The 54,672-nt window shown below is 62.3% G+C and carries 57 protein-coding genes and 5 pseudogenes (2 of these 62 running past the window's edge); 42 read left to right on the top strand and 20 right to left on the bottom strand.

Features of this window, described 5'->3' with window-relative positions; genetic code table 11:
- Together QNO18_RS20580 and QNO18_RS20575 are read left to right on the top strand one after the other, a co-directional pair.
- Nucleotides 1–586, top strand: partial view of an aromatic ring-hydroxylating dioxygenase subunit alpha gene (locus QNO18_RS20580; RefSeq protein WP_283179391.1) — the 3' portion only. Its footprint begins 653 nt before the window's first position; 586 of the gene's 1,239 nt are visible here — the last part of the coding sequence; the start codon falls outside the window, past its left edge; the stop codon is at nucleotides 584–586.
- A gap of 156 nt (nucleotides 587–742) precedes the next feature.
- Entirely contained in the window at nucleotides 743–1,834 is a 1,092-nt protein-coding gene (locus QNO18_RS20575) for a hypothetical protein (RefSeq protein WP_283179390.1), read from the top strand.
- Here the strand turns inward: QNO18_RS20575 and QNO18_RS20570 are convergent.
- Nucleotides 1,831–2,355, bottom strand: a complete 525-nt coding sequence (locus QNO18_RS20570; protein WP_283179389.1) for a hypothetical protein — start codon at nucleotides 2,353–2,355, stop codon at nucleotides 1,831–1,833. The two genes, QNO18_RS20575 and QNO18_RS20570, sit on opposite strands and share 4 nt — an antisense overlap.
- Before the next feature lie 186 nt (nucleotides 2,356–2,541).
- On the opposite strand from QNO18_RS20570, the gene QNO18_RS20565 reads away from it, so the two are divergent.
- From QNO18_RS20565 to QNO18_RS20555, 3 genes are read left to right on the top strand one after another with little or no spacing between them, the layout of a single operon-like run.
- Nucleotides 2,542–3,291: a hypothetical protein gene (locus QNO18_RS20565; RefSeq protein WP_283179388.1), complete on the top strand. Its 750-nt coding sequence runs from the start codon at nucleotides 2,542–2,544 to the stop codon at nucleotides 3,289–3,291.
- Between the two features lie 22 nt (nucleotides 3,292–3,313).
- Entirely contained in the window at nucleotides 3,314–4,294 is a 981-nt protein-coding gene (locus QNO18_RS20560) for a hypothetical protein (protein WP_283179387.1), read from the top strand.
- A 4-nt stretch (nucleotides 4,295–4,298) separates the two neighbouring features.
- The gene (locus QNO18_RS20555; RefSeq protein WP_283179386.1) at nucleotides 4,299–4,535 is read left to right on the top strand and encodes a hypothetical protein; all 237 of its coding nucleotides are present in this window, start codon (nucleotides 4,299–4,301) and stop codon (nucleotides 4,533–4,535) included.
- Between the two features lie 443 nt (nucleotides 4,536–4,978).
- Here the strand turns inward: QNO18_RS20555 and QNO18_RS20550 are convergent.
- The 3 genes and pseudogenes from QNO18_RS20550 to QNO18_RS20540 form a co-directional block, all read right to left on the bottom strand.
- A pseudogene (locus QNO18_RS20550) lies at nucleotides 4,979–6,293 on the bottom strand (TRAP transporter large permease subunit); the annotation flags it as partial.
- Nucleotides 6,290–6,922 (bottom strand): TRAP transporter small permease, encoded by a 633-nt coding sequence (locus QNO18_RS20545; protein ID WP_283179385.1) that lies wholly within the window; start codon nucleotides 6,920–6,922, stop codon nucleotides 6,290–6,292. The pseudogene QNO18_RS20550 and the gene QNO18_RS20545, both read right to left, overlap by 4 nt.
- A gap of 84 nt (nucleotides 6,923–7,006) precedes the next feature.
- Complete coding sequence (locus QNO18_RS20540) at nucleotides 7,007–7,903, bottom strand: TRAP transporter substrate-binding protein (protein WP_283179384.1); 897 nt, start codon at nucleotides 7,901–7,903, stop codon at nucleotides 7,007–7,009.
- Between the two features lie 307 nt (nucleotides 7,904–8,210).
- Here QNO18_RS20540 and QNO18_RS20535 point away from each other — a divergent pair, with 307 nt between their 5' ends.
- From QNO18_RS20535 to QNO18_RS20520, 4 genes are read left to right on the top strand one after another with little or no spacing between them, the layout of a single operon-like run.
- Nucleotides 8,211–9,167, top strand: a complete 957-nt coding sequence (locus QNO18_RS20535) for a PDC sensor domain-containing protein (protein WP_283179383.1) — start codon at nucleotides 8,211–8,213, stop codon at nucleotides 9,165–9,167.
- Nucleotides 9,062–10,210, top strand: coding sequence for a PAS domain S-box protein (locus tag QNO18_RS20530; RefSeq protein ID WP_283179382.1), 1,149 nt, complete (start codon nucleotides 9,062–9,064; stop codon nucleotides 10,208–10,210). The genes QNO18_RS20535 and QNO18_RS20530 overlap by 106 nt, the downstream gene beginning before the upstream one ends.
- A 46-nt stretch (nucleotides 10,211–10,256) precedes the next feature.
- Entirely contained in the window at nucleotides 10,257–10,487 is a 231-nt protein-coding gene (locus QNO18_RS20525) for a response regulator (RefSeq protein WP_283179381.1), read from the top strand.
- Nucleotides 10,466–10,864: a LuxR C-terminal-related transcriptional regulator gene (locus tag QNO18_RS20520; RefSeq protein ID WP_283179380.1), complete on the top strand. Its 399-nt coding sequence runs from the start codon at nucleotides 10,466–10,468 to the stop codon at nucleotides 10,862–10,864. The genes QNO18_RS20525 and QNO18_RS20520 overlap by 22 nt, the downstream gene beginning before the upstream one ends.
- A gap of 211 nt (nucleotides 10,865–11,075) precedes the next feature.
- On the opposite strand, the pseudogene QNO18_RS20515 reads toward QNO18_RS20520, so the two are convergent.
- The 7 genes and pseudogenes from QNO18_RS20515 to repA form a co-directional block, all read right to left on the bottom strand.
- Nucleotides 11,076–14,317, bottom strand: a pseudogene (locus tag QNO18_RS20515) (error-prone DNA polymerase).
- Nucleotides 14,314–15,789, bottom strand: coding sequence for a DNA polymerase Y family protein (locus QNO18_RS20510; protein ID WP_283179379.1), 1,476 nt, complete (start codon nucleotides 15,787–15,789; stop codon nucleotides 14,314–14,316). The pseudogene QNO18_RS20515 and the gene QNO18_RS20510 overlap by 4 nt, the downstream one beginning before the upstream one ends.
- Entirely contained in the window at nucleotides 15,716–16,318 is a 603-nt protein-coding gene (locus QNO18_RS20505) for a hypothetical protein (protein ID WP_283179378.1), read from the bottom strand. The genes QNO18_RS20510 and QNO18_RS20505 overlap by 74 nt, the downstream gene beginning before the upstream one ends.
- Nucleotides 16,302–16,982: an SOS response-associated peptidase family protein gene (locus QNO18_RS20500; RefSeq protein WP_283179377.1), complete on the bottom strand. Its 681-nt coding sequence runs from the start codon at nucleotides 16,980–16,982 to the stop codon at nucleotides 16,302–16,304. The genes QNO18_RS20505 and QNO18_RS20500 overlap by 17 nt, the downstream gene beginning before the upstream one ends.
- Nucleotides 16,983–17,080: 98 nt before the next feature.
- The gene (locus QNO18_RS20495) at nucleotides 17,081–17,803 is read right to left on the bottom strand and encodes a hypothetical protein (protein ID WP_283179376.1); all 723 of its coding nucleotides are present in this window, start codon (nucleotides 17,801–17,803) and stop codon (nucleotides 17,081–17,083) included.
- Between the two features lie 676 nt (nucleotides 17,804–18,479).
- The gene (gene repB, locus QNO18_RS20490; RefSeq protein ID WP_283179375.1) at nucleotides 18,480–19,466 is read right to left on the bottom strand and encodes a plasmid partitioning protein RepB; all 987 of its coding nucleotides are present in this window, start codon (nucleotides 19,464–19,466) and stop codon (nucleotides 18,480–18,482) included.
- Complete coding sequence (repA, locus tag QNO18_RS20485; protein ID WP_283179374.1) at nucleotides 19,456–20,661, bottom strand: plasmid partitioning protein RepA; 1,206 nt, start codon at nucleotides 20,659–20,661, stop codon at nucleotides 19,456–19,458. Before repA ends, repB begins: the two co-directional genes overlap by 11 nt.
- 1,086 nt (nucleotides 20,662–21,747) lie before the next feature.
- On the opposite strand from repA, the gene QNO18_RS20480 reads away from it, so the two are divergent.
- From QNO18_RS20480 to QNO18_RS20400, 17 genes are all read left to right on the top strand, one after another.
- Nucleotides 21,748–22,908 carry an acyl-CoA dehydrogenase family protein gene (locus tag QNO18_RS20480; protein ID WP_283179373.1) on the top strand — a complete coding sequence of 387 codons (1,161 nt, stop codon included), beginning with the start codon at nucleotides 21,748–21,750 and terminating at the stop codon, nucleotides 22,906–22,908.
- Nucleotides 22,905–23,678 (top strand): enoyl-CoA hydratase-related protein, encoded by a 774-nt coding sequence (locus QNO18_RS20475; RefSeq protein ID WP_283179372.1) that lies wholly within the window; start codon nucleotides 22,905–22,907, stop codon nucleotides 23,676–23,678. Before QNO18_RS20480 ends, QNO18_RS20475 begins: the two co-directional genes overlap by 4 nt.
- A gap of 1 nt (nucleotide 23,679) precedes the next feature.
- On the top strand, nucleotides 23,680–24,822 hold the full coding sequence (locus QNO18_RS20470; RefSeq protein ID WP_283179371.1) for an acyl-CoA dehydrogenase family protein: 1,143 nt from the start codon (nucleotides 23,680–23,682) through the stop codon (nucleotides 24,820–24,822).
- Entirely contained in the window at nucleotides 24,819–26,000 is a 1,182-nt protein-coding gene (locus QNO18_RS20465; RefSeq protein ID WP_283179370.1) for a PLP-dependent aspartate aminotransferase family protein, read from the top strand. Before QNO18_RS20470 ends, QNO18_RS20465 begins: the two co-directional genes overlap by 4 nt.
- A complete protein-coding gene (gene hydA, locus QNO18_RS20460; protein WP_283179369.1) occupies nucleotides 26,000–27,388 on the top strand; it encodes a dihydropyrimidinase in 1,389 nt (462 codons plus the stop codon). Before QNO18_RS20465 ends, hydA begins: the two co-directional genes overlap by 1 nt.
- 3 nt (nucleotides 27,389–27,391) lie before the next feature.
- Nucleotides 27,392–28,579 carry a M20 family metallo-hydrolase gene (locus tag QNO18_RS20455; RefSeq protein ID WP_283179368.1) on the top strand — a complete coding sequence of 396 codons (1,188 nt, stop codon included), beginning with the start codon at nucleotides 27,392–27,394 and terminating at the stop codon, nucleotides 28,577–28,579.
- Between the two features lie 157 nt (nucleotides 28,580–28,736).
- Nucleotides 28,737–29,852 carry an AMP-binding protein gene (locus QNO18_RS20450; RefSeq protein ID WP_283179367.1) on the top strand — a complete coding sequence of 372 codons (1,116 nt, stop codon included), beginning with the start codon at nucleotides 28,737–28,739 and terminating at the stop codon, nucleotides 29,850–29,852.
- 139 nt (nucleotides 29,853–29,991) lie between these two features.
- Nucleotides 29,992–30,285 carry a hypothetical protein gene (locus tag QNO18_RS25780; protein WP_349293912.1) on the top strand — a complete coding sequence of 98 codons (294 nt, stop codon included), beginning with the start codon at nucleotides 29,992–29,994 and terminating at the stop codon, nucleotides 30,283–30,285.
- The gene (locus QNO18_RS20440) at nucleotides 30,282–30,467 is read left to right on the top strand and encodes a hypothetical protein (protein WP_283179365.1); all 186 of its coding nucleotides are present in this window, start codon (nucleotides 30,282–30,284) and stop codon (nucleotides 30,465–30,467) included. Before QNO18_RS25780 ends, QNO18_RS20440 begins: the two co-directional genes overlap by 4 nt.
- Complete coding sequence (locus QNO18_RS20435; protein WP_283179364.1) at nucleotides 30,464–30,943, top strand: MaoC family dehydratase; 480 nt, start codon at nucleotides 30,464–30,466, stop codon at nucleotides 30,941–30,943. The genes QNO18_RS20440 and QNO18_RS20435 overlap by 4 nt, the downstream gene beginning before the upstream one ends.
- Nucleotides 30,943–31,071 (top strand): hypothetical protein, encoded by a 129-nt coding sequence (locus QNO18_RS20430; protein WP_283179363.1) that lies wholly within the window; start codon nucleotides 30,943–30,945, stop codon nucleotides 31,069–31,071. Before QNO18_RS20435 ends, QNO18_RS20430 begins: the two co-directional genes overlap by 1 nt.
- Nucleotides 31,068–31,379 carry an ABC transporter permease gene (locus tag QNO18_RS20425; protein ID WP_283179362.1) on the top strand — a complete coding sequence of 104 codons (312 nt, stop codon included), beginning with the start codon at nucleotides 31,068–31,070 and terminating at the stop codon, nucleotides 31,377–31,379. Before QNO18_RS20430 ends, QNO18_RS20425 begins: the two co-directional genes overlap by 4 nt.
- Nucleotides 31,364–31,948 carry an ABC transporter permease gene (locus QNO18_RS20420; RefSeq protein ID WP_283179361.1) on the top strand — a complete coding sequence of 195 codons (585 nt, stop codon included), beginning with the start codon at nucleotides 31,364–31,366 and terminating at the stop codon, nucleotides 31,946–31,948. The genes QNO18_RS20425 and QNO18_RS20420 overlap by 16 nt, the downstream gene beginning before the upstream one ends.
- Nucleotides 31,945–32,226 carry a hypothetical protein gene (locus QNO18_RS20415; protein ID WP_283179360.1) on the top strand — a complete coding sequence of 94 codons (282 nt, stop codon included), beginning with the start codon at nucleotides 31,945–31,947 and terminating at the stop codon, nucleotides 32,224–32,226. The genes QNO18_RS20420 and QNO18_RS20415 overlap by 4 nt, the downstream gene beginning before the upstream one ends.
- Nucleotides 32,223–32,729 carry an ABC transporter permease gene (locus tag QNO18_RS20410; RefSeq protein ID WP_283179359.1) on the top strand — a complete coding sequence of 169 codons (507 nt, stop codon included), beginning with the start codon at nucleotides 32,223–32,225 and terminating at the stop codon, nucleotides 32,727–32,729. Before QNO18_RS20415 ends, QNO18_RS20410 begins: the two co-directional genes overlap by 4 nt.
- A gap of 70 nt (nucleotides 32,730–32,799) precedes the next feature.
- Nucleotides 32,800–33,768 (top strand): ABC transporter ATP-binding protein, encoded by a 969-nt coding sequence (locus tag QNO18_RS20405; RefSeq protein ID WP_283179358.1) that lies wholly within the window; start codon nucleotides 32,800–32,802, stop codon nucleotides 33,766–33,768.
- A complete protein-coding gene (locus QNO18_RS20400; protein WP_283179357.1) occupies nucleotides 33,765–34,934 on the top strand; it encodes an ABC transporter ATP-binding protein in 1,170 nt (389 codons plus the stop codon). The genes QNO18_RS20405 and QNO18_RS20400 overlap by 4 nt, the downstream gene beginning before the upstream one ends.
- On the opposite strand, the gene QNO18_RS20395 is transcribed toward QNO18_RS20400, so the two are convergent.
- From QNO18_RS20395 to QNO18_RS20380, 4 genes and pseudogenes are all read right to left on the bottom strand, one after another.
- Complete coding sequence (locus QNO18_RS20395; RefSeq protein ID WP_283179356.1) at nucleotides 34,825–36,420, bottom strand: ABC transporter substrate-binding protein; 1,596 nt, start codon at nucleotides 36,418–36,420, stop codon at nucleotides 34,825–34,827. The two genes, QNO18_RS20400 and QNO18_RS20395, sit on opposite strands and share 110 nt — an antisense overlap.
- Nucleotides 36,421–36,598: 178 nt before the next feature.
- Nucleotides 36,599–37,472: pseudogene (locus QNO18_RS20390) on the bottom strand (3-keto-5-aminohexanoate cleavage protein).
- A 79-nt stretch (nucleotides 37,473–37,551) separates the two neighbouring features.
- Entirely contained in the window at nucleotides 37,552–38,334 is a 783-nt protein-coding gene (locus tag QNO18_RS20385; RefSeq protein WP_283179355.1) for an SDR family oxidoreductase, read from the bottom strand.
- Entirely contained in the window at nucleotides 38,331–39,260 is a 930-nt protein-coding gene (locus QNO18_RS20380) for a hypothetical protein (protein WP_283179354.1), read from the bottom strand. Before QNO18_RS20380 ends, QNO18_RS20385 begins: the two co-directional genes overlap by 4 nt.
- Nucleotides 39,261–39,400: 140 nt before the next feature.
- Between QNO18_RS20380 and QNO18_RS20375 the strand changes: the two genes are divergently transcribed.
- The 3 genes and pseudogenes from QNO18_RS20375 (at nucleotide 39,401) to QNO18_RS20365 (ending at nucleotide 42,568) form a co-directional block, all read left to right on the top strand.
- A complete protein-coding gene (locus QNO18_RS20375; RefSeq protein WP_283179353.1) occupies nucleotides 39,401–40,219 on the top strand; it encodes a beta-ketoacyl synthase N-terminal-like domain-containing protein in 819 nt (272 codons plus the stop codon).
- A 105-nt stretch (nucleotides 40,220–40,324) separates the two neighbouring features.
- Nucleotides 40,325–40,621 (top strand): annotated as a pseudogene (locus QNO18_RS20370) (acetyl-CoA C-acyltransferase); the annotation flags it as partial.
- A gap of 15 nt (nucleotides 40,622–40,636) precedes the next feature.
- The gene (locus QNO18_RS20365; RefSeq protein WP_283179352.1) at nucleotides 40,637–42,568 is read left to right on the top strand and encodes a 3-hydroxyacyl-CoA dehydrogenase NAD-binding domain-containing protein; all 1,932 of its coding nucleotides are present in this window, start codon (nucleotides 40,637–40,639) and stop codon (nucleotides 42,566–42,568) included.
- A 14-nt stretch (nucleotides 42,569–42,582) separates the two neighbouring features.
- On the opposite strand, the gene QNO18_RS20360 is transcribed toward QNO18_RS20365, so the two are convergent.
- From QNO18_RS20360 to QNO18_RS20350, 3 genes are all read right to left on the bottom strand, one after another.
- Nucleotides 42,583–43,140, bottom strand: a complete 558-nt coding sequence (locus tag QNO18_RS20360) for an IclR family transcriptional regulator C-terminal domain-containing protein (protein WP_283179351.1) — start codon at nucleotides 43,138–43,140, stop codon at nucleotides 42,583–42,585.
- Between the two features lie 11 nt (nucleotides 43,141–43,151).
- Entirely contained in the window at nucleotides 43,152–43,334 is a 183-nt protein-coding gene (locus tag QNO18_RS20355; protein WP_283179350.1) for a helix-turn-helix domain-containing protein, read from the bottom strand.
- An 80-nt stretch (nucleotides 43,335–43,414) separates the two neighbouring features.
- Entirely contained in the window at nucleotides 43,415–43,828 is a 414-nt protein-coding gene (locus QNO18_RS20350; protein WP_283179349.1) for a rhodanese-like domain-containing protein, read from the bottom strand.
- Nucleotides 43,829–44,075: 247 nt separating this feature from the next.
- Here QNO18_RS20350 and QNO18_RS20345 point away from each other — a divergent pair, with 247 nt between their 5' ends.
- Together QNO18_RS20345 and QNO18_RS20340 are read left to right on the top strand one after the other, a co-directional pair.
- Nucleotides 44,076–45,941, top strand: a complete 1,866-nt coding sequence (locus QNO18_RS20345) for a molybdopterin-dependent oxidoreductase (protein WP_283179348.1) — start codon at nucleotides 44,076–44,078, stop codon at nucleotides 45,939–45,941.
- A complete protein-coding gene (locus QNO18_RS20340) occupies nucleotides 45,857–46,372 on the top strand; it encodes a molybdopterin dinucleotide binding domain-containing protein (RefSeq protein WP_283179347.1) in 516 nt (171 codons plus the stop codon). Before QNO18_RS20345 ends, QNO18_RS20340 begins: the two co-directional genes overlap by 85 nt.
- Here the strand turns inward: QNO18_RS20340 and QNO18_RS20335 are convergent.
- Nucleotides 46,365–46,703, bottom strand: a complete 339-nt coding sequence (locus tag QNO18_RS20335) for a hypothetical protein (protein ID WP_283179346.1) — start codon at nucleotides 46,701–46,703, stop codon at nucleotides 46,365–46,367. The two genes, QNO18_RS20340 and QNO18_RS20335, sit on opposite strands and share 8 nt — an antisense overlap.
- A 193-nt stretch (nucleotides 46,704–46,896) precedes the next feature.
- Nucleotides 46,897–47,033: pseudogene (locus QNO18_RS20330) on the bottom strand (ATP-binding protein); the annotation flags it as partial.
- A gap of 647 nt (nucleotides 47,034–47,680) precedes the next feature.
- Here QNO18_RS20330 and QNO18_RS20325 point away from each other — a divergent pair.
- The 11 genes from QNO18_RS20325 to QNO18_RS20280 form a co-directional block, all read left to right on the top strand.
- Nucleotides 47,681–48,835 carry a mandelate racemase/muconate lactonizing enzyme family protein gene (locus QNO18_RS20325; RefSeq protein ID WP_283179345.1) on the top strand — a complete coding sequence of 385 codons (1,155 nt, stop codon included), beginning with the start codon at nucleotides 47,681–47,683 and terminating at the stop codon, nucleotides 48,833–48,835.
- Nucleotides 48,774–49,382 (top strand): hypothetical protein, encoded by a 609-nt coding sequence (locus QNO18_RS25775; RefSeq protein ID WP_349293911.1) that lies wholly within the window; start codon nucleotides 48,774–48,776, stop codon nucleotides 49,380–49,382. Before QNO18_RS20325 ends, QNO18_RS25775 begins: the two co-directional genes overlap by 62 nt.
- The gene (locus tag QNO18_RS25770; RefSeq protein WP_349293910.1) at nucleotides 49,324–49,638 is read left to right on the top strand and encodes an enolase C-terminal domain-like protein; all 315 of its coding nucleotides are present in this window, start codon (nucleotides 49,324–49,326) and stop codon (nucleotides 49,636–49,638) included. Before QNO18_RS25775 ends, QNO18_RS25770 begins: the two co-directional genes overlap by 59 nt.
- A complete protein-coding gene (locus QNO18_RS25765; RefSeq protein WP_349293909.1) occupies nucleotides 49,605–49,997 on the top strand; it encodes an enolase C-terminal domain-like protein in 393 nt (130 codons plus the stop codon). The genes QNO18_RS25770 and QNO18_RS25765 overlap by 34 nt, the downstream gene beginning before the upstream one ends.
- A gap of 16 nt (nucleotides 49,998–50,013) precedes the next feature.
- Nucleotides 50,014–50,166 carry an SDR family NAD(P)-dependent oxidoreductase gene (locus tag QNO18_RS20310; RefSeq protein ID WP_283179343.1) on the top strand — a complete coding sequence of 51 codons (153 nt, stop codon included), beginning with the start codon at nucleotides 50,014–50,016 and terminating at the stop codon, nucleotides 50,164–50,166.
- 44 nt (nucleotides 50,167–50,210) lie between these two features.
- Nucleotides 50,211–50,741 carry an SDR family NAD(P)-dependent oxidoreductase gene (locus QNO18_RS20305; RefSeq protein ID WP_283179342.1) on the top strand — a complete coding sequence of 177 codons (531 nt, stop codon included), beginning with the start codon at nucleotides 50,211–50,213 and terminating at the stop codon, nucleotides 50,739–50,741.
- A gap of 54 nt (nucleotides 50,742–50,795) precedes the next feature.
- Entirely contained in the window at nucleotides 50,796–51,656 is an 861-nt protein-coding gene (locus QNO18_RS20300; protein ID WP_283179341.1) for a fumarylacetoacetate hydrolase family protein, read from the top strand.
- Nucleotides 51,653–52,417 (top strand): SDR family oxidoreductase, encoded by a 765-nt coding sequence (locus QNO18_RS20295; RefSeq protein WP_283179340.1) that lies wholly within the window; start codon nucleotides 51,653–51,655, stop codon nucleotides 52,415–52,417. The genes QNO18_RS20300 and QNO18_RS20295 overlap by 4 nt, the downstream gene beginning before the upstream one ends.
- A gap of 143 nt (nucleotides 52,418–52,560) precedes the next feature.
- Nucleotides 52,561–53,439 (top strand): transporter substrate-binding domain-containing protein, encoded by an 879-nt coding sequence (locus QNO18_RS20290; RefSeq protein WP_283179339.1) that lies wholly within the window; start codon nucleotides 52,561–52,563, stop codon nucleotides 53,437–53,439.
- A gap of 86 nt (nucleotides 53,440–53,525) precedes the next feature.
- Nucleotides 53,526–54,203, top strand: a complete 678-nt coding sequence (locus QNO18_RS20285; protein ID WP_283179338.1) for an amino acid ABC transporter permease — start codon at nucleotides 53,526–53,528, stop codon at nucleotides 54,201–54,203.
- On the top strand, nucleotides 54,200–54,672 hold the 5' portion of the coding sequence (locus QNO18_RS20280) for an amino acid ABC transporter ATP-binding protein (RefSeq protein WP_283179337.1). The gene runs 286 nt beyond the window's last position; 473 of the gene's 759 nt are visible here — the first part of the coding sequence; it begins with the start codon at nucleotides 54,200–54,202; its stop codon lies beyond the right edge, outside the window. Before QNO18_RS20285 ends, QNO18_RS20280 begins: the two co-directional genes overlap by 4 nt.

The following is a 54,672-nucleotide window of genomic DNA, read 5'->3' as shown; positions in this document are numbered from 1 at the left end:
CGAATTCAGCGGGATCCATTCCAACGATCAGTCGCCCGAAAAGGTCGCCGGTCTTTTTGCCGCGATGCAGACCGCGGCGGTTGCCCAGGGCCTTGATCTGCCCGAGACGGATCTTTGGGGCATTGCAGCCGGTGAGGGTCGCGAACCGGTCTGGTGCAAGCGCTTTGCCCTGCTTGACGGCGCGAGCAGCGGCAGTGCCGGCGGCGCGCCGGTCGCGCCACTGATGGGACAGTTCACGCACTATGACGGCGGCACCACCTATCTGAATATGGGGCCGGTCAGCTACAGCCTGTCTTATCCCGATCATACGGTGATCTACCGGTTCATCCCCCATGGGGTGAGCGAATGCGAGATGGAGATCCTCTGGCTGGTGCATGGCGAGGCCGAGGCGGGGCGCGACTACGATCCCGAAGCGCTGTCCTGGATGTGGGTCGTGACCTCCGAGGCAGATAAGCGCATCACCGAGGACAACCAGAAAGGCGTCAATTCGCGCTATTACCAGCCCGGCCCGCTGGCCGTGATGGAAGGGCGCCAGCGCCGCTTTGTGGAATGGTATCTGGCCGGGATGGGCCGGGCGGCGGGCTGACCGCGCCGCTCTGCCGCAAAAGCCGGTGAACGCTGCTGTCTGGCTGGGTGCGAAAGCAAGACAGGCGGGCCGGTAAAGATGACCCTGTAAGTACTAATTTGACACATCTGACGGAGTCTTGTTCACTGCTGAAAGCGCAGCAGTCCGGGAAAGCATATGCCTTTATCGCCGCTGATTGACCGCATTTATGAGGCGGCTTTTGTGCCTTCGGTCTGGACAGATGTTCTGGAGCAGCTGGCGCTGCGGACGGGATCCGAGGGCGGCGTCATCTTTGCCGGCGCGCCTTCGGCCCCGCCCCGCTTTGTGGCATCCGACAAGGTCGCGGCGGCAATGGCGGCCTATGCAAGCGGCGGCACCGGCGCGAACAGCCGGCCCGCCAGGGCGCTGGCGAAAAACCATTTCGGGTTCCTGCGCGATATCGACTTCCTGCCGGTCGAGGATTTCGGCCGTGACTGTCAGCAGCGCGAGCTGCGCAGCTTCGGGCTTGGCTGGCAGGTTGGCACCGTGGCGCCCTTGCTGACACAGGAGCTTGCGGTGCTGACGATCGACCGCGCCTATGACAATGGCCCGCATCAGCCCGAACATGTCGCGTTGCTGGATCAGCTGCGCCCGCATCTGACGCGGGCCATGATGATGTCTGCGCGTCTTGGCATGACGATTGCCGAAACAACGCTGGGCACGCTGGAGGCGGTCGGTCTGGCGGCGCTGGTGATCAACCGCAACCGCCAGGTGCTGGCGGTCAATCAGCTGGCGCAGGATCACGCGGTGCTGGTGCCGCTGGCGCGCGGCGGGCTGGCCCTGGCGCATGATCTGGCGAACCGGTTGTTTCAGGCCTCGCTTGAGGCCGGGCTGGGCGGGGCTCCGGCGCAGCTGCGATCCGTTCCGGTGCCGGCAACGGACGAGCGGCCGGCCATGGTGGTCCATGCTTTGCCGCTGCGCGGACAGGCCCATGATCTGCTTTCGGGGGCCGAGATCCTTGTGGTGATCAACAGCCTTGACGACCGGCAGGCCGCCGATGGCAGCATCCTGCGCGGGCTGTTCGACCTGACCGCAGCCGAGGCCCGACTGGCGCAGAATCTGATGCGCGGCGCGACCATCGGCCAGATCTCAGGTGAGACCGGTGTCAGTATCGCGACTTTGCGCTCGCAGTTGCGGGCGCTGCTGGCAAAGACCGGCACGCAGCGGCAGGCAGAGCTGATGGTGCTGCTGATGCGCGCCGGCCTTTCGGGGCATCCGATCGCGGATTAACGCAGATCGGCGCAGTAGATCTGGATCGACGAGGCCTTGTCATTGAACGAGGCGGGCATGTTCTGCCGCCCGCTGCGGCCATCGACCACCACATAACTGCCTTTGAAATTGACATGTTCATACAGCAATGCGGTGCAGATCAGCTTTGGTCCGCTGTCGCATTGCACCGAGGAAATCCGGTCATTCCACCATTCGCCCAAAGTCGGCATGGTCTGCGCCCAGACCGAAGTGACGGTGCCGCCGGTATGGCTCGTCGCCTGCCATTCAACGGGTTTCTTCCAGTCTGCGCCTTTTCCGTTGATATGTTCGTAGAACGTGCAGCCTTTGCCTCTGACCCCCGCAGGCATTTTCCCCGCAAGGCCCGGCGATACGGTGATGCGCGGCAGGTCCTTCAGCTCTGGCAGGGAAAGGAGCGAGCCGGCTTTAGGCTTCACCACCCCCTTCAGGGGATCAAAGGTCTGGGCGAAGGCACCACTTGCCGCGCTGAGTGCCAGCGTCGCGGCGACAAGAAATCTCATCATTTTCAATCTCCATCTGCATGATCCCGGCACAGGGTTCCGGATCTGCGGAAAAGAAGAATGGCTCGGGATGCGGTTCGCATCATCCAGATGAATGATGAAGCGGCTTTTCTGCCGTCTTAGCCTTGGCCCCGCTTGCGGTTGATCTGAGGGAGCGGCGGGATGCGGGAGTTCACGAGAGGCTGTCTGATGACGGCCAGCGGATTTGGCGCCGTGGCGCTGTGCCTTGCCATGGTGGCACAGGCGCAGACCACGCTGCAGCAGCTGGGCCGCATCACCGCCCCCTTTACGGTTGTAAGCGCCTCCGGCGCGACGCTGATGCGTGTCGAAGACCATGGCGGCGACCCTTTGCTGATCCTGACCGGCAAATCCGGTGGCCGCATCTCGCTTGGCGCGCGGGGCGACCGGCTGGCCATCGATATGCGCTATGACGAAAACCGCCATATCAGCCTGATCCTTGAGCAGGAGAATGCCGTGGCGACGGTCGTCATGGGCGGCAATGACGTGAACCTGATCGCGGCGCAGGACAGCGCGGGCGTCTCGGTCGCGCATGAGGGGACCGAGATCTCGCATCTCGGGCTGAAAGCGGGGCTTGATTCCGCGATCCGGATCTTTTCGACCGAAGGGAAACCTGCCGTGATCATCGGCGCAGCGGCAGGCAGTGGCGGCGCAGGCGCAGTGCGGGTGCATGATGCGGCAGGCGGGATCGCCGGCTTCCTCCATGGTCTGGCGGGCGGCGGCGGAGAGGTCGGCATCGCGCGGGGTGGCGACCCTGTGGTGCTGCTGACAAGCAATCAGACCGGGTCCGGCGGGCTTATCAATGTCGCCGATACACAGGGCAAGATCGTCTTCACCGCCGGCGCGCGGACCGATGGCGGCGGCGGGGCCTGTATCTACAATAACGAGGCCGGCCGGTGCTACGGCCCGTTCCTGCCATGACCTTACGAAAAGGAACCCGAATATGCGCCCATTCTGGTCTGCGATCTGCCTCAGCCTGACCCTTGCCTGGCCCGCCAGTGCCGACCCTGAAAGCCTCGCGCAGGGTTTCACGCGTGTTTCAGATTATGCGCCTGTTGACCCGGCCGCACTGGATCAGGCGCTGGACGCCGCGCTGGCTGACCGCGGCCTGGCGCAGAAGGATGCCGATGTCACAGCCATCGAAAAAGCGCTGCTGCTGGTCGAGCTGAGCGAGGCCCCGCTGCCGCGCAGCCGTTACATAGCGCGCCTAGGGGTGACCTGGTCCGGCGAGATCCCGGTCTCTTTCATCGAGGTGACGCGCTACAATCTCGGCCCCGCCACACGGGCCGAACTGATCGCGGCCTATGGCGCGGAAAATGTCGCCGCGCCCGAGGAATTCGGGCTGGGGCCGCATGTCAGCTGGCGCTTCGCAACCCAACCCGTCGCAAAGGCCGCCGCGCTGATCCTCTCGGCGTCCCGGCACGAGCTGACCGAAGCCGAGGCAGACGCGGCGCTCTGCCCGGCCCAGGCCTGTCTTGCCGTCGGGCAGCTGGCCGGATTTGCCGATTGGGCACCCGCCCCCGCCGATGAACAGCCGCTGCCACCGATGGCCTATGGCGCCCGGCCTGCAACGGCTGCCCCCATGTCTGGCGAGGCAGAACTTCCCCAGCAATCCACGGCGCTGATCGCGATCCGGCTGGCGATCGCGGCAGGCCTCGCGGACGGCGGCGGCGATGGTATCCTCTGGACCGCCACCCCGGACAGCGGGGCCGGGACACCGTTTGCCGAATGGATAATCGACAGCAACTCTGGCCAGGAAAGCGGCCTAGAGGGCTATCTGCGCATCGCGCCGCTGGACGGCGAGCCCGGGCCGCGATGGCTGCGCCTGACAACCACGGGCGAGGTCGGGGCCAACATCACGCTCTGGACGATCCCCGGCGATCTGCCACCCCCCGAAACCCTTATCCCTGAAGTGGAGAACTGAAGCCATGCTGCGCAGGATCACCCTTGCCCTCTCATTGCTTGCCCTTCCGCTGATGTCCCTTGAGGCCACAGCGCCTGCGGATGCCGACACCCTCTTCCGACCGAAAAAGCCTGTGATGGAAGAACTGCCGGAATTTCCAGGCAAAATCGGTCGCCTCAGCGGGATCACAGCCGTGGATGGCAAGACCAAAGGCATCCGTTTTGCCCTGCGCAGGAGTTCGAGATCACCGGCGTCGCATTGACCGAGAGCGGCATCGACAGCCTTCAGGGCTGGATCATCGGAACCAGGCGCGGCGGCTCCAACCTGCAGATCCTGCGGGCCAGCAAGACAAGGATCGTGGTGCGGCCGGTGGATATTCCTGCGGCAAAGACCACATGGCCCGCATCATCGAGGCCGACCGACCCGGAACTGCGTCAGGATATCAGGCTGATCATCCGCGATGACAATCGTCCCGGCCAGGATCTGACCTTCATCGTGAGAGGGTCCTTCTATCATTGCCTCCGGCGCGAGCAGGTCTGCGGCGAAGAATAGAAGCTGGCAACCGTTCCGGCGACCGTCGCATATGGGCGCTGGTCTCATATGAGGGCAAAGCGCCGGGGGGAAATATACAAATCCCGCGACCCACCCAAAGCAGGCCGCGAGATTGCAGATCACGGACGAGATCCGCCGCAGATCGTCGCTACATCCCATAAGTCGTGGCAGGAACAGCGTTATTTCCGGGATGTAGGTGATCATCATCAGGAAAACCAGCGCGGTCAGCAGCCAGGGCACGACCGATTTCGAAACCTCGGTCAGGCCCAGTTTCGAAATCGCTGATCCGACATAGAGGTTGAGCCCGACCGGTGGAGTGGCGAGGCCGATCTCCATATTGACGATCAGGATGATGCCGAAATGGACCGGGTCGATCCCCAGTTTCACCGCAATCGGATAGAGGATCGGCGCCATGATCAGGATGATCGCCGAAGGCTCCATCACCATGCCGATCACCAGCAGCATGATATTGACCATCAGCAGGAAGCCGATCTTGCCAAAGCCCAGACTGACGATCCAGTCCGACATATGCTGCGGGATCTGTTCCGAGGTCAGGATAAAGGCGAACATCACGGCATTGGTGATGATGTAAAGCAGCATCGCCGACATCGCCGCCGAGGTCAGCAGCACCTTCGGCACATCGCGCATCCGGATGTCTTTATAGACAAAGACCGCGATCACAAAGGCATAGACCGCCGAGACCGCTGCGGCTTCGGTCGGGGTGAAGATACCGCCATAGATGCCGCCCATGATGATGACGATCAGCAAAAGACCCCAGATCGACTTGCGAAACGCGGCAAAGCGCTCGGCCCAGCCGGCGCGTGGCAGCCGCGGATAGCCGTTCTTCCAGGCCCGCCAGACGGTGGTCGCCGCATACATTGCAGCCAGGATCAGCCCGGCACCACGCCCGCGATGAAGATCTGCCCGATCGAGGGCGAGAAGACGACCTCGCCATCCGGCCGGTCGCCATCATCCCCGATGTGGCCACCGCATACATCACCATGACGATCGAGGGCGGGATCAGGATGCCGAGCCCCCCGGCCGCCGCCACCGGGCCGACCGCGAATTGCGGCGGATAGCCCATTTTCACCATGGCCGGGATCATGATCGACCCCACGGCCATCACGGTCGCCGGGCTTGACCCCGAAATCGCTGCGAAAAGCGCGCAGGCCACCACGGCCGCAAGACCCATGCCGCCATGCCAGTGCCCGACCATCGAAGTGGCAAAGGCGATCATTCGCTTCGCGACCCCGCCATGGGTCAGGAAGTTCCCCGCCAGGATGAAGAAGGGGATCGCCATGATCTCGAATTTCTCAATGCCGGTGAACAGCTTCAGCGCGATGCTGTCCATCGGGATCGAGGTGAAGAAATAGAGGAAGCTGAACACCGTCAGACCAAGCGCGATGGACACCGGCATCGAGGTCGCCAGCAGCACGGTCAGAATGGCAAAGATGATTAGTGCGGTCATTTCGCGGCACCTCCATTGGCGGGTGCCGGCGCGTCATCCATGCCGTCGACATGACCATGCTCGTGATGCACGATCTGGCCGGTGGTGACATAAAGATGCAGCGCCTGGATGAAGCGGAAACACATCAGCGCCGAGCCGAGCGGCACCGCGAGATAGACGATCCACATCGGCATTTCGAGGTCAGCCGAGATCTGGCCGCCGACGCCGACATGGTAAACAAAGGTCGTGCCGATCCAGACAAGGATCGCGGTGAACAGGATGCCGCCCGACATGGCAATGATCGTCACGATCCGCTGCCATTTGGCATCAAGCTTCAGCACAACCATATCAACGCCGACATGGATGCCGATCCGCACGCCGTAAGCGGCTCCGAATTTCGCCATCCAGACAAAGAGATAGATACAGGCCTCCTGGGCCCAGGTCAGCTTGATCGAATTGATCGAGGAATAGACCGAACGCGCCCAGGATTGCAGTTCGGGCATATCATTGGCGCGCGCATAGCGCACCAGATCGGCGGCATAGCCGATCGAAAAGCGATGGAAGACCGCAACAAAGATCAGGATCACGGCGGCTGCCATCAGCACCGAGATCAGGACCTCCTCGAAACGGTCGAGGATGCGCAGAAACATGGCAAAACCTCGTGTCAGGGGATCAAAAAGGGGCGCGGAGAGACCGCGCCCCCGGGTTCATGCAGGGAAATCTGTCAGACGGGATTATTCGATGCCGAGCACGCCATGCGCTTTGGCGATCAGATCAGCGCCGATCCGGGACGCCATCTCATCATGGACCGGACGCAGCCGCGCGATCCATTCGGCGCGCTCGTCTTCGGTCAGTTCGTGGAAGGTGGTGTAGCCGGCCTTCATCATCTCGGCCATCGCCCATTCATTCTCTTCGCGGGCGATGGAATTGGCATAGATGGTCGATTCTTCCATCGCGCGGTCCAGCTGCTCGCGGATCGCAGGGTCAAGACCGTCCCAGAAGGCCTTGTTCACGATGACCGCATAACCGAGATAGCCATGGTTCGAGAGCGTTGCATGCTTTTGCACTTCATGCATTTTCTGGGTGAACATATTCGAGGGCGGGTTTTCAGTGCCGTCGACCACACCGGTCTGCAACGCCTGATAGACCTCGGAGAAAGGCAGCACCTGCGGCACCGCATCCAGCGCCAGCATCTGCGCCTCAAGGATCTTCGAAGACTGGATGCGCATCTTCAGGCCGAGGAAATCATCGGTGCTTTCGATCGGCGAATTGGCAGACATGATCTTGAAACCATTATCCCAATAGGCCAGCCCTTTGATGCCCTTGGGATCGAGAAGGCCCAGAAGCTCCTGACCGATCTCGCCATCGGTGATCTTCCGCAGATCGTCGTAATCCGCCATCAGATAGGGCAAATCGAACAGCTCGAACTGCTGCACGCCCAATGGGCCGAATTTCGCAAGCGAGGGCGCGAGCATCTGAACGGCGCCAAGCTGCAGCGCCTCCAGCTCTTCTTTGTCTTTGTAAAGCTGGCTGTTGGGATAGACCTCAACCAGCACCGCGCCTTCGGTGTATTTCTCGGCCAGTTCCTTGAATTTCTGGGCCCCTTTGCCCTTGGGCGTGTCGGGAGCCACCACATGGCTGAATTTGATGGTGACAGATTGAGCCAGGGCCGGGGCGGCACGGACAGGGCGAGAGCAGCGGCGCCGGCCAGAGCGGCAAGTGAACGACGAGTGATCATGATATCCTCCTCAGATCCCACCGCCCTCCTGCCGTGGGATTTCCGTTTGCTTCCTTGCCAGCGTGATCACGGTTTCGCTATTGTGGATTCCGCAATAAGGCAAGAAAGTTGCGTATGGGGCGCGGGGGCAAACAGATATGGCAACACAGGATCCCGGCAACAGGAGCAAAGGGTGAAGCGATACGGTCACGGACCCGTTAATGACTGAGGCCGCGCCTTTGAGTGCCCGCGCCCGGCCCGGCTCTCCCGATCAACCCGGGCGGGCGGCGCCGCGTGGTGGCTCCTGGGCGATGGAGATCGCGCATCCGCCGCGCAGGCGTGTGGATCTCTTGTCCCTGGTGCCGCTGCTTGCGATCATCGCGCTGGTCGGCATGGTCTGGGCGCTGGTCTGGCTGGTGGCCCGCGACGAGGGCGAGAAAGCCCGCGACAAACTCGCGACCGATGCGCTCTGGGTCGAACAGACCCTGCGGTTCCAGCTGGGTGTGGATGAGGATATGCTGGTCCGGCTGGCGCTGGATCATGCCGGCGGCGTGTCGGATCAGGTGATCGCTGCAAGGACGCGCAGCCATATCACGTCAAATCCCGAAGTGGTTTCGATCCTGTGGTTTGATGCCGATGGCGCCCCCGGATCAGCGGTGCCCGCCATTGGTTCAGAGGCGGATGCCGCGCTGGTCACGCGGATCCTTGCCAGCCCCACCGGGGCGATCCGCCCGGTTTATGGCGCGGTCGGGCGCGATGGTCTGGTGACCATCGGCGTGCCGCTGGCTGAAGGCCAGGGCGTGGTTACCGCAACGCTTTCCCTGCCCCGCGTGCTGGAGCGCCATCTGCCCTGGTGGATCGCCGAACAATATGGCGTCGTGCTGGTCGATCTGTCCGGAAATGTTCTGGCCAGCCGCCAGCGTCTTGAAGCAGCCCCGGAAAATCCGAAACATATCATCAGCTTCGATCCGCCGCTGCGGGGAACCTGGCTGCATATCAGCGCCTATACCGCGCCGGAGCCTTCCGCGCCACCGCGCTTTTCGGCGCCATTGCCGCCCTTGCGGCCTTTGCGGTGCTGGCGCTTGGCGTGCTCTACCGCTCGTCGAAACGACGCCGCGAGACCGAGATGCGGCTCTGGAGTGAGACCGCCTTTCGCCGCTCGATGGAGGAAAGCCTGACCGTGGGTCTGCGCGCCAAGGACCATGACGGGCGCATTCTCTTCGTCAATCCGGCCTTTTGCAATCTGGTCGGCTGGGAGGCGGAGGAGCTGATAGGGCATCAGCCGCCAATGCCCTATTGGGACCCCTCGATCCTGACCGAGACGCAGGAGCGCCATAGCCAGCTTGCCGCCGGCGGCGCGGTCAGCCAGCGCTTCGAGACCCGTTTCGTTGCACGCGACGGGCGCGAGATTGACATCGAAGTCTATGAGGCGCCGCTGATCGACGCGATGGGTGCGCATCGCGGCTGGATGGGCTCGGTGATCGACATCACCGAGGCGCGCCGCGCGGCCCGGCGCACCCGGTTGCAGGATGAGACCCTGGCGCGGACCGGCCGGCTGGTGACTTTGGGCGAGATGGCCTCGACGCTGGCGCATGAGCTGAACCAGCCGCTGGCGGCCATCGCCTCTTATGCGGCGGGGATGCTGAACCTGATGGAACGCCAGAAAGCCGATCCTCAGGTGCTCCGGACCGCCACAGAAAAACTGGCCCGTCAGGCCGACCGCGCCGGTCAGATCATCCGGCGGATCCAGGATCTGGTGAAAAAGCGCGAGCCGCATTTCCAGCCGCTTGACCTGAGCGCCGTGGTCGATGAAACGCTGGGCTTTTTGCAGGCCGATGCGCGCGAACACCGGGTCAGGCTTCTGCGCGATGGCGCGGTCAGGCAAGAGGTGGCCGCTGACCGCATCCTGCTGGAACAGGTGCTGATCAACCTGATCCGCAACGGTATGGAGGCCATGGCCGAGACCCGCCATGGCGATGCGGTCACCGTCCGGCTGTCGGAAGCGCCGGGCAAGGTGGTGCTTGAGGTCGACGATTGCGGCGCGGGCATCTCTGCCGATCTGCGCGAAAGCATTTTCGAAGCCTTTGCCACCACCAAGCCGCAGGGTATGGGAATGGGTCTGAAAATCTGCCGCTCGATCATAGAAGTGCATGGCGGCAGCCTGACCTGGCGCGAAGCGCGGACAGGGGAACGGTGTTCACGGTCGCCTTGCCGGCCATGAGATCCGGCGCAGGCGAGGGAAAAGCTGAGGGGAGCAGGGGGGATGCATGACCGGACTGGTTGACATCGTTGACGATGAAGAGGCGATCCGCGACGCGCTGGCCTTTTTGCTGGCCTCGCGCGATATCGAAACCCGGCTCTGGGCCTCGGGCGAGGATTTTCTCGCCGCGCAGCCGCTGGAGGATATGACCTGCATCATCATGGATGTCCGCATGGGGGCCTGTCGGGGCCCGAGGTCTATGAACGGCTGCATTCCATGGGCTCGGTGGTGCCGGTGATCTTTCTGACCGGCCATGCCGATGTGCCCATCGCGGTACGGACACTGAAGGCCGGGGCCTTTGATTTTGTTGAAAAACCCTTCAATGACAATCACATCGTTGATCTCGCTTTGCGCGCGATTGCCGCTGGCCTCGCCGCGCAGACCCAGGCGGCGCATCGGCGCGATTTCGACCATCGCCGCGCCTCGCTGTCGCAGCGCGAAGCCGAGGTGATGGACCTGATGCTGACGGGTGCGATGAACAAGCAGATTGCCGATCAGCTTGGGATTGCGATCCGCACGGTCGAGGCGCATCGCGAAAAGGTGCTGAGCAAGATGGGGGTACGCAATGCCCTTGAACTCGCCGCGCGGGGGCGGGCGCTGAGCCCTGATCCCTGAAGGCAGGTCCCGCGATCAGCTCAGCGCAGCGGGGATCCCGGCTCTTCCGGGCCCGGCTGGGTTGCCAGACGACAGCCTGCCGCAAAGACATTACAGGCCGGTTTGCGCTTTGGACCGCGAAGAATAGGGGCAGGCATCAAAGGGGCTGATATCAGCCTCGATACCGGCACAGAAACCTCCATACGGAAGGATCAGTTCAGCGCGCGGTTGCTCAATGGAAATCCCGGCTGGGAAACAGCTTCTTCGCCTGCTCTCTCGGATGCCGCGCCCTGCCCGCTGTCCGCGTCGGCCTGACGGTCTCCCCTGCCCTCTCGGTTTCGGCCCCGATCCGCAGCTGATGCCCGATGGTTGAAAGCCGCGCTGACAGATCCTCGATTGCTTCCGCGATCAGATGGGTGACCTGTCCGTCACGCTCGATCCGCCCCGTCACCCGCAAAAGCCGCCCCGCCACCACGGCGGGGCGGAAAGCGTCATAGATCTTCTTCCAGACCACGACATTCGCGGTACCGGTCTCGTCCTCAAGGGTAAGAAAGACCACACCCGAGGCGGTGCCCGGGCGCTGGCGGGTGATGACCAGGCCCGTGAGCCGGATGCGGCCTGTCGCGTGCAGGAGCGAAGCCGCCGGCAGGCTTTCGGGCAGATTGGGGCGCAGGAGTTCCAGCGGATGCGCCCGCAGGCTGAGGCGCAGGGACAGGTAATCCTCGATCACCTCCTGGCCGAGCGTCATCCGGGGCAGATGCGCCACCGGCTCCTGCCCGCCTTCCCCATCGAGGCCGAACAGCGGCAGCGGCTTTGGCGCCTTCAGCGCTTTCGCCTGCCAGAGGGCATCCCGCCGCGAGAGACCAAGTCCTGCGAAACCATCGACCTCTGCCAGCCGGTCCAGCGCGTCGGGCCTGAGCCCCGCACGCCGCCAGACGCTTTCGACATCGGGATAGCCATTGCCACGCGCGGCCTTGATCCATTCCGCATCCTCTTCACGCATCCCCTTCACCTGACAAAATCCAAGCCGCAACGCGTGCGATCCATCGGCCCGGGGCTCGATGGTGCACTCCCAGACGGACTCGTTCACCGAGACGGGGCGCACCTCGACACCGTGATCGCGCGCATCGCGCACCAGCTGGGCCGGCGCGTAGAACCCCATCGGCTGGGCATTCAGCAGCGCGCAGGTAAAGATCGCCTGATGGTGGCGCTTGAGCCAGGCCGAAATATAGACCAGCCGCGCAAAGCTGGCCGCATGGCTTTCAGGGAAGCCGTAAGAGCCGAAGCCCTCGATCTGGGCAAAGCAGCGGGCCGCGAAATCCGCGCCATAATCACGCCCGACCATGCCGTTGATAAAACGGTCGCGGAAGCCACCGATGGTGCCCATCCGTCTGAAAGTGGCAAGCGAGCGGCGCAGCCGGTCGGCCTCGGCCGGGGTGAAACCGGCTGCCACAACGGCGATCTGCATCGCCTGTTCCTGAAACAGTGGCACGCCATAAGTGCGGCCCAGCACCTCCATCATGGCCGGGCAAAGATCTTCAACCTTCTCACGGCCCTGGCGGCGGTTGATGAAGGGATGGACCATGCCGCCCTGGATCGGGCCTGGCCGGACGATGGCCACCTCGCAGACGAGGTCATAGAATTTCCGCGGCTTCATCCGGGGGAGGAAATTCAGCTGAGCCCGGCTTTCGACCTGGAACACCCCGATCGCATCCGCGCGGCAGAGCATGTCATAGACCGAAGGATCATCGGGTGGGATATTCGCGAGCGTCAGCTGCTCTTGCCGGTGATGACTGATCAGGCCGAAGGCATTGCGGATCGCGGTCAGCATCCCGAGCGCCAGCACATCGACCTTCAACAGCCCGAGCGCGTCGATATCATCCTTGTCCCATTCGATGACGGTGCGGTTCTCCATCGCGGCATTCTCGATCGGGCAGAGTTCGTCCAGTCTTCCTTGTGTGATGACGAAGCCGCCGACATGCTGCGAGAGATGCCGGGGGAAGCCGATGATCTCGGCGATCAGCTTCACTGCAAGGGCCACGCGGTTGTCTTCGGGGCTGAGGCCCGCGTCGCGCAGCCGATCCTCGCCGGGGGCCTCTGACGACCAGCCCCAGATCTGGCCCGAAAGCCGGGCGATCACGTCCTGGCTCAGCCCCATGACCTTGCCGACCTCGCGGATCGCGGCGCGGGCCCGGAAATGGATCACCACAGCGGTCAACCCGGCGCATTCGCGGGTGTAGCGCTCATAGATCCACTGGATCACCTCTTCGCGGCGCTCATGTTCGAAATCGACATCGATATCCGGCGGCTCGCCGCGTTCTTTCGAAATGAAGCGTTCAAAAATCAGGGTGATGCTCTCGGGCGGCACTTCGGTGATGCCGAGCAGGTAGCAGATCACGGAATTGGCGGCAGACCCCGGCCCTGGCAAAGGATCCCCTTTGAACGCGCAAAGCTGACGATGTCATAGACCGTCAGGAAATAGGGCGCATATTCCACCTCGGCGATCAGGCGCAGTTCCTTTTCGATGCCGGACATGACTTTTTCGGACGCGCCGTCCGGATAGCGCCAGGCCAGCCCCTCGCGGGTCAGCCGCTCAAGGCGGGCCTGGGCGGGCTCGCCGTTTTTTGTCTCATCAGGATAGCGGTAGCGCAGCTGGTCCATGCGGAAGGTACAGCGGTCGGCAATTTCGACCGTGCGGCGCAGCGCCGCCGGATAGCGCTGGAAGATACGGGACAGTTCCTCGCCGGATTTCAGGCGATGTTCTCCATTGGCAAGGCGCCGGTCACCGATATTGTCGATGGTGCAGCCCTCGCGGATACAGGTCAGCACATCAGCGACAGGGCGCCGGCTTGATCGGTGCATCAGCACATCGCCGACCGCGACTTTGGGCAGGCCGGTCGCCTGCGAAATCCCGGCCAGACAATCAAGCCTTTCCTGATCCTGCCCGTCATAGACGGGGGCCGCACCAAGGAAGCACTGACCGGAAAAGCGGGCGGAAACCCGGAGCAGATCCTGCTCGAAGCCGCTCTCTTCCAGCGGATCGGGCGGCAGGGCAATCAGGATCATCCCCCTGCCCCATTCCTCGAGATCGGCCAGGCCAATATGGCAGCTGCCCTTTTCAGCGCGCCTTTTCCCGAGCGATAACAGCCGTGTGAGCCGCGACCAGGCGGCCAGATCGGTTGGCAGCGCGAGCCATTCCACAGGACTGTCGGTCAGCACGAGGCGCGCCCCGGGGATCAGGCGGGGCAGAGAAGCCTCCTGCCCTGCCTGGCTTTGGCCTGTCTCCTGCGCAACCCGCGCGAGTTCCTTCAGAGCAGAAAAAGCCCGGACCACCCCCGCGACCGAGTTGCGGTCGGTGATGGCGATGGCCGTGAGGCCAAGATCGGCCGCGCGTTTCACCAGTTCCTCGGGGTGGGACGCCCCGCGCAGGAAGGTAAAATTCGAGGTCACGCAAAGTTCGGCATAGGCGGTCACAGGAAAACCCCCTGCGCATACCAGTCCCGTGACCCCGATTGCGGCGTGCGGAAGAGCCAGAGCCGTGGCCCCTCACTGGTTTCTACCCGCCAGTAATCCCGCACGCCGGAACGCCAGGCCGGGTCGTCGCACCACCATTCCGGCGTGATCCGCTCCGGGCCATGGGCCCGCAATGTGGAAAAGCCCATCCTGCGCCAGCTGAACCGCGCGGGCGGGTTGCCCGAGACCTGGGTCAGCAGTTCTGCGGGAAAGAGGGTGACGGGCCGGCGGGGGCGCCGCCCCTGCGGGAACGGCACCGGCGGCGCAGAGGCGGCGGGAACGGTCACGAAACTCCGCTCGGGAATGCGGCTGCTGGCGGGCAGGAAGCGCTGCACGGCATCAAACCCGAGCCGGTTGCCGATCCGGGAGATCAGATCTGAGAGCTCATCCCCGGCCCGCGCTTCTGTATTGCCGATCTGCTCGGGGGCCAGCGGCTCGGTCATTGTGGCGGTGAGGCGCAACCCGTCGATCCCGAAACCGGAATCGACCTCATCGACCCCTTTGAAGAACAAAGCCGAGATCCGGGCCGGGTCGCGCATTGCGCGGGCAAGCCCCACATCGACCACCGCCGCCGAGCGGTCCACGCGCTGCAGCTCCAGCCGGACCGCGCGCGCGCCCATCCGGGCCAATGCCAGCTTGTCGCAAAGCCGGATGAGCAGCCGGTCGAGCACGCCCATGACATCCGCCGTCAGCCCGATCGGATCGGGCAGGATCATCCGCACCCCGAAATGCGGGGCCTCCGCCCCGGCCGCAACCGGCTCGGACTGCGTCCCGAGCGCCTGATCAAGGCGGCGCAGAAGATCCGCGCCGAACCGCCGCGCCAAGGGCGGCCGGGGAACGGTGGTCAGATCAGCGATCCTGTGCAGCCCAAGCCGGATCAGAGCTTCGGCAACTGCAGGTTCGATCCGAAGCGCGCTGACCGGCATCGGCCCAAGCCGGGCCAGGAGCCCGCCTTCCGGGATCACGCCGCCGCCATGGCGGGCCAAGGCCCAGGCGCCGCCACGGGTTTCCGCTATGGCACTCTTTGCACAAACGCCTGTCCGCTCACACCACGCCTCGAGATCGGCAAGCAGCTCTGTCTCACCGCCAAAAAGATGCGGCACGCCCGAGACATCGACGACCAGCCCATCCGTTCCGTCTTTCGCTGCATGTGGTCCGTAACGGCTCGCCCACCGTCGCAGGCCCTCAAGCGCCCTGCCCTCGCGGATCAGATCGGCCGGACGGGTGGAAAGCGCAGGGCAAACCGCGCGCGCATCGGCGAGCGGCATGCCGGGATGGAGGCCTGCCGCCGTGGCGGCCTTGTTCAGACAATGCAGATGTTCCGCGTTCGACGCCCTGAGCGTCAACGCAAAAGGCCCATCAAGCGGGCGGATCCTCAGGCTGACATCGCTCGCGAGCCTGGGGAACCAGATGGACAGCAGCCGTCGCGCCATTCCAGTTCACATCACAGAATACGGTTGTTCCCTTTTTGTTCTTATTAAGGATCCAGCGATGGCGAGTCGAGTCCAGAGGTGAAGGCAGCGGATCACATTTCCAGCGCGTCTCGGCGGCATTGCTGCCTTTGCCTTCCTGGATCAGCATGAGGCCCGTGGTGTGCCCGGCTTCGGCGGCAAGCTGGAGCCGCCTGCCCGCGGTCAGCGTGATGGGCTTTTCCGGCGCCGCGATGACCAGAGACACCGGCCGCGCCCGCAAAGCCTCTTCAACGGCCCAGAGCAGATCCGTCTCACCCGGAGCCTCGATGAAATGCAGCCGCCCGGCAACGCCTTCCGGCAGGGATCCCGGTAACAGCCTGTCCCGGTCATGCGCAAGCATGATCCAGAAGACCGGCCCTGTCAGCCGGGCGGCCTGAAAGAGAGCAAACCCGATCCGACCGCGCCCTTCGACTTCATGAACGCGGCTGTTCAGAAGGTGCAGCGGGTCCGCATGGCTCTCATATGTAAGCCGCTTACGCAGGGTCTGCATGGTGCCCCTCCGCCACGATCTGCAGCTGTCCGTCGGGGAGCGGGCGCTGCAGTTGCAGCGCCGTATTGGTGTCCGCGGTCAGCCAGCAGCGCCAGTCTTCGGGGCGCGTCAGGATCACCGGCATGGCTTTGGGATGCACGGGCCGAACCTCGGCATTGGGCTCGCAGGTCAGGAAACCGAAAAGGTCCGCGGTCACTTCGCCCTCTTTCAGTTTCCTGACCGAAGTCCATTCGGTACGGATGCCGGCGAAGAAGGCGAGCGGCCGGTCCTGGCCGAGGGCAAACCAGACCGCGCTGTTGCGAGGTGCTCCCGGTCGGCCATCAGGTTCGGAGAAGCTGGTGAAGGGAACGAGGCAGCGATGTTCTGCTCCGAGCCAGCGGCGCCAATGGGGCGATCCGACATTGCGGATATTCGTGACGCCCGGATCCGTGCGCTTGCCGGTCAGATAGACTGATGGGGTCGGCATGCCCCATCGGGCGGTGGTCAGGGTCCAGCTGCGGCCGTTACCGTGGCGAATGATCGGTGCCGGATAGTCGGGAAAGAGACCGGAAGCAGGCGCGAGATTGCCCGTGGTATCGATAAGCTCCTCGTCCTGGCCCAACGCATCACGAAAGACCTGGCGCATCGCGTCCTGGCTTTTGGTCTGGGCGTAAAGGTTGCACATGATCTCACCTCGCAGTGTTCCCGCACGAGAACAATCAAAGAACCTATCTGATTCCTTTCGGGCGGTCTATCTGTCCGATCTGGTCTGGATGCGTGGGTTCAGGCACGAAGGACGGACCGGACATAGGCATCAGGGTTGAGGATGGAGCCGATTTGTTTTGCCATGCGGTCTTCGAGGCTCAGAAGCCCCCACAGCCCGAGCCGGTTCGCAGCGCTTGCCAGAATGTCCTGGCTTATTCTCAGCATCTTTCCGAATTCAAACGCGATGCGGGTGGCGTCCTGAGCGGTGGATGGTTCGGGATAGAAAGCGCTGACCTCGGTCAAGGCCGTCCAGCTGGCAGGTGATCCGGGTTCCTTCTTTCTTTTTTTTGTATCTGACTCTTGCTCTATGTGGCGGACATTTCGTCCGTCAGAGGCGGGCGTTTGGTTGGTCGACGCCGCGGAACATGTGTCTTGTGTGGCAGGGGCTTCTTCCATGGGTTCAGCCCTGTCGTGGTCGAGGGTATTCTCCGGGTGGCAAGCGGAGTGCGCTGGCCCCGCATTCGGCGGCAGGCGGGGCTCATCCCGCCTTGCCTGAGGATCCTGCGCTGACTGAGGCGGGATATCAGAAGAGAAGACCGTGGTCAGCCGGGCGAGGGCTGTACGCGCCTCACAAAGGGTAAGCGTTGTGCGGCGCACCAGGTTGCGCAACCCGTCGATGAAGACGGTGAGGGCCGCATCCAGATGCAGTTCGGCGCAGGCCGCGCGGAGCCTGAGGATCTGCGCCCGCAGCCCGCGCAGCTCATCTGCTTCTTCGCGGCGCCGCTGGGCAAGCGCGAGCAATGCGTCGGATTGCGCGAAGAGGGGGAGAGATCGAGCCCGAAGGCGCCGATCGGTTTGCCATGCCGCATCACCGGGAAGCGTTTGCCATTGGCGCTGTCACGGCGGAGGATCAGGCCGGCGGTTTCCAGCGTCTCTATGTGCCGGCGCAGCTGACGGTCGGTGAGCCCCCTGGCGCGGAAGCACAGGGTTTCGTTGCTGGCATAGATGGTGAGGAGGGTGGCCGGTGACACGAGGGTTTCGCGCCCATCCGCGCCCTGGCAGGGCAGGCAGCTCAGCAGAGCGTCCAGGACAACAACCGCCCCTTGCCGAATGCCGAGATCGCGGCCGCAGGTATTGACCGCGGCCATGATGTCACGCCGCGAGATCGGCCGGAACGCCGGCTGCAGGGTGATCGACCCCATCCCGGGAAGCGACTGCTCCGCGGATTTGGCACAAGTTTCCTGTGCCCCGGCCGCAAGGGCCGTGGATGTGATGTGCTTCATGCGATTTCAGACGGCAAACGAAGTCTGTTCACCGAAATCGGTGTTGCGCTGATTCGATTTTGGGGGTACCTAGTAAGTGCTGAAGTTACAGGGACCCTTCGTTAGCTCACCGCTTTCGGGGGTTTCTTTTTGCCTGAAGTCTGCTCCTTTTCTCGTGATTTGCCTGTGGGGTCGATTTCGCCGATTGACCATGGTCAATCTTTATAAATCAATGAGTTACAGGTTTCAGTCTGTGCGCTGGACCAATCAGAATAAAGCTGGGCCAGCTGCTCCTCTACATAGCGGAGGAAGGCACGATCCTGTTTTCGATCTGCGCGCAGAACCAGATTTCCGGTCGCCAGATGGCAGCTGACAGAACCCGCAATGACAGTTCGCTGTGGCGCCGGGCGGGATCGTTGAGCTTTGGGCTCGTCATTGATGCTGCCCGAAGACAGGGCGCTGATGACCGCTTCCAGCCGTTCTGCCGCTGATCCGCTTTCCGGGACGATGCTGACCGCTTTTTTGACGACCTTGTCGTTGGCGCCCTTGATCAGGTCGCGCAGCTCCATCCAGGGACGGCGCCCGATGCCCTGGGCCGCTCCGATGCGCTGAATGAGCTGATCAGGGATGTCGCGCACAACAGTCCGCAACCGGCTGAGGGTGCTTGAATCGATGGCAAGCGCTTGGCAGATGCGCTCGGCAGTGAACCCTGCCTCCTCGAGCTTGGCGGCGAAAACAGCCTGTTCAATGAAGCTTCGTTCGAGCCTTGCGGAGTTCTCAAGCGCCTGGGACATGAGGGCCTCATCGAGGCTCATGTCCTTGATATAGGCAGCCACCCTGATGCCGAGGGCACGGCAGGCGGCAATCCTGCGCCTGCCATAGACCACTTCGTATCTGGGTCCCGCGCCGCGGCGATGGCGGAGCATGACCGGAAGTTGCTGGCCTGAGGAACGAATCGACTCAACCAGATCGCTCAGCCCGTCCTGTACGTCGAACCGGTCTGCGATTTCGGAGTTGGCGATCTCTGCGGGATCGACATCCTGGGGGGCCTGCGCGGAAACACTCGACAGCACATCCGCCATCGACTTCAGGGATTTCGGGCCGTCCGCATTGGGGGCAGGGGAGGGCGCTGCGACCTCTGCTGTCTTATCGCCGCCTTCAAGGCTTTTCCGGAGGCTTTGAGCCAGGATGTTATTTCGCATCGGACACCTCCCGGCCCCAGGCCGCCTGAATGAGCTTCTCGATATCGTTGGAAAACCCGGTCGCAGAATCCAGCGCCCGTTCGAAGGTCTTACGGTTTTTGACCGAAGACAGATCGACCTCAAAGATAGTGCGCTGTGACAATCCCGCCTCGCTGACAGCCGATGACTTCACGAAGGGGGTCGGTATCACGCTTGTCCCGAGAAGCTCGCGTATCCACTCCGCAAGATCCTGTTGGGTGCTGATCGACGTGTCGAACCGGGTAAGCAGATAGGCGAAATTGTCAAAGGCGCCGGCGCCGCCGTTGGTGTGCAGCACTTCCATGACACCAGAGGCCATCATGAGGAACTGGCTGGCCGAGGCCAGATCCACCCGCTCGGGGGTGATCGTCATCAGGAGGGAGGTGGAGGCACAAACCGCCGACATTGTCAGGTAGCCGAGCTGCGGCGGGCAGTCGATCAGAACGATGTCGTAATCATCTTCGACCTGGCGCAGAGCATCCCGGATACGGTTGAAAAAGACAGGCTGCTCGCCCCGGCTGAGCGCCGTTGGCGTCTCGGTTTCGAACTCGGAGAGCAGGATCCCGGCCGGAACCAGATCCAGCCCCGGGAAATAGGTGCGTCGCAAGACAGTGGTGATCGACACACGCGTTGTATCGCCATCATTGTAGCGGATCGCATCATAAAGCGTACCGCCCTGGCGGAAGTCGATTTCGGGCTGATAGCCGAAGAATGTCGTCAGCGAGGCCTGTGGATCGGCATCCACCACCAGCACCCGATAGCCGCGGAGCGCAAGCCGCATGGCAAGGGTAACGGTCGTCGTGGTTTTCGATGATCCGCCCTTGAAATTCACGGTGGACCAGATCTGCAGCTTGTCGCCCTCGCGGCGACCGGGCAGGAACTGAAACGGGTCTTTGGCGGTCTGGGCCAGAATGCGACGGATGTCGATGATTGAGGCCGCCGTATACTGGCGCTTGCCGCCGGAGCCCTGCTCTACCTCGGGGATTTTGCCGTCGAAATGGGCCTTGCGCAGATAGCCATCGCTGACCCGCAAAAGTTCTGCGACCTCGGAAGAGGTAAAGCTGCGAAGTGTCTTTTCTTCTTTTGGCGCCAGGAACAGCTTCGACATACGCTCCAGGGCCTCCGAAAGGAGGTGGGCATCTGCCTTCAGTTTGTCGTGAAGAACAGGTAGGGTCATGGTCCGCTCGTGATCTGTCGCAGGTTTGCGTTACTCGGTGAAGCAGGTACTTTATCCTGCCCCAGAAACGCACTTTGCGATCATTTCTTACTTTTGTCGTTACACGTATGCCTGCGCGGTTCTCAGTTCTCAAGAAAAATCGTTCACGGGTATCTTGTGTTGGGCTTGAGCAGGCCTGCCAGATTTTGATTTCTTCCTCAGGTGACCGTTGAGTAAATTTATTCAATGTATTGTTTTAAAAGTATTTAGTTATGAACAGGCTGGGGGAAGGGGGCTCTGTGCTGACTTCTTGCACCCGGAGTGAGCCCCGCAGTCACGGTAACGCAAGGCAGGCCATTTTCTACCCAGGGCGTGTTCCGGAAAACACCGAGGCGATTCTTGTCACGGCCTGATTTGGAATGCGAATCCCTCAATGATCCTGCGCAATCACGTTACCGGGGTAGATGGTCCGGATCACGCGAAGCCGCATCCAAAGCCCGGAGAAGATCTTCGCGAGCCGGCAGTTCTGGGGGCGGCCGGTCCGCCTGAAAGCGCAAATCCGCTGGAACAGGTCCGGTCAGGGCTTTGCTATGCCGGTGTTTTTCAGGTTTTCATGGAAACCGTATAGAGGTCCGATAATGCAAGATTATGGGATGTTATCCAAAAGTGACGGATGCGGCGGATATGTCGGAAAAAAACAACAAAAACGCCGTGATATTCTGGAGCTCCGGTATGTTTCTTTCCCTGAACCCGCCGGATGGCCGCAGCCTCGCGCTGGCGCGCATGGGCGGCTCCTCAGACCCGTCTCCGACCTATGGCGGGTGGGGCTTCGACCAGCGATCGCCGTATAGCTGCCCTGGCATCATGCGTTGTCGTGTCACGGGGCACGTTCCGGCGGGCGGCCTTTGTCGTCCTGCGCTCCCGGGGCCGGCACCGGGGAGCCGTTTCCTCCATGAACAGCCTGGATAAGCGCTTAAGACGTTCGGCCTGCGGGCCATAACGCGCCCACCATTCCAGGCGTTGCTATATTGACAAGTTTTGCGAATTCATAAAACGTCATGTCAAATAATGAAACGATCTTTCGGATCGGCAATACGGGTTTCAATGATGAGCTATGCAGCCTACAGCGAAGATCAGCGTATGGTGGCCCAGGGTGTGCGTGCCTTTGTCGAAAAAGAGCTGATGCCCCATGAGGATCTGATCGAAAAGGCCGATAAGGTCCCGGAAGATCTGTTCCGTGAGCTGAAAAAGAAGGCAATAGATGCCGGATATTACGCGCTGAACATGCCCGAAGAGCTGGGCGGTGGCGGCCTTGGGCAGCGGCTGCGCGCGGTGGCGGAGATTGAGTTAGGGCGCACCACACGGGCGCTTAACATCATCTGCAACCGCCCGGCGCCGATCCTGAAAGCCTGCACCGGTGACCAGATCGAAACCTATCTGAAACCGGTGATCCGCGGCGAACGCTGGGAATGCTTTGGCCTGACCGAGCCGGGCGCAGGCTCTGACGCGCGCCAGATCGCCACCAGGGCGGTGCGCGACGGCGATGATTACATCATCAATGGCGAAAAGATCTTCATCACCATGGCGATGGTGGCGGATTTCATCATCCTTTTCGCCGTTACCGGCGTCGATGAGACCCCGAAAGGGCCGCAGAAGCGGATCACCTGCTTCCTCGTCGACAAATGCCTGCCTGGCGTGAGTGTCAGCCCGCTGGAGCTGGTTGGCAACCGGGGTTTCAAATCCTGCTCGATCGCGCTGGAGGATGTCCGCGTGCCGGCCGCCAATATCATTGGCGAAGAGGGCGGCGGATTTGCCATTGCGAAAAGCTGGATCTTTTCGGGCCGGGTGATGCTTTCGGCCAATATGGTGGGCCTGGCCGAGCGCGCCATGGGCATCGCCGCGCAATATGCCAATACGCGCCGCGCTTTTGGCAAGACCATCGGGCAGTTCCAGGGCACCTCGTTCAAACTGGCCGATATGGCGATGGAGATCGAGGCGACCCGTCTTCTGGTGCTGAATGGCGCCGCGAGGATGGAGGATGGGCTGATCACCCAGCGGGAGGCCTCTATCGTCAACCTCTATGGCTCGGAAATGGCGGGGCGCGTGACCGATAACGCGCTGCAGATGCTGGGCGGCATGGGGGTCTCAAAAGAATGGCCGATTGAGCGGATGTGGCGCGATGTCCGCGTCGAGCGGATATGGGAGGGCACCTCTGAAATCCACCGTGACATCATCTCGAAAGACGTGCTGCGGGAGTTCCCGGCATGAGCCGCATCAGAACCGAAATCCGGGGTCCGGTGCTGGAGATCGTCTTTGACCACCCGCCCGCCAATGCCTTTGACCAGCAGGCCAGCCGCGATTTCGATGCGGCGCTGACGCAGCTGAATGAAAGCCCGGATCTGCGGGTCGGGATTGTTTCCGCGGCAGGGGGGAAGATCTTTTCGGCGGGCTGGGATCTGAAGGCGGTCGCGGCGGGCGATGATGGCGAGGATTTCGGCCCGAACGGGTTCATGAGCCTGAATCGCCAGGATATGGTCAAGCCGGTGATCGCGGCGATCGACGGGCTTGCGGTCGGTGGCGGCTTTGAGTTTGCGCTTTTCGCGACACTGGTCCTTTGCACGGAAAAGACCGAGTTTGGCCTGCCAGAGCTTCAACGCGGTTTCATCCCCGAAGCGGGCGGGCTGTGGCGGGCGCATCGCCGGCTGCCGGTGAATATCGCCTCCGAGCTTTTGCTGACCGGGCGGCGGCTGACAGCGGAGGAGGGGCATAAATATGGCTTCGTCAACCGGATCACCACCTCTGAGGCACTGATGGATGAGGCCCGCGCCCTGGCCGCGCAGATCGTCTCGGCCGCGCCGCTGGCGGTTGCCGCGCTGCTCGAGGTGACGCGCGAGGTCGAGGGGCTTTCGGATCGCGAGGCTTTTGAAAAGCTTTACTCCGGCCTGCCCGCGCGGGATCGCATCCGGGCCTCGGAAGATTACAAGGAAGGTCCGCGGGCCTTTGCAGAAAAACGCGCACCACGCTGGACGGGGAAATAAGATGGATTTCGAGATTAGCGAAGAACAGCGGCTGATGCGCGACAATCTGCGCAGCTTCCTGACGCGTGAATGCCCGATTGAATATGTGCGTGAATGTGACGAGGCCGAGCGCTTCCCGACCGAGCTTTACGACAAGCTGGCGGCGGCGGGCTGGCTGTCGCTGCCGATCCCGGTCGAATATGGCGGCATGGGCGGCAGCTGCACCGATCTGGTGGTGTTTCTGGAAGAATTCGCCCGCCATTTCGAGGCCGGTGCCAATCTCTACTATACGACCGTGGTCATCGCGACCGATGCGCTGACGCATTTCGCGACCGAAGAGCAGAAGAAAGAGCTTTTGCCGAAACTGGCGCGCGGCGAGATCCGTTTCGCGCTCTCGCTTTCCGAGCCGGGCTCGGGGTCTGATGCCGCCTCGCTGGTGACACGGGCCGAGCTGGACGGTGAGGAATGGGTGATCAACGGGCAGAAAATGTTCTGCTCTGCCGCCCAGGTGGCGGATTACATCCTGCTGATGACCCGCACCGACCCGGAGGCCCCGAAGCATAAGGGCATCACCATGCTGCTGGTGCCGACCGGCACCAAAGGCATGGAAATCCGGCGGCTGAAGAAGCTGGGCCTGAAGCCGATGGATCTGAACGAGATCTTCCTGACCGATTGCCGCATCCCGAAAGAGAATGTGATCGGCGAGGTGAATGGCGGCTGGATGAATGCGCTGAAGACGCTGGATTACGAGCGCTGCTGCCTGACCGGCGTCAATGTCGGCGCGGCGCAGTCGGTGCTGGAGAAAATCCTGCAATATACCGATGAGCGCAAGCAGTTCGGGCAGAAGATCAACAGCTTCCAGCTGACCAAGGCGAAGCTCGCCGATATGGATATGGAGATCGAGGCCGCGCGGCTCCTGCTCTATCGTTCTGCAAACCTCGTGGATCGCGGCATTCCGAATAACAAGGAATCCGCGATGGCCAATCTCTTCTCGTCCGAGATGTATGTCCGCGCCGCGCTGAACGGTATGCGGATGATGGGCGGGTGGGGCTATCTGATGGAATTCGACATGCAGCGCCATTTCCGCGATTCTAAACTGGCTGAGATCGGGGGCGGCACGTCCGAGATCCTGCGCATCATCATCGCGAAAGAGCTGACGAAATGACAAAAGCCCCCGCACTCCGCCTGGCCACGATCGCGGTTCACGCCGGTCACGACCCGGCGGAGGCAATGGGGGCGGTTTCGCCGCCGGTCTATCAGACCGGCACCTTTGTCGCGAAAGACACTGCCGAGCTGATGGCAATCAACAGCGGCGAAAAACGCGGCTATGTCTATTCCCGGGTGCGCAACCCCACTGTTCTGGCGGCGGAACAGCGGGTTGCGGCGCTGGAAGGGGCGCAGTCCTGCGTGCTTTACGCCTCGGGCATGGCGGCGATTGCGGGGGCATTGGCACCTTTGCTGGAAGCCGGCGACGAGCTGGTGGCACTGCCCGATATCTATGGCGGCACCATCCGCTATTTCCGTGATGTGCTGCCGCGTCAGGGCGTCAATGTGGTCTGGGCGGCGTCGGGCGCGGTGGCGGATGTTCTGGCCGCGGTGACAGAACGGACGAAAGCGATCTATGTCGAGACCCCGACCAATCCGCTGCTCAGGGTAGTTGATTTGCGGGCGATCTCGGATCTGGCGGCACTGCGCGGCATTCCTGTTGTGGTCGATGGCACTCTCGGCGGGCCGATGAACCAGCGGCCTTTGCACCTTGGGGCGGCGCTGGTGGTGCATTCCGCCTCGAAATACCTCAACGGGCATGGCGATCTTTTGCTGGGCGCGGTTTGCGGCAGCCGGGATCTGACGCGCAGGCTGCGCAGCAATCAGCAGGCTTCAGGCGCCATTGTCGACCCACATGCCGCCTGGCTTTTGCTGCGCGGCATGACCACCTATGCGCTGCGCATGGCGGCCCATAATGCCGGCGGCCAGAAAGTGGCTGAATTCCTCGCCGCGCATCCCAAAGTGGCAAAGGTGCATTATCCCGGCCTGACCTCTCATCCCGATCACGCGCTGGCCCTAAGCCAGATGACCGGATTTGGCGCGCTTTTGTCCTTTGAGGCGCAGAGCCAGGATGCCGCGCGCCATGTGGTCGATGCCACCCGGCTCTTTGGCATCGGTGCCTCGCTTGGCGGTGTGGAAAGCCTGATTTCCCAGCCTGGCAATACCTCGCATTACTCGGTGCCGCAGGCGCAGCGCCTTGCCATGGGGATCAGTGAGAGCCTCGTGCGCATCTCGGTCGGGGTCGAAGACCCGGAAGACCTGATCGCCGATCTTTCCCAGGCGCTGGAGGGCTGCTGATGTCGATCCTGATCACCGGGGGCCGCGTTGTCACCCCGAATGGCGTGCAATTTGCCGATGTGCTGACCGAAGGCGAAAGCATCCGCGCGGTGCTGCCGCCGGGCGAGGGCCGCCTTGTCGCGCCAGAGGCACAGGTGATCGATGCGACCGGCCGGATCGTGATCCCGGGCGGGGTCGATCCGCATGTGCATCTGATGGTCGGCTTCATGGGCGTGCGTTCCGTCTATGATTTCGGCTCGGGCGGGATTGCGGCCTTGCGCGGCGGCACCACGGCGGTGGTCGATTTCGCGCTGCAAAGACGCGGCGGCTCGATCCTGAAGGGGCTGAGCCATCGCCGGGGCCAGGCCGATGCCAATGTGACGGTGGATTACGGGCTGCATGTCATCGTCACCGATGTGAATGCGCAGACGCTTGCCGAACTGCCTGCGCTGCGCGCGGCTGGGGTCACCACGCTGAAGGTCTATACTGTCTATGAGGAAGACGGGCTGAAGCTGACCGATGGCGCGCTTTATGCGCTGATGGAGGCGGCGGCGCAGAATGACCTCTCGGTGGTGCTGCATGCCGAGAATGCCGATATTGTCGAACGGCTGCGGGCCGAGGCAGTTGCGGCAGGCCATGAACATCCGCGCTATCACGCGCTGACCCGGCCGAAGATCGTGGAGATCGAAGCCGTTTCGCGGGCCATAACCTTCTCCCGTGCCACCGGCTGCGGCGTTCATATCCTGCATCTGGTGGCCGCCGAGGCGATTGATCTGGTCGCCCGCGCCCGGGCCGAAGGCGTAAAGATCACCGCCGAGACCTGCACGCATTATCTGGCGCTGACCGAAGAGGCGCTGGAGCGCGAGGATGGCTATAACTACATCTTGTCGCCGCCGCTGCGCGATCAGGCAAATCAGGACGCGCTGTTCCGGGGGCTTGCGCAGGGCGGTCTCAGCCTCGTGGCCTCGGATGAGGTCAGCTACAGCGCTGAGGCCAAGCGCAAAGGCCTGCCGTCTTTCACCACCGTTGCCAATGGCACCACCGGGATCGAGTTCCGGCTGCCGGTGCTCTGGACCCGCAGCGTCGATCAGGGCCGGTTGTCGCTGATGCGGTTTGTCGAGCTGTTCTCGACCCTCCCGGCGCAGATTTTCGGCTTTGAAAATAAGGGTATTATCGCCCCGGGCTATGACGCTGATCTGGTGCTAGTCGACCCGGTGACGCGTCACACCATCACGCCCGCCAGCGATTACGGCAACATTGGGTACAACCCCTATAGCGGGCAGGAGCTGACCGGATTTGCCACCGCCACGATCCTGCGGGGGAAGCTCGTGGTCGAGGATGGGGTCTTCCTCGGTCACGAGGGACAGGGACGTTTTGTCATGCGGGCCTCGCCCCGCCGCCCGGGTTAAGCGATGGATTTCCGGTCGGATTTCGCGCGGCTGAAGGGCTTTGGGGCCGATCCTGACGGCGGCTGGTCCCGGCTTGCCTTCAGCGCGGCGGATAATCAGGCGCATGACTGGCTGCTGGCCGAGGCGCGCGCGGCGGGTCTTGGCGCACGCTATGACGCCTTCGGCAATGCCATTTTGCGCCTTGAGGGCAGGGGCCCCAAATTCCTGATCGGCTCGCATCTCGATTCGGTGCAGCGGGGCGGCGCGTTTGACGGCGCCATCGGGGTGCTTGCTGGCCTTTCGGTCCTGAAACAGCTGAAAGCCGAAGGCTGGCAGGGCCGCGCCATCGAGGTCATCGCCTTTCGCGACGAAGAAGGGCGGTTCGGCCCTTTCACCGGCAGCCGCGCCATGGCAGGGCTGCATGATGAGGTGGCCCTTGCCCGCGCCCGCGCAGCCGATGGCACGGAGCTTGCGCCTCTTATGCAGGCGGCAGGGTTTACGCCTGCCAATGCGCCCTATGATTTTTCGGATGTGGCGTTCTATCTGGAACTGCATATCGAGCAGGGCCCGGTGCTGGAAGCCGCAGGTATTCCGCTGGGGCTGGTCACCGCGATTGCCGGTCAGGAGCGGCTGGCGCTGCGCTTTACAGGCCAGGCCGATCACGCCGGGACTGCCCCGATGGATCTGCGCCGTGATGCGCTGGCCGGAGCCGCGCGTTTTGCGACAGAGTTCCGGGCGATGATCCGCGCCGCCGGTGATCCGGATCTGCGCGGCACCATCGGCGTCTTCAGCGTTGCACCCAATCAGGGCAATGTGGTGCCGGGTGAGGTGCGCCTGGGTCTTGAATTGCGCGGCCCGGATGGCGGGCAGTTGCTCGCCCTGCGCGGTGCGGTGGAGCAGTTGGCGGAATCGGTCGCGACTGACGAAAAGCTCGGTCTGCGGATCCGCCGGGTCTATTCGGACCAGCCGGTTCCAATGGATGCAACCCTTGCGGCGGCAATGTCTGCGGCTGCGAAATCAGAAGGCGTCGCGACCTGCGAGCTGCTGTCCGGCGCCAATCATGATGCCGGGATCATCGGGCGCATCGTGCCCGCGATGATGCTGTTCGTGCCCTCGGTCGGCGGACGCAGCCATTGCCCTGAAGAAGAGAGCGACCTTGCGCATATCGAAGCGGCGATCCGGGTGATGCTGCGGATGCTCAGACAGGCCTGAACGGCCTTTTGACATCTCTGCAAGAACAGCATGTTCGTTCTGAAATCGGGCATGTTTGGGGATTTTCTGTCTAATCCCTTTTGACCCGTACAGCAGGTGCTTGTTTCATTATTAGGAACCTGATTTCATATATCAGACCCAAAGGACGTGAGCAGGAATGACGCCGAAGGCCGAAATCAGCGACAATACCCCTGCCGCTGCGCCGGGTTCAGAGACATTGGCCTTCCAGACCGGGCTGCAATCGCCGCATTGGCCGGCCGGGCTTGCTGCTGATCTGCCGGTGACCGGCGAAAATCTTGCCGCTTTGCTTGAGCGCAGCGCCACGACCTGGCCGGAGCGGCCGGCGCTTTACTATTACGGCACCGTCTTGCGCTATGGCGCCTTGCAGGCGGATGTCTGCGCGCTGGCTGCCTGGCTTGTTGCCGACGGGCTGCGCCCGGGTGACCGTGTTGTTCTTGACCTGCAAAATGCGCCGCAATTTGTGATCGGCTTTTATGCCGTGCTGCGGGCGGGCGGTGTGGTCGTGCCGGTCAACCCGATGAATACAGCTGAAGAACTGGGCTGGATTGTTGGTGACAGCGGCGCCCGTATGGCAATTGTGGCGGATGAGCTGCTGGAGCGGTTCGCGGGCCTGACCGGGGCGGGCGCGCTCGACCGGATCCTGCGCCTGCGTTACCTCGACCGGGTGCCGGAGACATCTGATCCGCTGCCGGAGGTGATGCTGCGTCCCGCACCGGCAGAGGTTCCAGTGATCTCGGTCGATTTCGAGGCCGCAATCCGGGCGGGTCGGGGGCTCAGCCTGCCGCCAATGCCGCCCGGGGGAGAGACGCTTGCGATCCTGCCTTATACGTCCGGCACCACTGGCCGACCCAAAGCCTGCTTTACCACCCATAGCGCTGCCGGCTTTGTCGCCGAGGCGCAGCGGGTCTGGTATCGCACCGATCACAGCTCGGTCATGACCTGCTTCATGCCACTGTTTCATGTGGCGGGCATGATTGCCTCGATGGCCGAGGCGATCTGTGCCGGGGCGGCGCTTGTGCTTCTGACCCGCTGGAACCCTGATGCCGTGCCCGGCCTCTTGCGCCGCCATAAGGTGACCTGGTGGTCTGCGGCGCCGACGATGATCGTCGATGTGCTGGGCTCGGAGAACTTCACCGATGATTGTTTTGCCTCGCTGCAGGTGCTGACCGGCGGGGGGCTTCGATGCCGGCTGCGGTGGCCGAGCGCCTGTTCAGCAAATGGGGGCTGCGCTTTTGCGAGGGCTATGGCCTGACCGAAACCATCTCTGCCACCCATATCAACCCGCCGGATGCGCCAAAGGATCAGTGCCTCGGGCTGCCGATACAGAATACCCATTCGATTATTGTCGATCCCGAAACCCTGTTGCCGGTTCCGCAGGGGAGCTGGGCGAGGTGTGGATCTCGGGGCCGCAGATCATGCGCGGTTACTGGAACCAGCCCGGCGCCAGCGCTGAAACACTGGTGACGCTGAACGGCAGGACCTGGTTGCGCAGCGGCGATCTCGGCTATGTCGATGCCGAGGGCTATTACTTCATTGTCGACCGCATCAAGCGCATGATCAATGTCTCGGGCTATAAGGTCTGGCCGGCGGAATGTGAGATGCTGCTTTATCGGCATCCCGCGGTGCATGAAGTCTCGGTGATCTCGGCCCCCATGCCCGCAGCGGCGAGACGGTCCGCGCCGTGATCGCGCTGAAGCCCGAATATCGCGGCAAGGTCGATGCCGATGAAATTATCACCTTCGCGCGCGGGCTGATGGCGGCCTATAAAGTGCCGAGGGAAGTGGAGTTCCGCGATGCTCTGCCGCGCTCGGGATCGCGCAAGATCGACTGGCGCAGCCTGTGGACCGAGGCCTGGAAAAAGACATGACCGAACAGATCTGGTATGAGACCTTTATCCCCGGCACGGTTCTGCAATCAGCGTCGCGGCTGATCACCGTGCAGGATATTGATGATTATGCCCGCCTGACAGGCGAGGATCATCCGGTTCACATGAATGACACCTTTGCGCGCGAGGCCGGGTTCGCGGGCCGTATCACGCATGGCCTGTTCAATCTGGCGCTGATCGAGGGGCTGAAGGCCGGGCTGGGCTGTTTTGACCGCTCTGTCACCGCATCGCTGGGCTGGAGCGACATCAAATTCTCCGCCCCGCTTTACCCCGGTGAAGAGGTGTATCTGAAGCTTGAATTCATCAGCCGGCGCGAGACGTCAAAGCCCGGACGCGGCCTCGCGACCGAGCGCGGTTATCTCGTCAAGACGGATGGCACCGAAGTGGTGCGGGGCGATCATCTCATCTTCTTGCTGATGCAACCGGCAGGCGTCACCGGAACAGGGGGTCAAGGCTGATGCATCAGATCCCGCTCCGGCTTCTTTCGGCGATCCCGACGCTGTTCGGAGTTGTGCTGGCCACCTTCCTGCTGACGCGCGTTCTGCCGGGCGATCCGGCGGTGTTCTTTGCCTCGAACCCTCGATGACCAGTGCCGATATCGAGGCGGTCCGCCAGAGCCTCGGGCTGGATCAGCCGCTGCCGCAACAGTTCCTGACCTATCTGGGGGCCATCGCACGCGGTGATCTCGGGCAGAGTTTCTCAACCGGGCAGCCAGTGCTGACCGAGCTGATCAACCGGCTGCCTGCCTCGGCAGAGCTGACGGTGATGGCCTTTCTGCTGGCGCTTGGCGTTGCCATTCCGCTGGGGCTTGCCGCCGCGCTGCGACCGGGGTCGCTGATCGACCATCTATCCCGGATCATCGCGACGCTGGGGTCTCGATGCCCACCTTTGTGACCGGGCTTTTGCTGATCTATCTGTTCTATTTCCTGATCGGCGTCGCGCCTGAGCCGATTGGCCGGCTTGATCCCTTTATGTTCGAGCCTGACCGCGTCACCGGCTTTCTGACCATCGACGCGCTGATTGCGGGTGATCCGGAAATCTTTTTTGCCGCGCTGAAGCAGATGGTATTGCCGGCGGTCACCATGGCGCTGTTTGCGCTGGCACCGCTGGCGCGGATGACGCGGGCGGCAATGCTGGAGGCGCTTGGGGCCGAGTTCATTCGCACGGCCCGGGCCTCTGGCCTGTCAAAACGCAAGATCGTGCTGACCTATGCTTTCCGCAACGCGATGCTGCCGCTGATCACCACCATGGGCATGACACTTTCCTACATGCTGGGCGCGAATGTGCTGGTGGAGCGTGTCTTCGCCTGGCCCGGCATTGGCAGCTTTGCCATGGACAGCATCATCAACCTTGATTACGCGCCGCTCCAGGGGTTCATGCTGATGATGGCGCTGATCTTCATTCTGATCAATCTCGCCACCGATATCCTTGCGGGGATCGTCGATCCGAGGGCCAGCAAATGAACGCCTCCCTCCTGAAAATCAGGCTGCGGGACGCCCGCTATGTGCTGGTGGAAAACCCGCTGAACATTCTGGCGCTGGTGCTTTTGCTGCTGATCCTTGGGGCCGCGCTGTTTGGTTCGGTGCTGGCGCCGCATGATCCACTGGCCACCAATTCGGCGCAGGCACTGCAACCGCCTTCGGCGCTGCACTGGTTCGGGACCGACCAGCTTGGCCGGGATATTTTCAGCCGGGTGCTGGTCGCCACCAGGCTTGACCTCAGCATCGCCTTCGGGCGGTGATCCTCTCCTGCGTGGCCGGATCGCTGATCGGCGCGATGATCGGTTATTGGGGCGGGCCAGGCGATGTGGTTGTGTCGCGGCTGGTCGATGTGCTGATGGCCTTCCCGCTTTTCGTGCTGGCGATGGGGCTGGTGGCGGCGCTTGGCAACAGTGTGATCAATATCATCTACGCCACCGCGATCATCAATCTGCCCTTCTATATCCGCCTGTGCCGGACAGAGGTTCGGGTGCGCCGCAACCTTGGCTATATCGAGGCGGCGAAGGTTGGCGGCTCGTCTGACATTCGCATTATGACGCGGTTTCTGCTGCCCAATATCGGTGCGCCGATTGTGATCCAGGCCTCGGTTAATCTGGGCTGGGCGGTGCTGAACGCGGCGGGGCTTTCCTTCCTCGGCCTCGGCGTCAGCCCGCCGACACCGGAATGGGGGATCCTGGTGGCCGAGGGCGCGCGCTTCATGATGTCGGGCGAATGGTGGGTGGCTCTGTTCCCGGGCTTGCACTGATGCTGACGGTCTTCACCTTCAACCTGACCGGCGACGCGCTGCGTGACCTGCTTGACCCAAGGATGCGGACATGAGCGCGCCCCTGCTTTCCGTCAGGAACCTGACCGTCGATTTCGCCACCCGCCATGGTGATGTGCATGTGCTGGATGATGTCAGTTTCGACATCGGTCGCGGCGAGATCATCGGCATCATCGGGGAATCCGGCTCGGGCAAGTCGGTCACCGCCTATACGATCATGGGCATTCTGGACCATGCCGCCCGTATCCGCAGCGGCGAGATCGCGTTTGACGGGCGCGATGTGCTGGGGATGAGCGGGCCGGAACGTGACAGCTGGCGCGGTGCCGAAGCCTCGATCATCTTCCAGAACCCGCGCACGGCGCTGAACCCCATTCGCGCCACCGGCGATCAGATCGCCGATGTCATCGCACGCCACAGCCCCGCCAGCGCCGCCGAGATCCGTCGCAGGACACTCGATGCGCTGCGCGAGGTGCGCATCCCGGACCCCGAGCGCCGGATGAAGGCGATGCCCTATGAGCTCTCGGGCGGGCTGTGTCAGCGGATCGGGATTGCGATTGCCCTCGCCTGCCGGCCGCGGCTGCTGATTGCCGATGAGCCGACCACCGGGCTTGATGTCACCACCCAGGCGGTGATCATGGATCTGATCCGCGATCTGGCGCAGAGCCAGAGCATGTCGGTCGCGCTGATCACCCATGATCTGGCGCTGGCAGCAGAATATTGCGATCGCCTGGTGATCATGCATGCGGGCCATGTTGTCGAGACGGGTCCGACCCCGGAAATCATAACCGCGCCCCGCCATCCCTATACCAGCCGGCTGCTGCGCTCGGTTCCTTCAATGGTGGAGGATCTGAACGAGCTGCATCCGATCCAGGGATCGCTGCCTGATCTGCGCCGCAAGGATCTGCCGCCCTGCCGTCTGGCCGAGCGCTGTGACCGCCGTCTTGCGGTCTGTGATGCCGGGCGGCTGCGGCTGGAAGCTTGCGGCCCCGCGCATTCTGTCGCCTGCAGGAACCCGCTATGACCACCCAGCTGATCGCCGCACATGGCCTGAAAATGCATTTCCCGCAGCGCTCCGGCAGGCTGTTTGCGCCAAAGGTGCATCTGCATGCCGTAGATGGCGTCGATCTTGAGATCGCACCCGGCGAGGCGCTTGGCCTGGTCGGGGAATCCGGTTGCGGCAAATCCACGCTGTCGCGGCTGATCTGCCGCCTGCTTGACCCGACCGAGGGTCGCATCGAGCTGGAAAATGTCGATATAACCGCAAGCAGCGCCGCGCGTTTTGGCCGTTCGCCCGCGCGCCGCATGGTGCAGATGGTGTTCCAGGACCCGACGGAAAGCCTGAACCCGCGCTTTACAGTGTTCGATCTGATCGCGGATCCCGCCCGGACGCTTTTGCCGAAGGAAAGCGCCGGGGCCCTGCGGCGCCGGGTCGAGGATGCGGCTGATGCCGTCAGCCTGCCGCATACGTTGTTGCAGCGCTTTCCGCATCAGCTGTCTGGCGGACAGAAAGCGCGGGTTGGCATCGCGCGCGCGCTGGTGGTCGAGCCGAGGCTGATCGTGCTGGACGAGCCGACCTCGGCGCTGGATGTCTCGGTGCAGGCGACGGTGTTGCAGCTCCTGGACAAACTGCGGCGCGAGCGCGGCATTGCGATGCTGTTTGTCAGTCATGATCTGAATGTCGTGCGGCTTTTATGTCAGCGCATCGCGGTGATGTATCTTGGTCTGGTGGTCGAACAGGGCACTACGGAAGAGGTCTATCACCGCCCGGCGCATCCCTATACCCAGGCGCTGCTTTCGGCGATCCCCAACCTGCGGGGCCGCAAAGGCGCGCGGATCAAGCTGGAGGGCGACCCGCAAAGCCCGTTCAATCCGCCCCCGATCGCTGCCGCTTTGCCGGTCGCTGCCCGGTGGAACAACCCGACTGCACCCGCGCCGCGCCGCAACTTCTGGGCCATGGCGGCAGTCAGCTGGTGCGCTGCTTCCATCCGGTCTCTGCCGCCGCAGACTGAGCTTTCCCGGAGGGAAAAGGAAAAGGCGGCCCCAATCTGGGCCGCCTTTTCTTTTGTCTCTCAGAATATCAGCCGCGCGACAGGGGCCGCAGATCCAGCTGACGGTGGAAGGTATAGGAGTAATTTTCGACCGATTTCGCCAGACCCACATCCAGGGTCGGATGCCAAAGCAGAATGATCGGAACCTCTTCCTTCACCAGCTCGATCATCCGCAGGATATCGGCATCATAGACCGCTTTGTCGGTTTCGTAGCGAGTCTTGTCGACCAGCGCTTTGAATTCCGGGTTCTGGTAATTGCCGAAATTCCAGCGGGTATCGCCGAAATAGAAGATGCGGAAGAAGTAGTCGGGATCCGCGAGATAAGAGGTCGATCCCTCGAAGTAGAAGGGAACCTTCTTCTCCTGCAAAAGCGTGCCAAGCTGGCCGGCCGGCACCTTTTCCAGGTTAACCCTGATACCGATCTTGCCAAGGCTTTCCTGGAGTAAAAGCGCAACAGGCTCGGCGACGGTGGCGACAGAGAGCTCATAGGCAAAGCTGGTCTCGAAACCATCTGCCAGACCCGCCTCGGCCAGCAGGGCTTTCGCCTTGTCGAGATCGGTGGAATAGCCCAGCGGTTGCGGGAAGGTGGTGGTTTCCGGCTTGCCGGGCGTGCCGCCAAACAGCGGCTGGGCGCGGCCAAACAGGGCCGATTGCAACATGTCTTGATAGGGCAGCGCATAGGCAATCGCCTGGCGCACCCGCACATCATCGAACGGCGCCACGGCATTGTTCATGCCGATGAACTGGAAGTTTGAGGTCGGCACTCCGACGACCTTGATGTCAGGATTGTCCGACAGCGCGATCACGTCTTTCGGCGGCAGATCCTGTACCACATCGGCATCGCCCTTGATCAGCGAGGCAACCCGGCTTTCGGCGGTCGGCACAGTCTGCCACAGCACTTGCGCAAATCCCGGCTTCGGCCCCGATTTCCAGTCATCGAACCGGCTGAAGAGAATGCGTTCGCCGATCTGGGCGCGCTCGATTTTGAAGGCGCCGCCACCTGCGGGATTGGTCTTCAGCCATTCCGAGGCAAAGGGATCCTCGGTGGTCGCATGCTGCGTCGCAAGTTTCGAGTTGACGATGATCGGATAGGTCAGCGCGATGTTGGGCAGCGCGAAACGGTCGGGCTGCGGCAGGTCGACGCGGAACGTATGCGCGTCGACGACCACGAATTGCTCGGGCGTGGTCATCGAGCCGGTCGAGAACTGGGCCAGACCGATGGGCGAGGCGACGAGACGGTCAAAGGACCATTTCACATCCTCGGCGGTCACCGGCGCGCCGTCATGGAAAGTGGCATCCTTGCGCAGATGGAAGGTGATCTGCTTCTGGTCTTCCGACACTTCAAAGCTTTCGGCCAGCTCAGGCTGAATGTCGAAGTAATCGTAATAGAAGGTGCCATCCTCGCGCGGCTTATAGGCGAATTTCAGCAGCCGGTCATAGATGTTCCAGGTGATCTGTAGCGAGTTGCGGTTCACGCCGACAGAGAAGCTGTCGAATGAGTTCGCGGCCCCCTCGCTGAGAACCCGCAGCGCCTCTGCCCTGTCCTGGGCATATGCCCATTTCGCCGGCAGAACCGCGGTTGCACCGAACAGGGCCGAGCTGGCCAGAAAAGCACGACGATTCATGATTGCTCCCGATGGAATGTGATTGCCAGTCTATCGACGTTCTGGGGAGATTATTCCACCAGATATAGCAGTTCACGCAAAACTTGGTTGGTTTGTTCTATTTATTGGGGCAAGGTCGGAATATTAATCTACCGCCTTGCCCATTCTCTGATCTGCTGTCCGGCCCGGTCTGCCGGGTTCAGAAACTGACTTTATCGCCACCCTTTGTCGCCAGCATACGCCGCGCATCCTCCGGGGTCGCGACGGTCTTTTTCAGCCCTTCGATCACCGTGCGGATCATGCCGACCTGTTCGGCATTCGACTCTGCCAGCTTGCCCGGACCGGCATAGAGACTGTCTTCCAGCCCGACCCTGACATTGCCGCCCATGGTTGCGGCCATGGTGGCCATGTTCAGCTGATGGCGTCCACCCGCCAGCACCGACCACTGATAGGTGCCTGCGCCGAACAGGCGGTCGGCGGTTTCCTTCATGAACATGAGGTTCTCGGGGCCGGGGCCGATCCCGCCCAGCGTGCCCACGATCAGCTGCAGGAACATCGGCACCTGAACCAGCCCGCGATCCAGCATATGGCGAGGTTGTAGAGATGGCCGACATCATAGCATTCAAATTCGAACCGGGTGCCACCTTTTCCCATCACCTCAAGGATTGTCTCGATATCCTTGAAGGTGTTGCGGAAGATGGCATCGCGGGAGGCCTCAAGATAGCCCTCTTCCCAGTCCTCGATGAATTTGCCGCGATACTTTTCGGCCATCGTATAGGTGCCGAAATTCATCGAGCCCATATTGCACGAACACAGTTCGGGTGAGGCGGTCGAAGGTGCGAGCAGCCGGTCCGAGATCGACATGAAGGTCGAGCCGCCGGTGGTCATATTCAGGATGGCATCGGTTTCAGCCCGGATCGAGCGCAGGATATGCAGCCAGATATTCAGGTCCGGGGTGGGCGATGCGTCTCTGGGTCCCGCGCATGCAGGTGGATCACCGCCGCGCCGGCCTTTGCCGCCCCGATTGCCTGTTCGATGATCTGATCCGGCGTCACCGGCAGATAGGGGGACATGGTCGGCGTATGGGTTGCGCCGGTGATGGCGCAGGTGATGATCACCTTGTTGCGGTCTTCTTTCGGGATCATTTGCGCATCACTCCGTATATTCCAGGCCGCCGCAGATCTGCATCACCTGGCCCGTGACCGGGCGACCGGCAGGGCCGGTCAGATACAGCACCATCTCGGCGATTTCGGCAGGATCGACCATGGTTTTCATGGAAACCGCGCGCAAAGCGATGGCCTCCATTTCCTCATAGCTGATGCCACGGGTCGCGGCCCGGTCGGTGAAAACGCGTTTGATGCGGTCGCCCGCCACGACACCCGGCGCGATAGCATTCACGCGGATCTGATGCGGGCCAAGCTCGACCGAGAGGGCGCGCATCAGCGAGATCACCGCAGCCTTGGACGCGGCGTAGGGCGAGCGCAGCCCGAAGGCGTATTTGCCGGCAACCGAAGCCATGCAGACGATCGAGCCGGAGGCATTCTTCTTCAGATGCGGGATCGCGGCATGGGCCATGTAGAACTGGCCATGGACATTCACGTCAAAGCAACGCCGCCAGGCTGCGGCATCCATCTCTTCCACCGACGCCGCAGGGCCGGCGATGCCGGCATTGTTGATCAGGATATCAAGCCCGCCCATCGCCCCGGTTGCACGGGCAACGAAAGCATCACATTGCGCCTGGTCAGCGACATCGCAGATCATGGTGCCGATCCCGGGCAGCTCAGCAGCGGCGGCGGCCAGCACCTCTTCGCTGATGTCGCAGATCCAGACCGCGGCGCCCAGGGCATGATAGGCTCTGGCGATGGCAAGACCGATCCCGCTGGCGCCGGCGGTGATGATCACCCTTTGCGCAGACCAGTAAGTTGTTGCCGTCATGTCGTCTCCTTATCGTCGGTCCGGAGCAGCGGGTGATATGCCAGTCTGCCGTCCTGAATGTGATCGCTGTTAACCCGCAGCTGGGTCGATCGCGGCAAGCCCGCCATCAAGCACCGGCGCATCGCGTTCGGCGGCCCGCGCCGTAAACCGGATGCGGCCAGGCTCTGTGGTCCAGCAGGACAGGCGCAGCGTCTCGCCGGGGAAAAGCGGGCCGGTGAAGCGGGCGGTAAAGCGGCGCATCCGGGCGGCATCCCCGCCTGCGAAGCGGCGGAGCACTTCAAGGCAGGCGATGCCGAATGTATTGGCGCCATGCATGATGGGCCGCTCAAACCCGATTTTGCGCGCGGTGTCGGATCGATATGCAACGGATTGCGGTCACCAAGCAGGCGAAACAGCAGCGGACTGTCGCTGCGTGTGGGCAGGTCGTGGGTCTGGTCAGGCTCTCCCGCAGGCATTGGCTCGCTGGCGAAAGCCTCGCCCTGCGAGCCGCCAAAACCGCCCGCGCCCATCACGAAGAAATTGGAATATGAGGTGAAGACGCGCTTGCCGCCCTGCCAGACCTCGCTGATCTGCAAGGCAAGCGCTGCCTTCCCCTCGCCCTTGTCGGTCAGGCCGCCGATCCGGGTTTTGACCGTCACCTCGCCCGAGGCAATAAAGGGGGCTTCCATCCGCAGATCCAGCCCGCCATGTACCACCTTTGCGATATCGACCCCGGCAGGCTGCATCCAGTCGTCAAAGAAACACAGATTCTGGCCAAAGCTCGGGACAACCTGCAGCCCGTCCTCGCGGACATAGCGGAAATCGCCTTCGGCCACCGCCCGGTCTGCGCCGCAGCACAGCGCGTAAAGCATGGCGTCGCGATCCTCATAGGAGAGGCTGCGATCCGCAATCGGGGTTCCAAAGATGCGGGAAGGATCCAGAGGCATTGGGGATTCCGGGCTGTTGCAGGCGGAGCCTTGCATTGTTCGAAAAAATTGCAACAGGGGTTCAAATAGTGGAACGTTTTAACCGACCGCTGCGTCAGTGCCGGTCGGGGATCTGAGTTCAGCCGCTGAAGGATCTCGAAATGCCTGCGCCCTTGCCCGAAGCCGTCATCGTCAGCACAGCCCGTACTCCGGTGGGCAAAGCTTATCGCGGTGCCCTGAATGACACCTCGCCACAACGACTGGCCGGCCATGCGATAGCGGCGGCGCTGGAGCGGGCGGGCGGGGCCGGGGCAATCGGGCCTGAGGTCGCGGATGTGATCCTTGGCTGCGCGCTGCAACAGGGCGCAACCTCTTTCAATATCGGACGCCAGGCAGCGCTGGCCGCAGGATTGCCGGTGACGGTGCCGGGCATGACGGTTGACCGGCAATGCTCGTCCGGGCTGGTGGCCCTGTCGCTGGCCTGCCAGCAGATCCGGCTGGAGGGGCGGCGGATCGTCGTGGCGGGCGGGGTCGAAAGCTGCTCGCTGGTGCAGACGCCGCAGATGAACCTGCATCGCGCCCGTGATCCGGACCTCAGCGCCCGCATCCCCGCGCTTTACATGAGTATGATCGAGACGGCCGAGATCGTCGCGCAGCGCTATGGCGTTTCACGCGAGGCGCAGGATGCCTTTGCGCTGGCCTCGCAGCAGAAGATGGCGGCGGCCCAGGCGGCGGGCCATTTCACCGCCGAAATCGCTCCGCTCACCGTCCTGCAAAAGCAGACCGACCGGGAGAGTGGTGCGGAGACGCTTGCCGAGGTCCACTTCTCGCAGGATGAATGCAATCGCCCGCAAACCCGTGCCGAAGACCTTGCCGCGCTGCCGCCGGTCCTGAAGGAGGGGCAGCAGATTGCGACCGGGGTTTGCGTCACCGCCGGAAATTCCAGCCAGGTCTCAGATGGGCCAGCGCGCTTGTTGTGATGTCGGGCAGCGAGGCGGCGGCGCGCGGGCTGGCGCCCTTGGCACGCTGCGCGGCATCGAAATTGCAGGCTGCGCACCCGATGAGATGGGGATCGGCCGGTCTTTGCGATCCCACCGCTGCTGAAACGCTTTGGTCTTACGGTCGCGGATATTGATCTTTGGGAGATCAATGAGGCCTTCGCCGCGCAGGCTGTTTATTGTGCCGACCGGCTGGGGCTGCCTTTTGACCGGCTGAACGTCAATGGCGGGGCTATCGCCATGGGCCACCCCTATGGCATGTCGGGCGCAAGGATGAGCGGGCATATCCTGCTGGAGGGCCGGCGGCGCGGCGCGAAATGGGGCGTGGTCAGCATGTGTATCGGTGGCGGCATGGGCGCGGCCGGGCTTTTTGAAATCTTCTGATCAGGGCGCGCCATCATGCAAAAGATCCCGCTTTCCGCCAGCGTCCATGCCGAGATCCGCGATGGTATCTTGCTGATCATCACGGATAATCCGCCGGTGAACGTGCTTTCTGCCGATGTGCGGCGTGGGCTGATGGCGGGGTTTGACCTCCTGGAAAGCCGCGATGATCTGCGGGCCGCCGTGCTGCTTTGCGAGGGGAAAAGCTTCTTCGCCGGCGCGGATATGGCGGAATTCGGCGGTGAGATCGCGATGCCGGATCTGCCGGCGCTGATCACCCGCCTGTCTCAGCTGTCGCGGCCGGTGGTGGCTGCGATGCATGGCACGGCGCTTGGCGGCGGGTTTGAACTGGCGCTGGCGGCAAGTGCACGGGTGGCGGTGCCCACTGCTGGCATGGGTTTGCCTGAGGTGACGCTGGGACTTTTGCCCGCCGGTGGCGGTATCGCGCAGGTGACGCGGCTGGCGGGCGCAGAAGTCGCACTGGATCTGGTGCTTTCGGGGCGCCGCATCGGGGCAGAAGAGGCCCGGCAGTCAGGGCTGATCGACCGGATCGCAGACGGGGATCTGCGCGAGGCGGCATTGGCGCTGGCCGGGTCGCTTCCTGCGCGGGTCGGGCCAAAGGCCGATCCGGACGCCGTGAGAAAAATTGCGGAATACCGGCGCAGGAATGCCGCGAAACTGGCCGGGGGTGACGCGCCTGAGGAGATCCTCCGGCTGATTGAGATGGCGGCGCAAGACCCCGGCCGTGACCAGGGGCCAGAGGCGCGCGCGGCGTTTTTCCGTCTCGAACAGGGAGAGCAATCACGCGCGCTGCGCCATGTCTTTGCCGCCGAGCGACGCCTGAAAGACCTGCCCTTCCTGCCGGCTGAAACGCAAAGCCTGCCGGTCGCGACCGTGGGCGTGGTGGGGGCCGGGACGATGGGCAGCGGCATTGCCACGGTGCTGGTAACCGCCGGGTTCACGGTGCTGCTCTGTGATTCCATGGCCGAGGGGCTTCAGCGTGGTCTGCAGGCGGTCTCCGATAATCTTGCGGGTGCAGTCCGGCGTGGCAAGATGGATGACGCGGCCCGCACGGCGGCGCTGTCCCGGCTTTCGGGACATGCAGAGCCGGAGGCCCTGGCCGGCGCTGATCTGGTGATCGAGGCGGTTTTTGAACGTCTTGACGTCAAGACCGCGCTCTTTGCCCGTCTTGACGCGATCTGCAAGCCGCAGACGATTCTGGCCAGCAATACCTCGTTTCTGGATATCGACGTGATGGCCGCTGCCACCGGGCGTCCGGATCGCGTGCTGGGGATGCATTTCTTCAGCCCCGCCCATGTGATGCGGCTGCTCGAGGTTGTGCGCGGCGCAAAGACCAGTCCCGAAGTGATCAGGACTGCGGTCGATATGGGGCGGCGCATGCAGAAAATCACCGTATGCGTCGGAAACTGCCACGGTTTCATCGGCAACCGCATCCTGCTGGCACGGCAGAGGGCTGCGATGGATCTCTTGCTGGCGGGTGCCTCTCCCTATGATATCGACAGGGCAATGACCGGCTTTGGCCTGCCGATGGGGCCGTTTCAGATGGCCGATCTCGCGGGTCTTGACGTTGGCTGGGATCGCGACGGCAGCGCCGGGCGGACGATGGAAGAGGTGTTCTGCGAAGCGGGCCGCTTTGGCATGAAGAACGGCCTGGGCTACTACGATTATGACGAAAAAGGGCGCGGCCAGCCCTCGGCGGATGCCATGGCGCTGATTAATGCTTTCCGGGCGCGCCACCCTGAGAAACTGCGCGATGCCGCGCCTGAGGCGCTGCTGGATCACCTGCTGGAGCCGATGCTGGACCAGGTTGACGCCATCATCGCGGAAGGGATTGCGCTCCGACCCTCAGACATTGATGTGGTCTGGGTGCATGGCTTTGGCTGGCCCCGCTGGAAGGGCGGCCCGGCCTGGCATCGCGGTTATCGCTAAAGGCGCGGCGCGGCTTACGACAGTGGCTGATGACCAAGCTGCGCCGAGAAGCTGACCGCAGCCCGGCGCACCACGTCTGAAATCGCCGCCAGTTTCTCGGGGCTCAACCTGTAGCTTGGCATCGAGACGCCGATGGTCGCATAGGCTTTGCCATCGGTGCCGATCACCGGCGCGGCGACCCCTGAGATTCCGTCGCGATATTCGTCCCGGCCTATCGCACAGCCAGCCGCCCGCATCCCGGCCAGTTGCGTCAGCAGCACTTTCGGGTCGGTGATGGTGTGATCGGTAAAGCGCTGCATCACCGGACCGAGTTCCATGACCTTCGGCGGCTCCTGTTGCATCAGAAATGCCTTGCCGAAGGAAGAGGCGTGCAGCGGCGACCGGCTTCCCAGTGGCGCAATGGCCTGAAGAGGCTGCGCGCAATCCACCTTTTCGATGATGATCACCTCCTGGACATCGGCCCGCGCAAGCAACGCGGTTTCATCCACGGCTGCGGTGATCGCCTGCAAATGTGGCCGTGCCATGATGCGGATATCGCTGCGCTGAAAGGCCCGCACGCCGACTTCCCACATCTTCACCGTCATCAGATAGCGGCCATTGGCTCATCCTGGGTGACATAGCCCATCTGCGAGAGGGTTTCGAGCAGCCGGTAGGTGGTGCTTTTGTTCATCTCGATAGAGCGGGACAATTCCGCCAGCCGCACCGGCGCATCATAACGCGACAGATGCTCAAGCAGAGTAAGGGCTTTGCCGACGGTACCAGACATCTATACGCGCTCAAATCCGACTGAGGGAATTCATTCCTGGGGATGATTAGCCACAAGGTCCGGATGCCGACAAGCAGCTTTTACGATTTGGCTTTTTGCTCGACCGTTTCAACAGGGTTGCCCGCCCGTTTCCAGTCGCCGAAACCACCAAGGATATGGGCGACCGGGGCAAGGCCCATATCCTGCGCCGTTTTCGCAGCCAGCGCAGAGCGCCAGCCCGAGGCACAGTAAAACACAAAGGTCTTATCTTCCTGAAAGACCGGCTTGGCATAGGGGCTTTCGGGGTCGATCCAGAATTCCAGCATGCCGCGCGGGCAGGAGAAAGCCTCGGGGATCTTGCCTTCGCGGGTCAGTTCGCGCGGATCACGCAGATCGACAAAAACCACATCATCGCGGCCGTAAAGCGCCAGCGCCTCTTCGGTTGTCAGGGTTTTCACCTGCTGATTGGCCTCGGCGACCATGTCTTTGATATGCCGGGTGATGGTCGATGGCATGCTGCATTCCTGCTGTAAAAGACGGGGACAGGCCGAAGCCGGGATCTTGTGGCCGGTTGCCGGCCGGACTGAAAAAAGCCTAGCCTGGGGCGTATTATTCCGCAATAAAAATAGAACGACGTTTTGAATAATGAACCACCATCGCTGGTGCGTTGTCGTCTGGCCTCAGGTCCGCGCTTGTGCAGCCGGGCAGAAAGGTGTTTCGACAGGCAGCAGGCCCAGGTGAAAGAAAAGCGGAGCGGCACCGATGTCTGTCACCCTGAACCATTGGGGAATTGACCGTCCGATAGTGGAAGAGGGCCGCCTCACCGGTATGAGACCGGCAGAAGGTGATCCCTCACCCTCGCGGATCAGCGAAAACTTTGTGGGGTCGGTCAACGGCCCGATGCGGATCACGCAGCCCATGATCCGCAAGGGGTTTCTCGAAGGCGATGGCGGCGCAAAGCGCGGTGAGGACAGTTTCGTCGCCGTCAGCTGGGATGAGGCAAATGCGCGCGTCGCGAAAGAGCTGCGCGAGATCATTGCTGAGCATGGCAATGAGGCAATCTTTGGGGGGTCTTATGGCTGGGCCAGCGCAGGGCGCTTTCATCATGCGCAAAGCCAGATCCACCGGTTCCTGAACCTGCTCGGCGGCTATGTCCGCTCTGTCAACACCCACAGTCATGCCGCCGCCGAGGTGGTATTGCCGCATCTGATCGGCAATCAGGATGGTATGGCCGACAACCAGACCCCATGGGAGCTGATCGTCGGCCATACCGAACTTTTCGTGGCGTTTGGCGGGCTCGCGGTCAAGAACGCCCAGGTCAGCGCCGGCGGTGTCAGTCAGCACAGGGTGCCCGATCAGCTGCAGCGCGCGCGCGCTGCCTGCACCCGTTTCGTCAATGTCAGCCCCCTGCGCGATGACACGCCCGCAGGCCTTGATCCGGAATGGCTGGCGCTGCGGCCAAATACTGATGTAGCGCTGATGCTGGCGCTGGCATATGTGCTGGAAGCCGAAGGCCGCGCCGATCATGCCTTTCTGGACCGCTATACCACCGGCTATGACCGCTTCCGGGCCTATCTGACGGGCCAGAGCGACGGGATCGCGAAAACCCCCGACTGGGCTGCGGCGATCACTGGTCTTACGCCAGAGGTGATCACCAGCCTCGCGCGCGAGATGGCGCAGAAGCGCACGATGCTCTCTATGGCCTGGTCTTTGCAGCGCGCGGATCACGGTGAGCAGCCGGTCTGGATGATTGTGACACTGGCCGCGATGCTGGGCCAGATAGGCCTGCCCGGAGGCGGTTTTGGCACTGGCTATGCGGCGGCGAACCGGGTGGGAAACATCTCTTTGCCTTTCGCCTGGCCGGCATTTCCGCAGCTGAAAAATCCGGTCCGCAGTTTTATTCCGGTGGCCCGGCTGGGCGATATGCTGGAACAGCCGGGCGCGGGTTTCGACTATAATGGCGCCCGCTATCACTACCCGAAGATCGAGCTGATCTGGTGGGCGGGTGGCAATCCCTTCCACCATCAGCAGGATCTGGGCAGGCTGCATCGGGTCTGGAAAAACCCCCGCTGCGTCATCGTCCAGGAGCCGTTCTGGAACGCGATTGCCAAACATGGCGACATTGTCCTGCCCTGCACGCTGCCGCTGGAACGCAATGATCTGGGCATCACGAAAGGCGAGCCGCATCTTGTTGCGATGAAGCAGGTGGTGGCGCCTTTTGCCCAGTCCCGCAATGACTTTGACATTCTGGCGGGCATTGCCGCAGCCATGGGGATGAATGAGGATTTTACCGGCGGCCTGGATGAGATGGGCTGGCTGAACCGGCTTTACGGTGAAAGCCGCGAGGTGGCGGCGCAGAATGGCTATATGCTGCCAGAGTTCCACCGTTTCTGGCAGGATGGCGAATTCGCCTTTACCGCCACCACGCCGCCGCGCGCGCTCTTGCAGGCTTACCGCGAAGACCCGCTGGCGCATCCTCTGGCAACGCCCTCGGGCCGCATTGAGATCTTTTCCGAGCGGGTGGCAGGGTTTGGATATGCGGATTGCCCTGGCCATGCGACCTGGTTCGAGCCCGGGAATGGCTTGGCAATGCACCGGAGAAGGGGTGGGGCGATGCGCTGCATCTGATATCGAACCAGCCTGACCGCAAGCTGCACAGCCAGCTTGACCTCGGCAGCTATTCGCGTGAGGCAAAGATCCGTCAGCGTGAACCGGCCAGGATGAATCCGGCCGAGGCGGCGCGGCGCGGCCTCGTATCGGGTCAGGTTCTGCGGATCTGGTCAGAGCGTGGCGCCTGCCTCGCGGGGCTGGTCATTTCGGATGCAATTGCGGATGGTGTGATTCAGATATCGACCGGCGCCTGGCTTGACCTCTCGCACGAGGGGCTGGACCGGCATGGCAATGTCAATGTGCTGACGCGAGATCTGCCGACCTCCAGCCTTGCCCAGGGACCGACGGCCCATACAACGCTGGTCTGGGCAGAGCCCTGGCTGGGCGAATTGCCCCGTCTGGAGGCGTTTTCTCCGCCCGAAATCAGTGGCACCGCCCAGCTCACATGATCTGTGCCGGCGTCGGGAACGGTTGCTCGTGATGGGATTTGCGCCAGATCTTCCGGTTCTCTGTATCGACCCGGCGGGATCTCAGCCAACCGATCAAGCCGTTCCCGATCCTGCCCGTGGCCCCAGGGTCGGGCGGCAGGGCAATCATCACCATAGCCCTGATCCATACGTCTGGCTCGGCGAGGCCGAATTGGCAGATGCCCTTTTTCGCGCTCCGCTTGCCGAGCGACAAGATCGTGGCGGTCAGGGGCAGACCCGCGATCGCGCAACTGAAATCCGCCTCATCCTTGCCTTCTAAGAACAAGGCTGAGATCCGGGCCGGGTCCCCCACAGCGCGTTTCACGCGCTGTCGCTCGAGGCGGAGGTCTCCTGCGCCTATCCCTCACGCGCTGGAACCGGGCCCAGGAAGACTGACCCCGGTGTCGCTACGACGATCAGGCGATCAAACCTCTTGAGGCGAAATTCCTGATCTCGTCAGGCGAGATTTTCGGAGCTGTTTGGCATGTGACTGGCGATGGTCGGGGTCAGGCGCGGTTTTTGAAGCGCCAGGACTCGTTGCCTGTTTCGATGATCTTACAGTGATGAGTAAGACGGTCGAGAAGCGCAGTGGTCATCCCGGCATCGCTGACACCGCCGGCCATTCGCCAAAGGCAAAGTTGGTGGCGTAAATGCACTGCAATCTGCGGTTTCGATGGTTCGATGGTCCCTGGGCCACGGGTCTGACGACTTTGACCGGGGGCCGGCCGTCTTCTCCAGGAACCGCAGCCGGCTTCTGAATACCGGGATGTCGCACATGGTCATCGCTGCGCTCATAACTGAAATCCGTCTCGTCCGACCGCAGGGTTTTCGCAGCATGTTCCGCGACATGTGCAGGTCCCGAAAGATCCTCTTTACCGCCCACCCATGAACATAGAGGGCACGCCGGACTGCGCGCTCGTAATCGCCCGCCTCATCTCCCCCTCATCCCGCTGACCCTCCGGCGATCGGTCTGACAAAACATCAGGGGGTCAAAATTGGGCGCCGAGGCCCCCGTGTAAGGGGTCAAGATTGCATGCCGCAACACAGATTGCAGTCCGACGGAAGGTTTCCCTGACCGCCGCAAAGAGCGACGTGACATTTGAGGATCGTGGCCAGCCTCCGGAGCAGAAATTAGCTTGACATACGGTATACCGTGTCTTGTATGTAAAGCGCGGTCCCCGTGGCGACCGGCCATCGAGAGATTCCCGACCGGTTCGTTCACCACGGCCCGTACTGACAGCGGGCTCAGATCTGCGGGTCTGAAACCCCCTAATTCATGCCGAGGCGCATATGAGAATTTCGCGAGTGGAGGCCATTGGCCTTTTTGGAAAATCCCCGAAAGGCGGCTGGTCGAATGAGATCAGGCCGGAAGACTCGATCCATGCGCTGATCCTTGTGCAGACCGATGACGGACAGGCAGGGATCGGCTCGGTCTTTACTGACGCGCGCCTGGTCAGGGCCGGACTGGATGTGTTGCGCGCATTGCTGATCGGCGAGTCGGCCCTGGAGCCGATGCGCGTCAGCGAGAAACTGCATCAGAACACGTTCTGGATGGGGCGCGGCGGCACGCTGACGCATGTGATCTCGGGCATCGACATCGCGCTTTGGGATCTGTTCGGCAAGAGCTGTGGCCAACCGCTGGCCCGGCTTTTCGGCGGCAGCTATCGCAACCGCGTGATGGCTTATGCTTCGATCCTGATGGAAGAGCCGGATCTGATGCGCGAGCGGACCGCTTATTACCGCGCGCAGGGCTTCCGGGCGATCAAGATCGGTTGGGGGCCGTTCGGGCGTCGGAATGACCGCAAGCTGGATGAGGCCATCATACGCGCCGCCCGTGAAGGGGCCGGGGATGACTGCCGGCTGATGGTGGATGCAGGGGCCAGCGATGCCTATTGGCCGAACGGTCTGAAATGGGCGCTGAACACAGCACAAATGCTCAGAGATTACGACGTGACCTGGTTCGAAGAGGCGCTGCATCCTGATGCTCTGGATGATTTTCGTCAGCTGCGCCTGCAAAGCCCGGTCCCGATTGCCGGCGGCGAATGTCTCACCCGGCGGCAATCCTATCTGCCGTGGTTCGAGGCACGGGCGCTGGATATCGTGCAACCGGATGTGACCAAAGTCGGCGGTATCACCGAACAGCTGCGCATTGCGAGGATGGCGAATGATTTCGGCATTCAATATATCGGCCATGGCTGGAACACGGCGGTGGGCCTTGCTGCCGATCTGCAACTTGCGGCTGCCTTCCCCGATACCGATATGGTCGAGTTCATCGGCGGATCTCCCTATATCGATGATATTGTAGAGAAACCCTGGGCGCTGGATGACGAGGGCCTGCTTGAGATCCCGGACGCGCCCGGCTTGGGTCTGCGCCTGCTGCCGGATGCGGTGGCCGAGCTTTCAGCTGATGCCGAGGCGGCAAAACTTCTGGCAGGGGCAGCATGAAGATCGAAGCGGTAGATTTCTTTTATATTGCCATGCCAGAGGTCACCACGGCCGCGGATGGCAGTCAGGACGCCCTGGTTGTTCGGGTGCAAGCCGGTGGATTGACCGGCTGGGGGAATGCGAAGCCTCGCCCCTGGTGTCAATCGCGGCCTTTGTGACCCCGATGTCCCACGGCGCCTGCCAGCCGGTATCGGCCTCGGTGCTGGGGCAGATTTTGGAAAAGCCCTCCGACATCGCAGAGATAGCGTCGCAGGTGGCTTACAGGTCAATGGATTTGCTTCAGGCCGCGCATACCTGGTCCGGTATCGAGATGGCGCTTTGGGACCTTTTGGGCAAGGCGCGCGGGGAGCCGGCCTGGAAACTGCTGGCTATGAAAGAGCCTATCCAAAGCTTCCCTATGCCTCGACACTTTTCGGCACGACCCCGGAGGAAACCTTTGAACGTGCCCGTGCAATCAGGGCCAAGGGGTTCCGGGCTGCGAAGTTCGGTTGGGCTCCCTTTGGCGATTCACTCGCGGGGATCTTGCCCAGGCCGACGCGGCCCGTGAGGGACTGGGAGAGGAAGGTGTTCTGCTGATCGATGCCGGCCAGATCTTTGGCGATGACGTTGAAAGAGCGGCGGTCCGGCTAGAGGCCCTGTCCCGTAACAGAGTGACCTTCTTCGAAGAGCCCTTTGGCGGTGCCTCCCTGGTCGCCTATCGGGGTCTGGCTGAAAAGGCCCGGGGCACCGGGGTGGGGATCGCGGGGGTGAAGCCGCGCATAACCGTGAAATGGCTGAACATCTTATCGAATTCGGCGGGGTGAACTTCATCCAGATTGACTGCGGTCGGATTGGCGGCCTTGGCCCGGCCAAAGCAGTGGCGGATTACGCCGCTGCCCGGGGCGTGACCTATGTGAACCACACCTTCACATCAAACCTTGCGCTTTCAGCCTCGTTGCAACCTTTCGCAGGGCTGGAAGATCACCGGATCTGCGAATTCCCCACCGAGCTGCGCGACGTGGCGCGCGACCTGACCTTGACCAAAATCGCCCCGGATGCTGAGGGATTGATCCATCTGCCCGAGGGGCCAGGCCTCGGGGTTGAAATCGACGTTTCGGCACTCGAGCGCTACCGCGTTCCGGTTGAGATCCGGGTGGGTGGCAAGACGATCTTTTCGGCCTGAGAGAGGACTGCACGGAATGAACAACATTGATCTGAACGGAAAAACGGCAGTCGTCACCGGTGGCTCGCAGGGGATTGGCCTGGCGGTCGCAAAGCGGCTTGCCGCCTCGGGCGCGAGGGTTGCGGTCTGGGATCTGAATGCCGATACGGCTTCTGTCGGAGGGCCGTAGCGATCAGGGCCGATGTGGCAGATGCGGCTTCAGTCGCTGCCGCAATGACACAGACCGAAGCCGCGTTGGGCCATGTCGATATTCTGGTCAATTCTGCAGGCATAGCGGGTCCGAACCACCGTTTGACCGACTATCCCGACGCTGACTGGCGCCGTGTGGTTGAGATCAACCTGATCGGCACCTTCAATGTGAACAAGGCCATCGTGCCCGGAATGGAGGCGCGCAATTACGGGCGGATCGTGAACATCGCCTCCATTGCGGGCAAAGAGGGCAATCCCAATGCCTCGGCCTATTCTGCGTCGAAGGCCGGGGCTATCGCTCTGACCAAATCGCTGGGCAAAGAACTGGCCGGCAAGAATATTGCGGTGAACTGCATCACCCCCGCCGCAGCCCGCACACCGATCTTCGATCAGATGAGCCAGGAGCACATTGACTACATGCTCTCGAAAATCCCGCGAGCGCGCTTTCTCGAGGTCGATGAAGTGGCCGGGATGGTGGCCTGGCTGGTTTCGGAAGAGAACTCTTTCACCACCGGCGCGGTTTTCGACCTGTCCGGCGGTCGCGCTACCTACTGATCCTGGCCTCGCGCCGTGAGGCGCGCTGAAAAGAGCTTCTGAGGAATACCGCCTATGAAACTGCAACGCTTAGAACAATCCGGTCGCATGATCCCCTGCCTGCTGGACGGTGCGGGGGCTGCGCGCGATGTCTCGGGCATCGTGACGGATTTTACCGCGGAGAATGCGTCTGAGCTGGCATCGGTTCTCTCTACTGTCGCAGTGGATAGCCTGCCTGTCGTTGATAGCGCCACTGCGCGGCTTTTGCCGCCCATCGCACAGCCGCCGAACATCTGGTGCATTGGGTTAAACTATTCTGATCACGCCGCTGAATCTGGCATGCCGGTCCCGAGTGAGCCAATCCTGTTCAGCAAAGGTTCGACAACCTATTGCGGCGCGAATGACCCGGTCTATTGGTCCGAATCCATGACCAAGCTCGACTGGGAAGTGGAGCTGGGCATCGTCATCGGCAAGGGGGGCCTGAACATCGCCCGCAAAGACGCGCTTTCGCATGTTCTGGGCTATACGATTGTCAATGACGTGTCCGAGCGGGCGTGGCAGATCGAACGCGGTGGGCAGTGGATCAAGGGCAAAAGCTATCCGCACTTCTGCCCGACCGGTCCATTTGTCGCCTCGGCTGATGAACTGGGCGACATCGCGGCGCTGGATCTTTGGCTCAACGTAAATGGTCAACGGATGCAAACCGGCACGACCGCGAAGATGATCTTCGATCCGGCCACGATCATCTCCTACATGAGTGATTTCTGCGAGCTGATGCCCGGCGATCTGATCTGTACCGGCACCCCTCCGGGCGTGGCCCTGGGCATGAAAGAGCCGCGCTGGCTGAAACCCGGCGATGTGATGGAGGTGGGTATCAAGGGACTGGGTGTGCAGCGGCAGATTGTGACCCCGATCTCACAAAGGGGCGCGAAATGACCGGCGCGTTGAACCTTGTCCCGACGGACCGTCTGGCCGGCAAAGTGGCGGTTGTAACGGCGGCGGGGCAGGGCATCGGCCGCGCAGTCGCCGAGCGGCTGGCGGCAGAAGGCGCGCGGGTTTTTGCCTCGGATCTGAACGAGGCGGCATTGGCGGGTTTCACGGCTGGCGAACGCAGCAAACTGGATGCGACCGACGCGAATGCTGTGGCTGACTATTTCGCGGGCTTTGAACAGGTCGATATTCTGGTTCACGCGGTGGGCTATGTGCATCAGGGCAGCATCGAAGAATGCGAAGCTGAGGAATGGCATCGGTCCATCTCGATAACCCTGAACAGTGCCTTTCACGTCCTTGGCGCGGCAGTCCCCAGGATGAAACAGGCCGGGGGATCGATCATCACCATCGGTTCGGTGGTCTCCTCGATCAAGGGCTTCCCTCGTCGGGCGGCTTACGGTGCTGCCAAAGGCGGTGTCATCGCCCTGACCAAATCCATTGCTGCGGATTATGTCGGGCACCGGATTCGCGCCAATTCGGTCTGCCCCGGAACGGTTCATTCGCCGTCTTTGGAAGAGCGGATCACAGCGTTGGGCCAACAGATGGCCTCTCGTGAGGCCGCGCTGAAATCCTTTGTCGATCGTCAGCCCCTGGGCCGTCTTGGCACGCCCGAAGAGATCGCGGGGATCTGTGCCTTTCTGGCCTCGGATGAAGGGGCCTTCATCACCGGTCAGGCCATCAATGTCGATGGAGGCATCACCATCTGAGGCCCTGGCCCGGGATGACTACGATGCCTTCACCATGATCATGAATGAGAAAGGAGGAGTGACGCCGCCATAATCCCAGGTACGGCCCGACCGTATTCTCTGTCCAATTCAAAATAAACGAAACCAACAGGAAAGTATGATCCATGACCACGGCAATCAGGCTAGGGTTCTCCCTTGCAGCGACGCTGACCTTGGCGGCCCCCGTGCTGGCGCAGGATGCAGCAGCCCGCTTTGAATTCACCCCGGGCTTTGAGGCCTGCGCCGGCGACACCTCGCTGTCGGATGCGCAGACCAATGGTATCACACTTGGGATCAGCCCCAGCCCGCCCTATACCTCGCTTGATCCTGCGACCGGCAAGGCTTCGGGCATCGACGTCGAAATCGTCGAGGCAGCACTCGGCTGGCTTGGCATCGACAAGATCACTTACGAGGTCGCACCGTTCCCTTCTTTGACGCCGTCGCTGATTTCCGAACGCATCGACATGGTTGCGGCCAATATCCACGTCACGCCCGATCGTCTTAAGGTTCTCAGCTTCACCGGCCCGGGCTGGTGGTACGGGCCTGCAATCACCGTCGGCAAGGGCAATCCCAAGGCGATTCACTCCTTTGAGGATCTGAAGAACCATAGCGTGGGTGCCATCGCGGGTTCGGCGGCTGACGAGTACCTGCGCTCTCTGGGCGTTGAAGTGGTCCCGTTCCAGACTGACGCTGACCAATTCATGAGCCTGTCGCAAGGCCGCGTCGACGTGATCCTGGAAGACGACATCAAGGTGGCGACTTATATCGCCGAAAACAAAGACGAGTCGATTGAGATGGTCGCCGGGGTGGAAATCCCGGATGAGCTGATCTTCCAATACGGCTATGGGTATGCGCGCTACGGCATCCGCATGGAAGATTGCATGCTGCGCAGCGCGATGTCGATGGCCTTGGCCGAAGTGCGCGGCAATGGGCAAGTGTCGCGCGTGCTGAGGAATTATGGTCTGACTGACCGTAATCTCTTCTACTTCCCGGTCTCCAACTAACCCTAAATTACGGGGCGCGCACAGGCGTTTGCGTGTGTCGCGCCCCGGTTCACTGAGGTGGCCCGATGGATCTTCTGAATTTTTCAGTGGTGGCGGAATATTATCCGACCCTGCTGAAAGGCTTCGCCGTCACGATTGGCATGACGCTGGTTGTGATTACCCTGAGCCTGACACTTGCCATACCTGTCGCACTCGGCCGGATGTCCGAGAACTTCCTGATCCGCTTCATTTCAGGGGTCTATGTCGAAGTGCTGCGCGGCACGCCGCTGGTGCTGCAGCTGGTCTATCTCTATTTTGTGCTGCCCGGTGTGGGCATACGGCTTAATGGGCTTACGGCCGCCATGGTTGCGCTGACGCTGCACTACACGGCCTATCTCAGCGAGGTCTATCGCGCAGGCATCCTGTCGGTGCCAAAGGGCCAGTTTCAGGCCTATGCCGCTCTTGGCATGTCACGGCAGCAGGGTTTCGTCCGGATCATTCTGCCGCAGGCCATCCGCACCGTAACACCGGCCTTGGGCAACTATTTCATATCGCTATTTAAAGATACCGCGCTGGCCTCGGTGGTGACGGTTCAGGAGTTGTTGTTTTCGGGCCAGATCATCGCGGCGCGTACCTACCAGTATTTCACCATCTATACTGTCTGCATGATTATGTATTTCAGCGTCGGCTATCCGGCTGCAATCTTTGTTCGAAAACTCGAAGCCCGCATTTCCAGGGGTTATGCTGGCAAGAAAAAGCGCCGCGCAAAGGGAGGCCGGGTATGATCAGGCTTGAAGGGATTGAGAAATCCTACGGCCAGCTCAAGGTTTTGAACGGGGTCTCTCTGAATGTTGCGAAGGGGGATGTGGTTTGCATCATCGGTCCGTCAGGATCGGGCAAGTCCACGCTGCTGCGCTGCGTGAACTATCTGGAGCAGCCGGAGGCAGGCCAGATCACCCTTGATGGAAAACTGGCCTACCGTGACTTCAGGAATGGACGGATGATCTCGCGCTCAAGAGCCGAGATTGATGAAACCCGGCGCGAATTCGGTATGGTGTTCCAGGATTTCAACCTGTTCCCGCATATGGATGCGCTGGCGAATGTCACCGAAGCTCCCATGCGGGTCCGCAAGTTGCCGCGGGCGCTGGCGGAGGCGAAGGCGAGAGATCTGCTGGAGCGGGTGGGCCTCGGTGCCAAGATCGATGCCTGGCCCGAGGAACTGTCGGGTGGCCAGAAACAAAGGGTTGCCATTGC

The organism is Gemmobacter sp. 24YEA27 (assembly GCF_030052995.1).
Lineage (GTDB): Bacteria > Pseudomonadota > Alphaproteobacteria > Rhodobacterales > Rhodobacteraceae > Pseudogemmobacter.
Note: the sequence above shows the minus strand (reverse complement) of the source record. Positions and strands in the feature narration are given on the sequence as shown.

What these genes read in the sequence shown, in the direction of transcription:
- QNO18_RS20575 (WP_283179390.1), top strand. Translation starts at nt 743, where the DNA reads ATGCCTTTATCGCCGCTGATTGACCGCATTTATGAGGCGGCTTTTGTG.
- QNO18_RS20570 (WP_283179389.1), bottom strand. Translation starts at nt 2,355, where the DNA reads ATGATGAGATTTCTTGTCGCCGCGACGCTGGCACTCAGCGCGGCAAGT.
- QNO18_RS20565 (WP_283179388.1), top strand. Translation starts at nt 2,542, where the DNA reads ATGACGGCCAGCGGATTTGGCGCCGTGGCGCTGTGCCTTGCCATGGTG.
- QNO18_RS20560 (WP_283179387.1), top strand. Translation starts at nt 3,314, where the DNA reads ATGCGCCCATTCTGGTCTGCGATCTGCCTCAGCCTGACCCTTGCCTGG.
- QNO18_RS20555 (WP_283179386.1), top strand. Translation starts at nt 4,299, where the DNA reads ATGCTGCGCAGGATCACCCTTGCCCTCTCATTGCTTGCCCTTCCGCTG.
- QNO18_RS20545 (WP_283179385.1), bottom strand. Translation starts at nt 6,922, where the DNA reads ATGTTTCTGCGCATCCTCGACCGTTTCGAGGAGGTCCTGATCTCGGTG.
- QNO18_RS20535 (WP_283179383.1), top strand. Translation starts at nt 8,211, where the DNA reads ATGACTGAGGCCGCGCCTTTGAGTGCCCGCGCCCGGCCCGGCTCTCCC.
- QNO18_RS20525 (WP_283179381.1), top strand. Translation starts at nt 10,257, where the DNA reads ATGACCGGACTGGTTGACATCGTTGACGATGAAGAGGCGATCCGCGAC.
- QNO18_RS20520 (WP_283179380.1), top strand. Translation starts at nt 10,466, where the DNA reads ATGGGCTCGGTGGTGCCGGTGATCTTTCTGACCGGCCATGCCGATGTG.
- QNO18_RS20510 (WP_283179379.1), bottom strand. Translation starts at nt 15,789, where the DNA reads ATGGCGCGACGGCTGCTGTCCATCTGGTTCCCCAGGCTCGCGAGCGAT.
- QNO18_RS20505 (WP_283179378.1), bottom strand. Translation starts at nt 16,318, where the DNA reads ATGCAGACCCTGCGTAAGCGGCTTACATATGAGAGCCATGCGGACCCG.
- QNO18_RS20500 (WP_283179377.1), bottom strand. Translation starts at nt 16,982, where the DNA reads ATGTGCAACCTTTACGCCCAGACCAAAAGCCAGGACGCGATGCGCCAG.
- repB (WP_283179375.1), bottom strand. Translation starts at nt 19,466, where the DNA reads ATGCGAAATAACATCCTGGCTCAAAGCCTCCGGAAAAGCCTTGAAGGC.
- repA (WP_283179374.1), bottom strand. Translation starts at nt 20,661, where the DNA reads ATGACCCTACCTGTTCTTCACGACAAACTGAAGGCAGATGCCCACCTC.
- QNO18_RS20480 (WP_283179373.1), top strand. Translation starts at nt 21,748, where the DNA reads ATGAGCTATGCAGCCTACAGCGAAGATCAGCGTATGGTGGCCCAGGGT.
- QNO18_RS20475 (WP_283179372.1), top strand. Translation starts at nt 22,905, where the DNA reads ATGAGCCGCATCAGAACCGAAATCCGGGGTCCGGTGCTGGAGATCGTC.
- QNO18_RS20470 (WP_283179371.1), top strand. Translation starts at nt 23,680, where the DNA reads ATGGATTTCGAGATTAGCGAAGAACAGCGGCTGATGCGCGACAATCTG.
- QNO18_RS20465 (WP_283179370.1), top strand. Translation starts at nt 24,819, where the DNA reads ATGACAAAAGCCCCCGCACTCCGCCTGGCCACGATCGCGGTTCACGCC.
- hydA (WP_283179369.1), top strand. Translation starts at nt 26,000, where the DNA reads ATGTCGATCCTGATCACCGGGGGCCGCGTTGTCACCCCGAATGGCGTG.
- QNO18_RS20455 (WP_283179368.1), top strand. Translation starts at nt 27,392, where the DNA reads ATGGATTTCCGGTCGGATTTCGCGCGGCTGAAGGGCTTTGGGGCCGAT.
- QNO18_RS20450 (WP_283179367.1), top strand. Translation starts at nt 28,737, where the DNA reads ATGACGCCGAAGGCCGAAATCAGCGACAATACCCCTGCCGCTGCGCCG.
- QNO18_RS20435 (WP_283179364.1), top strand. Translation starts at nt 30,464, where the DNA reads ATGACCGAACAGATCTGGTATGAGACCTTTATCCCCGGCACGGTTCTG.
- QNO18_RS20430 (WP_283179363.1), top strand. Translation starts at nt 30,943, where the DNA reads ATGCATCAGATCCCGCTCCGGCTTCTTTCGGCGATCCCGACGCTGTTC.
- QNO18_RS20425 (WP_283179362.1), top strand. Translation starts at nt 31,068, where the DNA reads ATGACCAGTGCCGATATCGAGGCGGTCCGCCAGAGCCTCGGGCTGGAT.
- QNO18_RS20420 (WP_283179361.1), top strand. Translation starts at nt 31,364, where the DNA reads ATGCCCACCTTTGTGACCGGGCTTTTGCTGATCTATCTGTTCTATTTC.
- QNO18_RS20415 (WP_283179360.1), top strand. Translation starts at nt 31,945, where the DNA reads ATGAACGCCTCCCTCCTGAAAATCAGGCTGCGGGACGCCCGCTATGTG.
- QNO18_RS20405 (WP_283179358.1), top strand. Translation starts at nt 32,800, where the DNA reads ATGAGCGCGCCCCTGCTTTCCGTCAGGAACCTGACCGTCGATTTCGCC.
- QNO18_RS20400 (WP_283179357.1), top strand. Translation starts at nt 33,765, where the DNA reads ATGACCACCCAGCTGATCGCCGCACATGGCCTGAAAATGCATTTCCCG.
- QNO18_RS20395 (WP_283179356.1), bottom strand. Translation starts at nt 36,420, where the DNA reads ATGAATCGTCGTGCTTTTCTGGCCAGCTCGGCCCTGTTCGGTGCAACC.
- QNO18_RS20385 (WP_283179355.1), bottom strand. Translation starts at nt 38,334, where the DNA reads ATGACGGCAACAACTTACTGGTCTGCGCAAAGGGTGATCATCACCGCC.
- QNO18_RS20380 (WP_283179354.1), bottom strand. Translation starts at nt 39,260, where the DNA reads ATGCCTCTGGATCCTTCCCGCATCTTTGGAACCCCGATTGCGGATCGC.
- QNO18_RS20375 (WP_283179353.1), top strand. Translation starts at nt 39,401, where the DNA reads ATGCCTGCGCCCTTGCCCGAAGCCGTCATCGTCAGCACAGCCCGTACT.
- QNO18_RS20365 (WP_283179352.1), top strand. Translation starts at nt 40,637, where the DNA reads ATGCAAAAGATCCCGCTTTCCGCCAGCGTCCATGCCGAGATCCGCGAT.
- QNO18_RS20360 (WP_283179351.1), bottom strand. Translation starts at nt 43,140, where the DNA reads ATGTGGGAAGTCGGCGTGCGGGCCTTTCAGCGCAGCGATATCCGCATC.
- QNO18_RS20355 (WP_283179350.1), bottom strand. Translation starts at nt 43,334, where the DNA reads ATGTCTGGTACCGTCGGCAAAGCCCTTACTCTGCTTGAGCATCTGTCG.
- QNO18_RS20350 (WP_283179349.1), bottom strand. Translation starts at nt 43,828, where the DNA reads ATGCCATCGACCATCACCCGGCATATCAAAGACATGGTCGCCGAGGCC.
- QNO18_RS20345 (WP_283179348.1), top strand. Translation starts at nt 44,076, where the DNA reads ATGTCTGTCACCCTGAACCATTGGGGAATTGACCGTCCGATAGTGGAA.
- QNO18_RS20325 (WP_283179345.1), top strand. Translation starts at nt 47,681, where the DNA reads ATGAGAATTTCGCGAGTGGAGGCCATTGGCCTTTTTGGAAAATCCCCG.
- QNO18_RS25775 (WP_349293911.1), top strand. Translation starts at nt 48,774, where the DNA reads ATGCGGTGGCCGAGCTTTCAGCTGATGCCGAGGCGGCAAAACTTCTGG.
- QNO18_RS25765 (WP_349293909.1), top strand. Translation starts at nt 49,605, where the DNA reads ATGGCTGAACATCTTATCGAATTCGGCGGGGTGAACTTCATCCAGATT.
- QNO18_RS20310 (WP_283179343.1), top strand. Translation starts at nt 50,014, where the DNA reads ATGAACAACATTGATCTGAACGGAAAAACGGCAGTCGTCACCGGTGGC.
- QNO18_RS20305 (WP_283179342.1), top strand. Translation starts at nt 50,211, where the DNA reads ATGACACAGACCGAAGCCGCGTTGGGCCATGTCGATATTCTGGTCAAT.
- QNO18_RS20300 (WP_283179341.1), top strand. Translation starts at nt 50,796, where the DNA reads ATGAAACTGCAACGCTTAGAACAATCCGGTCGCATGATCCCCTGCCTG.
- QNO18_RS20295 (WP_283179340.1), top strand. Translation starts at nt 51,653, where the DNA reads ATGACCGGCGCGTTGAACCTTGTCCCGACGGACCGTCTGGCCGGCAAA.
- QNO18_RS20290 (WP_283179339.1), top strand. Translation starts at nt 52,561, where the DNA reads ATGACCACGGCAATCAGGCTAGGGTTCTCCCTTGCAGCGACGCTGACC.